The organism is Shewanella sp. Pdp11 (assembly GCF_002838165.1).
In the GTDB taxonomy this organism is placed as follows: Bacteria; Pseudomonadota; Gammaproteobacteria; order Enterobacterales; family Shewanellaceae; genus Shewanella; species Shewanella hafniensis.
The window spans coordinates 2702529-2760199 of the sequence record NZ_CP015194.1 but is presented as its reverse complement, the minus strand read 5'-3'; the positions used below and the strand labels follow the sequence as shown (position 1 = coordinate 2760199).

Genomic DNA, 57671 nt, shown 5'->3' with positions numbered 1-57671 from the left:
TAGCCATGCTTGGTATAGCGCCGATGCACCGCAACATCCCTATGACGGTACAACGATCCCTAATTACACGGGGTTTGTTGAACGCGATACCGTCTACGGCAAATTGCCAACACTGGATGGTGATGGCAAATACTCTTGGGTTAAATCACCCCGCTACCAAGGTGAACCCGTCGAAGTGGGCCCATTAGCCTGCCTATTGGTGAGTTATGCCCGCGGTAATAAAGTGGTTGTGGACTCGGTTAACGCCCTGCTCGCCCGCACGGGTTTACCCGTTGAAGCGCTGTTTACCACCTTAGGCCGCACCGCAGCGCGGATGCTACAGACAGTTATCGTCGCCCAGGAAGGGTTAAGAACCTTCGATGCGCTGCTGACGAATATTCAGTCCGATGAAGCAACCTATGTGAAGCCGGATATAGACCCAAGCAAAGAGTATGTCGGCCACGCCATGATCGAAGCGCCACGCGGCATGTTAAGCCACTGGATCCGCATTAAAAATGGGGTGATTGAGAACTATCAAGCCGTGGTACCAACTACCTGGAACGCAGGACCTGTGGATGCCAACGGTAAAATGGGTCCCTATGAAGCCTCTTTAATTGGCATGAAACTGGAAGATCCTACTAAGCCCCTTGAGGTGATACGTATTATTCACTCATTTGACCCTTGCATGGCGTGTTCTGTACACGTGATGGATTTCAAAGGCCAAGCATTGAGCGAGTTCCGTGTCAGCCCCAATGATCAATAATCGAGGGAGGGAACGCAAAATGAACCATTCTGCAACCCGCATTCGGACACTGGTTTTTAGTCCGGCAATACGGATTTTTCACTGGCTCAGGGCACTGTCAATTCTGGTGCTAGTGATCACCGGATTCTATATTGCTTGGCCGTTTCTTGTGGCGCCTGAAAGTACGGACGTACTCGTACAAGGCTGGATCCGCTTCGCGCATCTGATCTGCGGTTTTGTACTGACCGCGGTCACTTTAGTGCGCTTCTACCTGTATTTTTTCAGCCGAAGCGACATCGAGCGGCGCTCATTTCGCGATGTGATGAGTGTAAAAAGTTGGATCACTCAGCTGAAATCCTACTTATGGATGGGGCACTTACATAAAGCGGGTGTCTACGGACCGCTGCAATTTGTGACTTATGTAGCAATCTCACTGGTCGCTCTCGTGATATGTATAACGGGTCTGGTGTTGTATGCCAATGTGTATCACCAAGGTTTAGGTGGCATGCTTTGGGGCAGCGCCGCTTGGATCACGGCACAAATGGGTGGGCTAGCACAAGTTAGGATTTGGCATCACTACCTCACTTGGGCATTTGTTATCTTTGTGGTTATCCACGTCTATATGGCGGTTTGGTCAGGGATACGCTTCAAACATAACTCAGTTGACTCGATTGTCTCTGGCTATGACTACCCAAAGCCAGACTCACACCACTAGGAGTCCAATGAAGATATTGCTACTCGGTATTGGCAATGTCCTGTACGCCGATGAAGGCATCGGCGTACATTTTGTCAATTACATCGCTGATAATTATCAGTTTACCCATGAGTCTCACCAGCTGAAGCTGCTCGATGGCGGCACCTTGGCCCAGGGACTCATTCCCATTATTTGCCAATATGATTATTTAATCGTGGTCGATACTGTCAATGCCAATGGCGTAGAAGCGGGCGAAGTCTACTTCTTCGATTTTGATAAGGCTCCGAAGGAAATCGACTGGCAAGGCAGCGCCCATGAAGTCGAAATGCTGCAAACCCTCAATATGATGGAAATGGTTGGCGACAGACCTAAGACCTTTGTGCTGGGCGTCACCCCAACCGTGCTCGAACCTATGGTGCTGGGCTTGACTCCTAAAGTCGCCGCAGCAGTGCCGTTAATGGAATCAACTTTGTTATCCCACTTAGCCTCCCTTGGGTTCACTGCAACGCGTGTTGCCGAGCACAGTATCGACTCGCTGATCCCTGACTCTTATAAACGCGGCGTTACTACTAGTGAAAGCATATAGAAGATGAAAAACATCAGATTCGATTTTACCTGCTCACGTCAGGTGCCTTTGTACGCGCATTTATGTAATCAATATCTAAATTACAGTGAGCTAAATATCAGCATAGGCTGTGATGGCCAACATGACTTTGGTCAGCACAGTTACTTTATTGAAGCCCAGGGCGAGCAGACTCAACTCGAGCAACTGGCCGATGCCATTGCCGCGGACTTTTTGATTTCCGCTTGGTTAATTGACTCCAGCATTAAAGCCATCGACGAGCCCCAAGGCGGCAAAACCTTACTGCCCTTTCCACAGTCTGGATCGAGCCCTGCCATAGTGCCTTTTTGCCAGCATTGTTATCCGCTGATTGGCGATAATCAGTCGGCGAAGTTTGGCACACTCGATTTAATTTGTCCTTGCTGCAAGGGCGAAACACAATTAACGCCAGCACAAAAAGCCTTAACCTTATCAGATATAAAAGCCTTGGCACAGTGGCTGCTGACACAAGGCCCACTGACATTAGCGGCCGCCGATGATCTGCAAATCAGCCTGACACCGTTTGCTCAGCCCTTAAGCGAGCGGCCACAACTGTTAATTTGTAATCCCAATACGTTGAACGCCCATTTTTGCCTGAATGATGCGCAGGTGCTCGCGCTTTCGAGTATTGAAAAGCCGCTTATCTGCGCCAGACCCACGCAAGAACACGATAAACTCAGTGCGCCACTGTACGACATTTGTTTTGCCTACAGCCGGGTGATTTTAGTGCTCGGGGAAGTATTGCGGCAAAAAGGGGTCGATTGGGTTTACATTAAAGGGCCGCATAATAGACCCAAACTGGCATGGGTCGATGGCGCTTGGGCACAAATTGCCAGTAACGATTTAGGCTCAACGCAGGTTCAAACCAAGCACTTTATCGCTCCAGAACCCTTAAGGGAAAAAGTCAGTCTTCACGGATATCAAGCCCAATGGCAAGCGGCGAAACGGTCACGCTCCCATCAAGGCGAACTGAGTGTAGCGGTATTAGCTCAATCGAGTGAAGCGGCTCATGCTGCTAACACCTTTGCCGCTAACGCAGGTGCCGATAATACAGGTGTCACTAATGGTGAAATTGAGCATGCTGGCACGCCACACGCTAGCGATACCGAAAATCATACCATCGCGGACGCAGCGTTATTCAGTGCCTTACTCAAGGGAAAATTTACCAGCCACAGACAGGCAAAAAATGCCGCGGTCATTTACTTAAGCCATACCCACGCCAGTCAAATTGTCACCTGCGATAATAAGGGCGACACCGAACTCTTCTTTGCCCTGCCCGAGCTGCCCGATAACGGTTACGAAATCTTCCATCAACTGGACAGCAGTCCACAAAAAGCCGTAGCACAGAAGTTTAAAAGCCTGTTCCCCGACGATTATTTAAAACTCCTGAGCCTAAAGCTTCACGGTAGACGGGACAACTTGCAAAGCCTGTGGGCCATTGCCGCCATTTTAATTGGCCTCAATCCCCAAGATGAAACGCAAAATCAAGCAAGGCTCAGCGATGCACTGATGGCCGCCGCCATGCGTTACCACGGCGCCAATGCTCCGCGTATCGATTATCCCCTGACCAAAGGTGAAGCCCACCGCAGCCTGAATTGGTGTAAAACCTTAGGCACAGTCTTGAGCTTTCGTATCGCAGGCAATAACGATCCGAGTCAACTCGCCTTTGCGATGCAAGACTCGCTGGCAGATTATCTTTCTAACTGGTTAGAACATATCGATTTAAATATCGGCGTACACAATGTTGCCTTAGCGGGTAATGAGTTAACGAATGAAACCCTGTGTAAACGCATCAGTTTACGCTTAGGCAAGAACTTCCCCTTAGTGGTCAATCGCAGCCTAGATTTAGACGGCGATAACTTAGCCGTTGGCGCACTTTACGTTAAGCAGCGCCAACTGAATGCCCATGATTAGGAGGCCAAAAGTTAAGTCACAACGTATGCAGCCACATAGACATAATAGTCGCCACAAAAAGCACAGTGATCTGCAGATAAAGCGCAGGCTGGCATTGGAATACCTTGTCCACAAGGGCGCCGCGCTAAAGCGTTGTCAGCTACACGTCACTGGCATAGTGCAAGGGGTGGGATTTCGCCCCTTTGTCTATCGTTATGCCCTTGAATTTCAACTGACGGGCACTGTGCTCAACAATGCCAAAGGCGTGACCATTGAGCTGCAAGGCACGGAAGAAAACCTCACGCAATTTATCACAACGCTCAATACCACCCCGCCGCCACTGGCCCGTATCGATAATATAACCCAAACACTGCTGCCGATTTTATTAAGCGAAACCACATTTGAAATCATAAAAAGCGACAGCCATGAGGACGATGACCCAAGTTCATCAATGGGTGCGCTGGTGGCAGTATCAGCGGATAAAAGTACCTGCCAAGATTGCTTGAATGACATGCATAATCCTGATGATCGCCACTTTGGCTATGCCTTTACCAACTGCACAAATTGTGGCCCAAGATATACAATTATCAATGCCTTACCCTATGATAGACACAACACTGCTATGGCCGATTTTGACATGTGCCCCGAGTGCGCCAAAGCATATCAAAACCCACTCGACCGCCGCTATCATGCCCAGCCAGTCAGTTGCCCCGTTTGCGGCCCCAGACTCAGTTTAAAAACGCCCCAAGGGGAATGCATCCTTCCCAATGCCTCAAATGTCAGCGCACCTGAATTGGGTATGGACCTTGCGGTACTTCAAGCTGCGGCAGACAGATTACGCCAAGGGCAGATTCTGGCAATTAAAGGATTGGGCGGATTTCACTTAATCTGTGATGCCCGAAGTGACAATGCCGTCAACGCACTCAGGCTGCGAAAACAGCGCCAAGCCAAGCCGCTAGCGGTGATGATGGCGGATATCACCATGGCGCAGCACTATGTCACAGGGACGGATGCCGAGTGGCGAGTATTGAGTTCGCAGGAGCGGCCCATAGTGCTGATGAGTAGCCGAAACGAGCATGATCTCAGCTTAGCTATCGCCCCCAATCTGAATAAACTCGGGGTATTTTTGCCCTACACACCGCTACATCATTTACTGTTAGGGCTCTTCAAAGAGCCATTAGTCGCGACCAGCGCGAATCTGTCAGGTGAGCCTATCATCACAGATTGTGACGAGCTTATTCGCCACTTAAGCCATGTTGTGGATGCAATAGTCGATCATAATCGGCCGATTATTAACGGCTGTGATGACAGTGTGGTACAAGTCATTCAGCCCAACGTGGATTCGCCTGCAGAGGTGCAAGTGCTGCGCCTCGCCCGTGGTTATGCGCCGTTAAGTTTCCCACTTGATACACCGCTAACCCAATCAATTTTGGCCGTGGGCGCGCAGCAAAAAAATGCCATCGCCTTAGGCTTTGGTAATAATGTGTTTTTAAGTCCCCATATTGGTGACCTGTTCAGTGTCAGCGCCGAGCAATATTTTGAGCGCACCTTAGCCACTTTTGCTCGGTTGTATCACTTTACGCCAAATCTCATTATTCGCGATAAACACCCAGATTATGCCCCGTCACGCTGGGCTGAAATGCACTCACACTCGAGTGTAAAACTTAGCGATACCAGCCAAAGCCAATGTTTAACTGTGCAACATCACCATGCCCATGTGCTCAGCGTAATGGCGGTTAATCAATATCGAGATCCCGTATTGGGCTTTAGTTTTGACGGTACCGGGCTTGGCGACGATGGCAGTTTATGGGGCGGCGAAGTGCTATTAACGACGCTCGATAAAGCCAAACGACTGGCGCACTTTGAGCCTATAGCCCTGCTGGGCGGCGAACAAGCCATTAAGCAACCTGTGCGGTTGTTACTGGCATTATTGTTCGAGCAGATGAGCCTTGATACCGTGCTCGCGCTGAACTTGCCCATTATCTGCAGTATGAGCTCAAATACCTTAACTAATTTATATAAGATCTGGCAGAACGGTAGTGCACTTAAAAGCTCATCGGTCGGACGCTTGTTCGATGCCCTCGCCTGCGCCTTAGGCTTAATCGAAACCACACTGTTTGAAGGTCAAGCTGGCATGGCAATAGAAGCCGCGGCCAATCGCGCCGATGCATTCGCCCTTGAAGCCATGTCGCTTAACTTACCTCTTAACATCGACCAGTGGCGCAGCAGTAAAATATTCAAGCAGATTGTTGAATTAATCACTGAAAAACCGCTAACAGACAACAGAAGAGATGCCATCGCCCGCGCCTTTTTACACACATTAGGTAATGCTATTTGTGATTATGCTGCCCAGTATCAACACCTTCCAACCGTGCTCTGCGGCGGCGTATTTCAAAATAAATACCTCTTGGAATACTGCCTCAGCAAGCTCAGCGCCCAAGGCAATCAAGTGTTATCCAGTAAACAGATCCCCATCAATGATGGAGGCATCGCCCTAGGTCAACTTTGGTATGGCATTCATCAGAATCATTAACCTTACTGATTTGATAACCCTTGATGTTCGCTCGCCATTTTTTATCCCCATAAACCTGACGAACATCAAAGATCTGCAGCGCAATTTGTATCACACTCAACATTAGCGTAACCAAATTAACGATCCGTATATCAGCATTCACAATTCGTCAGGCAAAGTCCTCGCACTCTGCCGATTCAAGGAGAGGTAAAATGTGTAAAGACTGCGGCTGCTCCCTTACCCGCCACGATCATGATCATCTAGGCGCGCATGCCCATAGCCATGAGCATAGCCATGACCATTCACATACTCATGAGCATAGCAATCAAGAGTTACACACAAATCCTCAGTTAAACGATAAAAAAACCTTATCAGTCATCCACAAAATTTTAGATAAAAATGATATCGAAGCTGGACATAACCGCGCCCACTTTGAGGCACATAACATCACGGCCTTCAACATCATGAGTAGCCCGGGCAGTGGCAAAACCACCCTATTAGAAAATCTCAAAGAATACACGCAGCTCAACTATGCGGTGATCGAGGGCGACTTAGAAACCTCCCGCGATGCAGACCGCTTAATCGCGAAAGGCATTACAGCCTATCAAATTCAAACGGGCAGCGCCTGTCACCTCGACGCCTTTATGGTGCACGGTGCCCTACATCATTTACCACTTGAAGGGCTCGATATTTGTTTCGTTGAAAACGTCGGCAATCTTGTCTGCCCAGCAAGTTATGATGTGGGCACCCACAAAAATATCGTGCTGCTATCAGTGCCTGAAGGCGATGATAAAATTGAGAAATATCCTGTGATGTTCCGCCGCGCCGATGTAGTTTTTATCACAAAGTGCGATCTACTGCCCTATTTTGATTTCAAGATGGACGAAGCCAGAGCGCAGCTTAAAAAACTCAATCCAGCAACTCAAATTATTGAAGTCTCAATTAAAGATGGCGACTCCATGCAGGCTGTAGCCGCTTGGCTTAAAGACAATATTCGAGGTGCACAATAATGTGCTTGTCCATACCTTCCCAAGTGGTGGCGGTCGATATTGAGCGCCAGAGTGTCACCGTCGATACCTTAGGCGTGCGCCGCGATGTCAGCAGTCATTTAATGAATGAACCACTGGAGATTGGCGACTATGTACTTATCCATATTGGTTTTGTGATGAACAAAATTGATAAGGAAGATGCGCAGCAAAGCATTGATCTATACAAAGAAATCGTCACTAAGCTTGAAAATGAAGCCATACACTGACCATCAGCAGTGCAGGATTAAGTCGCAAGGCGCACCCCTATCGAGTGCACCGAGGAAAAAGCATGCTTGAACTAAGACACCTCTATCAAGGCTTTCGCGATCCCCAAACGATTGCCAATTTAGCACGGGATATTCGGTTAACCGCTAAATTGGTTAAGCAACAAATCAATATCATGGAAGTCTGTGGCGGCCATACTCATACTATTATGAAATACGGCTTGCTAGACTTACTGCCAGATAATATTGAATTTATCCATGGTCCTGGCTGCCCAGTGTGCATTATGCCGAAAGAGCGCATTGACCAAGCGGCGGCGCTAGCCTCCCAAGAAAATGTCATCTTAGTCACGCTAGGCGATATGATCCGTGTGCCCGGTTCTAAGGGTTCCTTAGCCAGTTTTAGGGCCAAGGGCTGCGATATTCGACCGATTTATGATCCCTTAGATACGCTCAAAATTGCCCGCGATAATCCCGATAAAACCGTAGTGTTCTTTGCCATCGGCTTTGAAACCTCGACCCCAATGACAGCAATTTTATTGCAGCTGGCCGAACACGAAAAACTCGAAAATCTACTGTTTCATATCAATCATGTATTAGTGCCACCCGCAATTGATGCCGTGATGCACGATCCAAAAGCCAGAGTGAATGCCTTTATTGGCCCCGCCCATGTGAGCGTGATCAGCGGCGCCAAAATCTATCGCAGCACAGTCGAAAACTATGGTACGCCTGTGGTTGTCGCAGGATTTGAGCCCGTTGATGTGATGGAGTCTATTTTACGGATTGTACGCCAAAAAGCCGCGGGCAAAGCGGAGCTCGATATCCAATACAGCCGCGCAGTTTCGGAGGACGGCAACCTCACGGCGCAGGCCAAAGTGAATCAATTTTTTAATGTCAGACCTCAATTTCGCTGGCGTGGCCTTGGCCCAATCCCCAATTCAGCGCTGCAGCTTAAACCCGAATATGCTCACAGGGACGCCGAACTGCACTTTAAAGATCGCCTACCCGTGAAGGAAATTGACGATCACAAAGCCTGCCAGTGCGGCGATATTCTTCGCGGACTGGCTAAACCAAAGGACTGTAAAGTTTTTGGCCGCGGCTGCAATCCAGAAACGCCACTAGGCAGCTGCATGGTCAGCTCCGAAGGTGCTTGCAATGCCTATTACCGCTATCAAGGTATCGATATCAAGGAACCACATCATGGTTGATACGCTAAAAGATAAATCCATTCAACTCAGCCACGGCGGTGGCGGCAAAGAAATGAATAAACTGATCCGTGATCTGTTTTTTGCCGAGTTTGATAACCCAATCCTTCGCAGCGAAGAAGACGCTGCCAAACTCGATTTGCACGGCGCCAACGCCTTTACTACTGACTCTTTTACCGTCTCACCTTTGTTTTTTGCCGGCGGCGATATCGGCAAACTCGCCATCGCAGGCACAGTCAACGATCTCGCTATGATGGGCGCAGAGCCTCAATATCTGAGCTGTAGCGTGATCATAGAAGAAGGCTTTTCTATCAATGATTTAACGACTATTGTCCGCAGCATGGCAAAAGAGCTCAAACAAAGTGGCGCGCGGATTGTCTGCGGCGACACTAAAGTCGTCCCCAAGGGCTGCGCCGATGGTTTATTTATTAATACCTCAGGCATTGGTCGCATCTTGCGTCCGAATATCTCAGCGGCAAACATTGCAGTGGGCGATGCCATTATTGTTTCCCGTGATATTGGTTGCCACGGCGCAGCGATTTTAATGGCGCGTGAAGGACTCACGCTCGAATCAGCATTACAAAGTGACTGCGCCACGCTCTGGCCGATAGTCGAGCAATTGATTGCCGCCAATATTCCCATTCATGCGATGCGAGATGCGACTCGCGGCGGCTTATCGGCAGTACTGAACGAATGGGCTATTGCCTCCAATGTTGGTATCACAGTGAATGAGGCCAGTATTCCCGTTAGCGATGAAGTCAAAGGTCTGTGCGAACTCTATGGTTTCGAAGCCATGGATCTTGCCAACGAAGGCACTTTCATCCTCGCCGTCCCCAACGACATCGCCTTAGGTGCGCTCGAAATCATGCAACGCTTTGGCCACTGTGAGCATGCAGCGATAATCGGCACTGTGAGTGATGAACTCGTGGGGAAAGTCGTGCTAAGAACGCCTTGGAATACTAAGCGTTATCTCGATCTTCCCCAAGGTGAACTGCTGCCAAGGATTTGCTGATGCACGAATATTCTATTGTGAGAGCCTTGATTGAGCAATGCGAGCAGCACGCGCAGGCTAATCATGCCGATAAAATCACCCGAGTGGATATCAAACTAGGCGTCATGAGCGGGGTTGAACCTAGCCTACTGCAAACCGCCTTCGATACGTTTAAGCTCGATGGGATTTGCAAAGAAGCCCTACTCAATATGCAAATTCAGCCGCTAGTGATACTTTGCCAAGACTGCCAGAGCGAATCCGTACTGAGTGAGCGCACCATAGTCTGCCCTTCGTGTCAAAGCTATCGCACCCGCGTACTCGATGGTGAAGATATGCTACTGATGCAACTTGAGATGGAACAAGATGAAGATTAAATCCTTCATTTGTAATCTGCATTGTTAACAACAGCAGAGTCGATAAAGATTTCAATCAATAAAGAGTTCTATCAGCAAGAATATTCCTCAAAAAAATGGCTTTGAGCAATCAGCGCTCAAAGCCATTTTAAACCACACTATTTTCAGTCACGCTACATCAGCTGTAGATAGAAGCTTCACCCTCTGGGCGCGTTTTGAGCACCCGCAGAAACCACATATACTGCTCTGGATAAGCTAAGATAACTTGCTCGACCACTTTGTTCAGTGCCAACGCCTCGTTTTCTTTGCCGACCATGTCTTCAGGCGCAACGGCCGTCATCACAGTAAGATCAAACTGACGTGTCGCTTGGTTGTAGCCAATCTTTACTGGCAACACTTGGGCATTCCCCGCCTGCGCTAAACGCCCAACGACAGGCAGCGTTGCTTTCACTGTGCCTAAAAAAGGTGCAAACACGCTTTGTTCAGGACCTAAGTCTTCATCGGGGAGATAAAAGAAACTGTTACCGCGCTTAAGCTCAGCCAATAGCGCCCTAATGCCCGCCTCGCGCATATACACATGGCCACCACAGCTGCTGCGCACACGATTACTAAACCAATTGAATAAGCCATTTTTATGGGCTTTGGCCATAGTCACCATAGGCAACTCAAGGTTAAGGCGTAAGCCGGCATAATCGATTGGCCACACATGGGGCATGATAAAAATGATCGGTTGGCCCGCGGCCTGCGCTTTCGTCACATGCTCAAAGCCGATTAAATTGACTCGACGACGTAAATGCGCTTTTGAGCGCACCAGCAATTCGCCCTGAGCTAACAAGACCAAAACGAAGTTTTGTACGTTCTCGCGGATTAACACTTCAATCTCGGCGGCAGATTGTTCAGGAAAGCACGCCTTTAAATTGGCTCTCGCAACGCTAATGGGCTTTTTGGCAATTGGCATCACTATTTTTGCCAATAATCTTGCAATAGGATCACGCAGCCATGCGGCCATGAGTCCGAAAATTACTAATAGACCAATCACTAACCAAGTGGCCCAGTATCTAGGGTGTAATAAGGCGAGTTTAAAACGACGGTCAAAATGTTTGGGCTGTCTTGACAAAGAATTCACCTCAGACAGTGGATAAAAACAATGGAGATATTGCACGAAAAAATAAACAGGAAAGCCACTCTCTAAGGAGTGGCTTTCCCATCAAACAAACGAAATTACTTACCCGTGTTTGCTGCTTCTACACGAGTTTTCAGCTTTTGGCCGGGACGGAAAGTCACGACACGACGAGCAGAAATTGGGATATCTTCGCCTGTTTTTGGGTTCCTTCCCGGTCTTTGATTCTTGTCCCTAAGGTCAAAGTTGCCAAAGCCAGATAACTTGACCTGCTCACCACTTTCAAGTGCGCCCCGAATCTCTTCAAAGAACGACTCAACCATCTCTTTGGCGACACGTTTGTTCATTCCGAGTGTTTCAAAAAGATGTTCTGCCATTTCGGCTTTGGTAAGTGCCATACTTTAATCCCTCAACGATGCGTTGAACTCGGACTTAAGGGCAGAAACGACTGAACCAACGGTCTCAGCAATCTCTTTTTCCTCAAGCGTACGAGTAGTGTCTTGTAATGTAAGTGCTATCGCCAGGCTCTTCTTGCCGGGTTCAACACCTTTACCTAAGTATACATCGAACAAGTTTATGCCAACCAACTGATTTTCGCCAACTTTTCTTATCAATTTCATTACATCACCTGCAGATACACTCTCATCTACTACGACTGCGATGTCACGACGATTAGCTGGAAACTTAGATACAGCTTGGGCTAGCGGCAAACTGGTATGCAATAAAGCATCCAATTCCAACTCAAAAACGATGGTTTTACCATTGAGTCCAAAAGGCTTCTCCAAACTAGGATGGATTGCACCTATATGACCGATCACTCGATCATTTCTCAATATTTCAGCACATTGCCCCGGATGGAGAGCAGAATGCGTCGCTCCTCTAAAGCTAAATTCTGATGCGGAAACTGTCAAGCCGATAATTGCTTCTAAATCACCTTTAAGGTCGAAAAAATCAACGGTTTTCGATTCCATAGCCCAATGTTCGTCATTTTGGAGCCCAGTAATGACACAAGCGAGCATTGCTTGTTGTCTTACACCGGATTCTGCATTGATATCAGGAACAAAGCGCAGGCCAGTTTCAAAAAGTCTCACACGACTCTGTTGACGACTTTGGTTGTAGCCAACGGCGGCCAATAAACCGGTGAACATTGACAGGCGCATGGCCGACATTTCACTGGAAATGGGGTTTGGTAACACCATAGCGTCTAAACCAGGGTGAACCAGATTTTGCAATTTTGGATCGACAAAACTGTAGGTTACCGCTTCTTGGAAGCCGCGAGCGACCAATAAGGCACGCACGCGTTTTAGGCTTAAGTCAGATTCTTTATGATCTGACATACGCAGCGCAGCAACAGGCGCCGTATTCGGGATATTGTTATAACCGTAAATACGGGCCACTTCTTCGATCAAATCTTCTTCAATCGCCATATCAAAACGATAAGTCGCGGTAGTGACCTGCCAACTATCTTGGCCCACAACCACACTGAAGCCGAGACGTTGTAGAATTTCGACCACATCTGTGTCTGGTACATGGTGGCCTAAAATTCGATCTAACTTGCTACGACGTAAAACGATTTGTGCAGGTTTGGGTAAATCAGCCTCTGATTTAGCCTCAACTACAGGGCCAGCTTCACCACCACAGATATCCAGTACTAAACGGGTAGCACGGTCGATAACCTTGTGTTGCATCTCAGGGTCAACACCACGCTCAAAGCGGTGTGATGAATCTGTGTGCAAACCTAAACGACGTGACTTACCCATAATGGCAAGCGGCGCGAAGAAGGCACATTCAAGCAGTATGTCTTGGGTCGTGTCGCTCACGCCTGAGTATTCGCCGCCAAACACACCAGCAAGGGCTAATGGACGCAAATCATCGGCGATCACTAAGGTATCGCTTGGGATGGTCACTTCGCTGCCATCAAGCAGGGTGATTTTCTCTTCGCCAGTGCCTAAACGCACTTGGATATCGCCCGTTAATTTGGCCAGATCGAAAGCGTGCATAGGTTGACCGAATTCAATCAACACAAAGTTAGTGATGTCTACGATAGGATCGATAGAGCGAATACCGCTTCGACGCAGTTTTTCCTGCATCCATAATGGCGTAGGCGCTTTAACATTGACGTTTTTAACCACACGGCCTAAGTAACGTGGACACGCTGCAGGCGCGTTAACGTTAATCGTGACCTGTGCATCTGTCGTTGGCGTAACGGCTTGCCACTGTGGCTCAACCACTGTTTGGCGGTTTAACACGCCCACTTCACGGGCAAGACCTGCCATACCTAAGCAATCGGCACGGTTAGCCGTTAAATCCACATCGATAACGGCATCATTAAGTTGCAGATAGTCGCGGATGTCAGTGCCTAATGGCGCGTCCAATGGCAATTCGATAATGCCATCGCTTTCGACGTTAATGCCAAGCTCGCTGTACGAGCACAACATGCCTTCTGATGGCATGCCACGCAGCTTGGCTTTCTTGATTTTGAAATCGCCAGGTAATACGGCGCCAACCATAGCCACGGCCACTTTAAGACCTTGACGACAGTTTGGTGCTCCGCAGACGATATCGATAAGTTCGCTACCACCAACGTTGATTTTGGTCACGCGCAGTTTATCGGCATCGGGATGCTGACCACACTCAACCACTTCACCAATCACGACACCGCTAAAATCGGCAGCCACGGCTTCAACGTCATCGACTTCGAGACCGGCCATAGTGATCTGGTGGGATAATGCTTCACGGCTGACTGAAGGGTTGACCCATTCACGAAGCCAAGATTCGCTAAATTTCATGCTATTACAGCTCCGTTATTTAAATTGCTTCAGGAAACGTAGGTCGTTTTCGAAAAACGCACGTAAATCGTTTACGCCGTAACGCAACATAGTTAAGCGCTCGACACCCATACCAAAAGCAAAACCAGAGTATTTTTCGGGATCTATGCCAACGCTGCGCAGCACATTCGGATGTACCATACCGCAGCCAAGCACTTCTAGCCATTTACCATTTTTGCCCATCACGTCCACTTCCGCTGAAGGCTCAGTGAATGGGAAGTAAGATGGACGGAAACGCACTTGCAGATCTTCTTCGAAGAAATTACGCAGGAAGTCATGCAAAATGCCTTTCAATTCAGCAAAGTTAACATGCTCATCAACCAACAACCCTTCCACTTGGTGGAACATAGGCGTGTGAGTTTGGTCGTAATCGTTACGATAAACACGACCCGGTGAAATAATGCGTAATGGTGGCTTTTCAGTTTCCATAGTACGGATTTGCACGCCCGAAGTTTGGGTACGCAGCATCAGTTTAGGATTGAAATAAAAGGTATCATGATCAGCACGCGCAGGATGGTGCTCAGAGATATTCAGTGCGTCGAAATTGTGGAAATCATCTTCAATTTCAGGCCCCTGCTTTACCGAGAACCCTAATTCCCCGAAAAAGGTTTCGATGCGCTCAATGGTTCGAGTCACAGGATGTAAGCCACCGATCTCTTGGGTGCGGCCTGGCAAAGTCACATCAATCTTTTCAGCGATTAATTTGGCTTCCAATTCCGAACTCTTCAGACCATCGATGCGCTCAGTTAATTTTTGTTGAATCGCCTGTTTAGCATCATTGACCGCTTGGCCAAAGGCTGGCTTTTCTTCAGGGCTTAAGCTACCCATCATTTTCATCATGTCGGTGATCTTACCCTTCTTACCAAGGTAATCGACACGGATATCATCCAGTGCTTTTAGATCACTGGCCTGGTCAATAATGACTAAGGCTTGTTCTACGATCTCAGTTAACTGCTGCATTTTCTCTTCCACTGCATAGTCGCGCTTGATAAACAAGTGCTATGGGCGCCAAACTTTCAGGCTATTTGGGTGCTCAGGTTATCGGGCGTTAATGCCAGACGCTTTGCTAGCTATAACGAAATAAAAGGATAGAAATTTTACGCGAGCGAGCGGCATATTACTAGGGCTTATTGGGGGTTTTTATCATGCAAATTCATGTGTTACCCCAGTTCAGAGCCTGAGTTTTGCTCAAGGGGAAACCCAAACCTCGATTCTGACGTAAACAACTTCCGCTTTCAGCCACTAGCAGCATTTGTAACTAAACTGTAAACTAACACCTGTACCTTGCCAAAATTGCAGCAAACAACACAATAACGACTGCAATTAGACTACATTAACGATATAAGCTTTTACAAAACAGAAAACTATAAAGTCTATGGCAAACTAACCGATATACATTCGGTTCACAGCCCATTTTATCGAGGCACTCATGAAAGAAGTAAAGTTTCGCTGGATAGATCAATATCTTATCCATATGACCTTAAAAACTAAATTCGCAATTCTCTCTATCGTTCCTATGCTAATGATTGTTGGACTGGCGATTTTTCTTGATAACCAATCCCAGCAAACCTTAGTCCAAGGACAACTCAACGGTCTGCAAAATGCTTCACAACAAATCAACCAAGTCACGGGCACCTTATATAACAAACTCCCAGAGCAAGAACGCCAAGCTATCCTTAGCCAGCTAAGCCGCGACATCAAAGGCAATGTCAGCATTATTTCGGTGAATGAGGCCGACAGTAAAGCGCAATCCTTAGCTCGCAGCGGTGGAGGTATTGATAATAGCGGTAAGCTACCTAGAGCTGTGAGTGGCGTTAACGATCAAAACCTGATCACGATTATTCCCTTAGACAGCAAAGAAATTGATGCCCTGCTCGCCAAAGATAACCTGCTGGTTTACGGCCTGATGGCGGCGCTTCTATTTGTGTTGTTTTTATTTAGCTACTACATTTCGACCTTCGTGGGCGGCGCACTTTATACCACAGTGATGGCATTAAAACGGGCCGCATCGGGCGATTTAACTGGGCGTTTAAACTTCTTCGAAGTCAAAGATGAGTTCAGTATCTTAGCCATCAGCATAGATACCTTAGTTGAACGTCAACATCTGTTAGTGAAACAAATCGCAGAATCGACAACAAAAATCCGTGAGGTAGTCTCCTCGTTTCGTAGCACAGCGCAGCAAGGTCAATCTTTGGCGGTGAACCAGAGACAACATTTGGATTCCCTAGCAACGGCAATGGAAGAAATGACCGCTGCAGTGAAGGAAGTTGCCCGTAATGCTGAACAATCTTCTGCCGAAACCCAAGAAGCCAATCAACAGGTTAGTGCTGGCGGTAAAGACATTGAAACCACAGTCAAGGCTATTGACGTGTTATCGGATGAAATTTCTGCGGCCTCAAATGCGGTGGGCGTTCTCAATGACAACGCCAGTAAAATTGATGAAGTGGTATCAACTATTAATGCGATTTCCCAGCAAACCAACCTACTCGCCCTCAACGCAGCGATTGAAGCGGCACGCGCAGGTGAACAAGGTCGTGGCTTTGCCGTGGTGGCCGATGAGGTACGTACTTTAGCGGGGAGAACTCAGGCCGCAACGGTTGAAATCAAAACCATGATCGAATCACTTCAATCGGGTACTCGCAATCTGACACAAGTGATGTCACGTACTGTGAATCAAGCTAATGAAGGTAAACAACACGTACTGCAAACGGGTAAAGACTTAGAGTTTATCGCCCACCACAGCAACAAAGTGTTTGAAATGAGTGTGCTAATTGCGACCTCGGCCGAAGAGCAGTCGGCAGTGGCCAACGAGATTGCGACTAACTTAATGGAAATTCGCAACCAATCACACGATGTGGAGCAATCGGCCAACCAGTCGGTTTCAGGTTGTGATGAGCTGCAAGCAACAGCTGGTCAACTTGATCAGTTGATGGTGGGATTAAAAATCTAGTCGAGCATTATTTGATGGAATTTAAATTCACTTAACACCCAAAATGCACAAGGGAGCGATAATCGCTCCCTTGTTGTTTTCATTCTGACGGTCACTTTCCAATCAACAAGTGTCGTTTCAATTAATAAGTTAATTTTCAATCGATAACGCTACGGCAAAATGAATTCACGTCTGTTAATCCACGTCTTTAAGTGGCCATAGCACGATATGATCTTCAATATCCTTCACGCGTCTTTCATCCACCACCTTGCCTTGGATCGACATACCCGCTAAATGCATCGCTTCTTTGGAGCCTGTGAGCAGCGGATGCCAGCTCGGTAGCTCACGCCCTGCCGCTAGACGGCGATAGGCACAACTGTCGGGCAACCAAGTTAGCTCATGGATATTATCAATCGTTATCACAGTACATTGGGGGACATAGGTGAAACGGTCACTGTAATGCAGACAGCCTGCCGTTTGATGATCGAGCAAAAGGCAAGCTGCATTGGTGTAATACAAGTCTTCGGTTTCATCATCTATCAACTTGTTTAAACAACATTTACCACAACCGTCACACAGGGATTCCCACTCGGTTGTGCTCATCTGCGCTAATGTTTTACTCTGCCAAAATGCCATGATTAACTGTATCTTCTTAATAAAAAACCCGCTCAATGCGGGCTATTTTACACTAATTTGTCGTCAGATACGCAATGCCACTGAGATTAACGAGTGTGGTTTCACGCGCCTGAGCTCATTAGCAGCGTCTTGATGCTACCCAGTTAATCTTTGATCCCAAGGCTCAGCTTATGCTCAGCCAATAAATTCACCTGTGGAGGCGGAATTTGTAAATAAAAGCCGTTTTCTTCCATCGCAGCTCTCACCTTTTTAATATCTGCCATACCTAACGCGTCACGTTTAGCGATAGGAAACACCATCACCAGTTTTGGCACGCCGAACATTTCCATCAAAGGCGCAGGAACATCGTCAAAACAATCTCTTTTCTTCACAAATAAATAAGTATCAGCCTTTCGGCTACTTTTATAAACGGCACATAGCATAAGAGTACAAATATCCAATAGTTCAAACTTGCCAGTCAATGGGGCACACTATAACATGGTCGCCTAGTAATTTAATTGTAAAATCAGCGAACCGACTGATGATTTCTGGAGAATAGTGCCGGGATGTCAAAACCTAGCTTAGAGTTAAAAGGCGCTTCTTTTACTCTTTCAGTGCTTCATATTAATAGCAGCGATTTACAAGCTGTCATGACTGAATTAGACAGTAAGTTGGCACAAGCCCCACAGTTTTTTCTGGGTGCTCCTTTAGTTGTCAATCTGAGTGCGATCCAGCACGACAGCTTAAATTTAAGTGCGTTAAAGGATCTGCTGATCTCACGTCAATTAGTGATTGTTGGCATAACGGGCGCGACAACTGTACTCAGTAAACAGGCCAAAGACTTAGGCCTTGCCATAGTTAAAGCCGGAAAACAGAGCAGTACGCCACCGCCAGCACCTCGCCAAACTAAAATAGTGAAGCAAAATATTCGTTCAGGCCAACAAGTCTACGCAAAAAATGGTGATTTAATCATATTTGGTGCGGTAGGCAATGGCGCAGAAGTCATCGCAGATGGTAGCATTCATATCTATGGCGCATTACGAGGGAAAGCCATGGCAGGCGCGGCGGGCGATACCAGCGCCGTCATCATAGCCCACTCTCTGGAAGCCGAACTCGTTTCAATAGCAGGGCAATATTGGCTCGCTGAAAATCTACAACAACATAGCTCAGATAAAAGTGGCTGCATTCGCCTAAACGGTGAGTCACTTATGGTTGAATCATTGCCCCTCTAAATGGCAGAACAAAGGATAGAGAGAAACATGGCACAAATTATTGTTGTCACTTCAGGTAAAGGCGGCGTAGGTAAAACCACATCGAGTGCTGCAATTGCGACTGGTCTTGCCATGCAAGGACACAAGACAGTCGTTATCGATTTCGATATTGGTTTACGGAATTTAGACTTGATCATGGGTTGTGAGCGTCGTGTTGTTTATGACTTCGTTAATGTGATCAATGGTGAAGCCAATTTAAATCAAGCGCTGATCAAAGATAAACGCTGCGACAAGTTATTCGTTTTACCCGCTTCACAGACCCGTGATAAAGATGCGCTGACCAAAGAAGGCGTTGGCCGTGTTCTAGACGATTTAGCCAAAGACTTTGAGTTTATTCTGTGTGATTCACCTGCGGGGATTGAGCAAGGCGCTATGATGGCACTGTATTTTGCCGATATCGCCATTGTGACAACTAACCCAGAAGTCAGTTCAGTACGCGACTCAGACCGTATTTTAGGAATGCTGCAGAGCAAATCACGCCGCGCCGAGCTAAACCTTGAGCCAATCAAAGAATACTTACTGCTGACTCGTTATTCACCGAGCCGTGTAAAATCTGGCGAAATGTTGAGTGTTGATGATGTTCAAGAAATTCTGGCCATTGAGTTACTCGGCGTGATCCCTGAGTCACAATCGGTACTGAAAGCCTCTAACTCAGGCGTGCCTGTGATTATCGATCAAGAAAGTGATGCAGGTTTAGCCTACAGTGACACAGTTGCACGTTTACTGGGCGAAGATGTCCCAGTACGCTTTATTACGGAAGAAAAGAAAGGTTTCTTACAACGGATATTTGGTAGCTAATTATGTCTTTACTCGACTATTTCAAAAGCAAGAAAAAGCCTAGCACTGCGGTAATGGCTAAAGAGCGCCTACAGATCATTGTGGCTCATCAACGTGGACAAAGGGACACTCCCGATTATTTCCCACAGATGAAACAAGAGATCATTGCCGTTATTCGCAAATATGTGCCGATTTCTGATGATCAAGTTTCTGTGCAGTTAGATCAAAACGACGCGAACCTGTCGGTACTCGAACTTAACGTCACATTGCCTGACAGATAAGTCGATTACGCAAAAAGCGTCATCTTCTGAAGAAGATGACGCTTTTTGTTGACTGTTTTTCGGCTATCGGTAAGTTTCAAATACTGCGCATAAAGTACAAGACTTCACGCGCAAGATTTAAATACTAGATTAAAAGCCTTAGACCTCAAGCTTAGCTAGGGACTCAGCGGCAATCTCACCTCGCCATCCGCATAACACCGCGGGTAAATCCCCTTGTTGCTTATCCCAACGCCATTGCAAAAACTCATGGATATGACGTTTAGAACCGAGCATTTCCTGCGGCACATCATGCTTTTCGCATAATTCGACCAAACAGCTTTTAATCGCTTTAAAGGCCGATTTGTAGCCTGATTTTAACGCCAATACATCCACTAACTCGGGTAAATTCACCAAATCCGCAGTTTGTAGCACACGTAATAAATCTTTGCCGTGAATACGTTTTTCTTGCTCAGTCAAATCATTGAGCTTAAACAAGTCAGCCGAGGATTTAGGTTGCTTCTTCGCTAATGCGATAAGACCATGATCTTTGACCACAAAACCTAAGGCGAGATCACGCACTAACGCTTTTTCAAGACGCCACTTGGCAAGCACTTTAAGGTAAGCCAATTGAATTTCTGTCAATTGGAAAGCATTTTTCACTTTCAAATAGGCAGTATCAAGATCAGGATCGGCAAGCCTGCCCTGAGTCATCCTTTCCCCTTCCTCGTATAACCAAGCTAAACGCCCTTGGGTGCTGAGTTTTGCTTCAAGTTGAGGATAGAGCTGATACAAATACAGGACGTCATTAGCGGCGTAGCTTAACTGGGCTTCAGTTAACGGGCGGCGGATCCAATCTGTACGCGACTCACCTTTATCGATCACTTCACCAAGGCAAGTTTCAACTAACTTGGCATAACCCACACCATGGCCCATACCACACAAAGAGGCGGCAATTTGGCTATCAAACAAAGGCGTAGGCTGACATTTGCCATAGTGGGCAAACACTTCTAAGTCTTCACTGCAGGAATGCACTAGCTTAACGATATTCGGGTCCGATAACAGCGCCCAAAACTGGGCTAAATCAGGTAAAGCCACCGGATCAATCAAAGCTAAGGTTTTACCATCATAGGCTTGGATCAAACCTAACTTGGCATAATAAGTACGAGTACGAACAAACTCGGTATCTAACACGAGTATCTTACTCTGTTTATATTGGGCAACGAGGGCATTAAGGCTTGCTTCATCACTCACATATTGAAACGCTGACAAATTCTTCTCCAGATCCTGTGGGTCAATCACAGTCCATAAAAACAAAAGCCGGCAAATGCCGGCTTCAATCTTACGCTCGCTTAGCTTCGTCTCTAAGCTCTCGTCGCAAGATCTTACCCACGTTGGTTTTAGGTAACTCGTCCCTAAATTCTACCAGCTTCGGTACTTTATATCCCGTTAAATGAATACGGCAGTGCTTAATGATGTCTTCAGCGGTTAAAGATTTATCTTTTGCCACCACAAATACCTTCACTAACTCACCACTGGCGTCGTTTGGCACCCCAACTGCTGCCACTTCAATCACTTTAGGGTGCAGTGCAACCACTTCTTCGACTTCGTTAGGGAATACGTTAAAGCCTGAAACTAAGATCATGTCTTTCTTACGATCGACAATATAGAAGAACCCTTTCTCATCCATGTAACCAATATCGCCCGTGGCTAACCAGCCGTCAGTATCGATCACTTTGGCGGTTTCTTCAGGACGTTGCCAATAGCCTTTCATCACTTGCGGGCCTTTACCAAACAGCTCGCCAGTTTCGCCTTGGGCTAATACCTTGCCGTCATCATTACGGATTTGGATCAGTGTCGAAGGTGCAGGGAAACCGATTGAACCGTTATAACCGTCTAAGTTATATGGACAACAGGTTAATAAGGGTGAGGCTTCCGTCAGACCATAACCTTCAAGTAAACGGGTTTTAGTAATCGATTGCCATTTATCCGCCACAGCTTTTTGTACCGCCATGCCGCCACCGATAGAGAGTTTTAAGCGCGAGAAGTCCAACTGGGAAAAATCATCACTGTTCACTAACGCGTTAAATAAGGTATTTACCCCAGTTAATGCGGTGAAAGGATACTTTTTCAACTCAGCCACAAATCCTGGGATATCGCGAGGATTGGTGATGAGTAAGTTCTGGCTGCCTTTGTGCAAAAACAGCAGGCAATTCACGGTCAAGGCGAAGATGTGATACAGCGGCAAAGCCGTTACCACAAACTCGCTGCCATCGTTTAAGGCGGGCGAATAAGCACCATCGGCCTGCAATACGTTGGCGACAATATTGCCATGGGTCAACATAGCACCTTTAGAGACCCCAGTGGTGCCACCTGTGTATTGTAAAAACGCTAAATCGTCGTTAGTGACGTCAGGTTTAATGTATTGCATGCGACGACCGGTTGATAAGGTGTCGCGCATTGATAATGCGTGGGGTAAATCATATTTTGGCACTAACTTCTTAATGTACTTCACCACAAAGTTCACTAAGGTGCGTTTGGGTGCGCTTAATTGATCACCCAAACGGGTAATGATGACGCTTTCAACGGGCGTTTGTTCGACCACTTCTTCTAAGGTGCGGGCGAAGTTTGACACGACAACGATGGCTTTGGCGCCCGAGTCAATCAACTGATGTTTGAGTTCGCGCGGGGTATATAGCGGGTTAACGTTAACGACCACCATACCGGCACGTAATACCCCAAACAGCGCAATCGGGTATTGCAGCAGGTTTGGCATCATCAGGGCGACACGATCGCCCTTTTCAAGCTTTAATTCATTTTGTAGATACGCGGCGAATGCACGGCTGCGTTCTTCCAATTTACGGTAGGTTAGCGTGGCACCCATGTTGATAAATGCAGGTTGGTCTTCATACTTAGCCACCGCTGTTTCGAACATATCAACAAGCGATGAGTACTGCTCCACATTAATTTCAGCAGGCACATCTTTTGGCAAATGATTAATCCAAGGCTGATCCACTACTCTCTCCTAAATCCCCACAACTGCGGAAACAATATCCATACAAGCGTCAAGACTCGATAAATACCGAGTTAAAATACCGGCTTACATTTTATAGTTATTGATTGACTCGTCATAAATCATACGAGCGTTTTAATTTTGATCATCATCACATAAAAAAAACAAAAAACCTAGCGTCTTTTTTAGGGCAGTAAAAGCACCCTATTTAACGAATTCGCGGATCAAGCGCGCGACACCTTCGGCATTGTCCATGTGCACATGGTGATCGCCCTCTATTATGTGTTCAGACAAGTGTTTGAACCAGGTTCGCGCCTTAGGTATGGCGGTCTGCAACTGACTAAATCCCTGTTTGCCACACACTAATAAGGTTTCAATATTGATGTCCTGCATTAATGCATCAACTTGAGCGAAGGTTAGCCTTTGGGGTGAATCTAATCTCAATCGAGGATCACTGCGCCAACCTATGCCCTCACCTTCGGGCTGCATATTACGCTCGAGCAATAGCCGACACCAAGGTTCGGCAAGTCCTGTTAAATGCGCCCTCGCCCGCACTGCAGTCTCTATGCTGTCGTAAATTTTTGCCTGCCCATGCTTCTGAGTTAAATACTTCTCGTGTTGATAGAAGCTTTTCCTTAGTCGTGCTTTCGCCTGCGTTGGCGATTCTGATAAGGGACTTAACGCTTCAATCAATACCAGCTTGTTGACCTTTTCAGGGAAGGTCGCCGTATATGCAGAGGCAATAATGCCACCGAGCGAATGCCCCACCATGGCCAAAGGCTTTTGCGGTAATGCCGTTAATAGCGCATCCAAATCATACAAATAATCAATCCAATGCAGCGGATAATGCCCCGGCCTGTGCGCCGAAAAGCCATGTCCAGGCCAATCAATCGCGAGCACTTGATAATCGAGTAAATGCGCAGCTAAGGGTTCAAAACTGTTGGCATTATCTAACCAGCCATGTAAGGCCAGCAGTAAAGGTTTGTCCTTCGCCCCCCATAATCGGCCTGCGACCTTAATATGAGGTAATGCAAATTCGATTTGATTTTTGGGGGCGAGAGATTGCCACATAATGCCTCTGATGTCAGGTAATTAAGATGATTTTTTGACAAATTTGAGTGTCATACGATCACTTTCACCGATCGCTTGGTATTTTTCTTTATCGGTATCACCCAAGGCAAAAGAGGGCGGTAGCGTCCAAACACCTTTGGCGTAATCCTTAGTATCTTTGGAGTTGGCATTGATTTCTGCGCTTTCTACTAAGGTAAAACCGGCTTTTTTGGCTAGAGCAACCATAGCCGCTTGGTCCATATAGCCAGTGCTGAAGTTCATTCCTTCGTTGGCTCTATGCTCTACCACGCCAAAGATACCGCCGTCTTTCAACACTTTATAAGATGCGGCAAACACGTTTTCCAACTGATCTGTCGATGCCCAGTTATGAAGATTACGGAAGGTTAATACCAGATCAGCACTGCCGTCAGCGCCTAAATCCATTTTTTGTGGAGGATCGAAGGTAACAATCTTTGCATTACCCATGACGTCTTTATTGGCCGTCATCCACGCAGCATACTTAGTGCCAGCGTTGGCGCGATAACGATTTCCGGGCGTGTCTGTCGCAGGAGCGGTTTCAAAACTAGCAGCGACATATTGGCCCTCTTTAGCAAGATAAGGCCCTAATATTTCACTGTACCAGCCATTTCCCGGCCAGAGTTCAATCACAGTCTGTGTTGGGGTAATGCCAAAAAAAGTTAAGGTTTCAGCGGGATGACGATACACGTCGCGACTGGCATTTTTAGCCTGACGAAAATCGCTTTTCAAAACTTTATCTAAGCTTTCATCGGCATAGGTAACACTCGAACATAAACCAGCAAGCAGCAGACTGGCAACTAAGGTGACTTTTTTCATTGTAATTCTCCATGGATACCGAAGGCTTAACCTAGCAGCCAATGGCCAAAAATCCAAGGAATAGAAGTCGGAAAACTAAGCTTTAAGCGACATAAGTGGTTATAGCTCAAAGTGATGAGTCAATTCACCTTTATCTAACCAACACAGCGCAAAGCGGAAAAACGTCTAGAGGAAACACAATACAATTGAGGTACTAAATGACCTTGAGGATTAACGACTCGCAGCGTTATCGACACGGCGCCACGCAAAATACAAGGCGCAGGCACTGGTTAATAACCATAATCCCACCCAAATCCACGCGGGGATCCAAGAACGCTCGGCCAACATCACCGCATCACCTTGGCCATCAAGCCCGAGCAACACAGTTGGACTTGCCAGCGCATTAAGCATGACCATCAAGCCGATAATACGCAAAAAATGGGTCAACATTTTGTTTTGACTGAGTTTAAGCGGTAACAACAAAATAATAGTCAGCACGGCTAGAATCGCCAGCGTGAGGATATCTCGGCCCCAGAGCAAGCCGCTTAGCACCACTAAGGCGCCCAGCAAGGCAAAGCTCACGCGGATCCCCTTTGGCCAAGTCGCGAGCAAGTAGATTAAATATCCCCAACAGGCCGCGCCAAAATACCCAGCAAAGCCAATCAACATAGGCGAGCCGCCTTGGCTAAAACAAAAGCCAGCGCCGTTAGGAAACAATTGAATATGGCTGACCACGCCCGAGCTTAATATCGTCGCAATGCCGTGGGACAATTCGTGGAAATAGCTTTCAAGCCATTTAAACGGCACGCTTAAATAGGGAATGCGGGTGATGAGTAACGCCACCACCAGCTCGATGATAAACAAGCCACGGCTTGGCACACCGCTGGCGGCTAAACCCGTTAACTTAGATGAGGAAAATGGCGAGGTAGAACCGGAAGGTATTTTTTGCTGTTCAAGCATACAAGTCCACGCCAACCATTTGCTGAATTTCATCGCGTTTGGCGGCATGTTGGGTTTGTAAATATTGGGCTATCGCCCCCTGATGGCCACGCGTGTCTTGCTCATACTCGAGGTGCGCACCAAGCTTTGACTGTAAATTGCCCGCTGCGTTTTTACTTTTAGGCTGAGTTTCTAAACTGAGGGCTTCGACGGCATCTTGCTCAATCACTGGGCGTGACGATTCAGGCGCGGTTAGCCCCTGAGCGATAGCGGGTCTATTACTCGCTACGGCATTCGTCAAACTCATTTGATTTACATTAACTTGCATCAAGAAGCCTTAAGTTTGCACTATCCATCGTTAAGCCATTCATCGTAAAAAATGCTTAGCAGTAATTGCCTGAGATTCTATCGCAGATACTCAGGCAAAGAACAGCTTATTCACGACCGGGTAACTTTTTCCATGTAACTGTATCACGTAAATACACAGGTTCAAGCTCATCGACCGAGGTTGTTAGCCCAGCTTTGATGCCTGCTTCAGCCAATATCAGCATAGCCCTTGCATCGGGATATTTCACGGCGTCGAGAGCTAAAATCCCTTTGCCGAGTGCCAGTAAATCAGGATACGCATCAAAACCTGTGCCGCAAGCCACAATGGGCGCTTCAGTATCAAGCTGAAGTTGTACGTTGGCAGGCGCACTGACCACTTCTTTACCGACTAATGTCGCTATACCATCGACGGCCACAAACTGACCCCAATACACTTCGCCCATACGCGCATCAATGGCACACAGCACTTGCTCGGCTTGATGCACGCTAATCGCCATTTGTGCCATTGCTGCAAGAGTTGAAATACCAATCACAGGCAAATCTAACCCCAGCGCTAGACCTTGAGTCATGCTAGTACAAATACGGATCCCCGTAAAACTGCCAGGACCTCGACCATAGGCAATCGCCGCCACTTTATCTAAGCTAATGCCCGCTTGCTTGAGCACTGAATCGACCATAGGTAACAGACGCTGGCTGTGTTCACGCGGCGCATCGGCAAGTTCAGCATAAATCTGACCTTGATATTGCAGCGCAGCTGAGCAGGATTCGGTACAAGTGTCTAAGGCAAGAATACAAGCAGAGTGTTCGTGTGTTATTGTCATTTCAAAACCGGATTAGCGGGCAAGATTTCGCATCAAGTTAACCATTTCGGTATTGTGCGAATATGCCATGAGTAAACTGGCGCAAATAATAACATCAAATGCCCGAAAACAAAGGGCTAAGCAAGTAAGTCAGCTAAAATAGCGCCCGCATGATATCCAGTAGCAAATCAGGACTTGATGGATTTATGTGATCTAAGTCAATGATCGATAAACTCATTAATGAATACCGCTCGCTTGGGGAAACTTTTTTAACTTTGCTTGTCAGAGCAGACAAGTCTGGATTGAATTCATTCCTTGCCATTCCTTTACTATTGTACGATTGCACTAACCCGCCTTCGATAAGGATATTTCATGTTAAACACGCCTCCATTGCGTCGCCTAAGACGCTTACGTAGTTCAGAAGCGATGCGTGATCTGCTGCGCGAAACCCATATTTCGTTAAGCGATCTTATCCATCCCCTGTTCATAGAAGAGCACATCACCCATGCCGTGCCTATCTCTACGCTACCTGGCATCAGCCGTTTACCAGAGAGTGCACTGGCGGATGAAGTGCGCGAACTTTACGCCCTCGGGATCCGTTATGTAATGCCCTTTGGGATTTCCCACACTAAGGATGATAAGGGCAGCGATACCTGGGACGACAATGGCTTGCTCGCCCGCATGGTGCGCACCATTAAAGCTACCGTGCCTGAGATGATGGTGATCCCCGACATTTGTTTTTGTGAATACACAGATCACGGCCATTGCGGCGTGGTGCACAATAATGAAGTCTGCAACGACCTCACCGTCGAAAATTTAGTTAAGCAATCGATAACAGCCGCCAAAGCGGGCGCTGATATGTTAGCACCATCGGCCATGATGGACGGTCAAGTAAAAGCCATTCGCCAAGGGCTCGATGCCGCAGGTTTTGAGCATGTGGCGATTCTGGCTCACTCGGCAAAATTCGCCTCTTCCTTCTACGGTCCTTTTAGAGCCGCGGTCGATTGTGAACTCAGTGGTAACCGCAAGGGATATCAGCTTGATTATGCCAACGGTCGCCAAGCCCTGTTAGAAGCCTCATTAGATGAAGCCGAAGGCGCCGATATCCTGATGGTTAAACCCGGTACGCCCTACTTAGATGTGTTAAGCCGTTTAAGACAAGAAACTCACTTGCCACTCGCCGCCTATCAAGTCGGCGGCGAATATGCGGGCATTAAGTTTGCCGCCCTTGCAGGTGCGTTGGATGAGCGTGCTGTGGTGACTGAAACGTTTGTCGGCTTAAAGCGAGCCGGAGCGGATTTGATTGTCAGCTATTACACCAAACAATACGCCCAATGGTTAGCCGAAAGTAGATAGTTATCTCGGTAACGACCGTTGCGGACATTAAAAAACCGATTAAAAACGCCACCTTTATCGGTGGCGTTTTTGTATTTAGTATCCTGCGCTTAATTGCTTAAGCTTTTTGCAATCGTGCAAACAAGGCTTTCACTTTTTCGACTTTAGGGCGCACAACCATCTGACAATAAGGCTGCTCACCGTGTAAAGCAAAGTAATCATTGTGATAATTTTCAGCGGGATAAAACGTCTCAAACGCTGACATTTGAGTCACAATCGGCGCATCAAAAACCTTGGCCGTCGTTAATTGAGTTAACATAGCAGTGGTTTGCTCAATCTGCTCAGCATTATGGGCAAACACCACGGAGCGATATTGTGGCCCCTTATCATTGCCTTGACGGTTAAGCGTGGTCGGATCATGACTCTCAAAAAAGACCTGCAACAGCGTTGTAAAATCAATTTCCTCTGGATTGAACTCAATATGCACCACCTCTGCATGACCAGTTTGACCCGAGCAAACGGATTTATAATCGGCGTCATGGGCATCACCGCCAGCATAACCAGAAGTCACGTTCACAACGCCTTTTAGGCTTTTAAAAATCGCCTCGACGCACCAAAAACAACCAGCGCCAAAAGTTGCAAAGCTGTTCGATGCTGGTTCAACAGCATCATCCATCCCTTTGAAAACCATAGAAACGGAGTTAACACAGTGACGAATATTATTGGGAGTTAACATCTCACCTTCAAAAACATGGCCCAAATGGCCGCCACACTGGCTACAGACAATCTCGGTTCTGCGGCCATCGGCGTCAACATGGCGCATTACAGCGCCGGCGATTTCATCATCGAAAGCTGGCCAGCCACAATGGGCATTAAATTTATGCTCAGAGCGGTACAAGGGCGCATGGCATTTTTTGCATAAATACAAACCCTTGGCATCATGATCATAATACTCACCACTAAATGGTCGTTCAGTGCCTTTTTCTTCGATAACATAGCGTTCAAAATCGGTCAGTTTGTTCATATTAATGCCCTTTCGACTCACGTCGTTGTCTATTTTGATACTCTTTGATTAAGTTGATTAAGCAGCTGTTCCATAAAAAGCCAACATAAGACCCACTCCAAGCAAGATATCTTGCGCTCGTTTTCAAATGCGGCTGACATCAATCCCAATCACAACAAATCTAATCACAACACATCCAATAACCCATACTAACGGGTTTAACGGCTAAAATCTTGCCACTTAAGTCAGTCCTAATTTAAGCATTTAAATCAGTGCGCATTAAGCGACAACATAAATGACCGAAAATACAGCAGTTGCTCTCACTCACCCTCGCGGAGTATTTGCACCCGCTCAAGCGCACGGCTACACTTGCTGCGGGTCAAATTACAACTAAATATAACAAGTAGAAACCACAATGAAATTAGAAACCATTGATTACCGCGCTGAAAACAGTGCCCAGCAATTCGTTGAATCACTTAGGGAAACTGGCTTTGGTGTTTTATCTAATCATCCGATTGATAAGCGCTTAGTTGAAGACATCTACACCGAGTGGCAAGCCTTTTTTAATTCAGAAGCTAAAAACGACTATATGTTCAAAAAAGAAACCCACGACGGTTTCTTCCCCGCATCGATTTCTGAAACCGCCAAAGGCAACACAGTCAAAGACATTAAAGAGTACTATCACGTTTATCCTTGGGGCCGGATCCCCGATTCACTGCGTGCCAATATTCTCGCCTATTACGACAAAGCCAATGCGCTGGCTTCAGAACTTTTAGAGTGGATTGAAACCTACTCACCCGAAGACGTAAAAGCCAAGTTTTCGATGCCATTGCCAGAAATGATCGCCAACAGCCAAAAAACCTTGTTGCGCATTCTGCATTACCCACCGATGACGGGCAGTGAAGAAATGGGCGCCATTCGCGCCGCCGCCCATGAAGATATTAACCTTATCACAGTGTTACCTGCGGCCAATGAGCCTGGGTTACAAGTGAAAGCCAAAGATGGCACTTGGTTAGATGTCCCCAGCGATTTTGGCAGCATTATTATCAATATCGGTGACATGCTACAGGAAGCGTCTGGCGGTTATTTCCCATCGACGTCACATCGCGTCATCAATCCTGAAGGTACGGATAAAACCAAACCACGGATCTCTTTGCCGTTATTTTTGCATCCAAACCCTGCTGTCGTGCTGTCTGAGCGTTATACCGCCGACAGTTATCTGATGGAAAGACTACGCGAACTAGGGGTTATTTAACCCTTAATACCCCCTATTAATCCAAGTGATAATCACAAAAGACAGTCAAGGATTAAGCGATTAAAGCGCCTTAGGGCGCTTTTTTTATGACATTCGCCGCCTTCAAGGTAGAATAGCCGTTCTTTAAGTTATTTAGGACAAGGCGTTATCATGGCAATTCAGTGGTATCCAGGGCATATGCACAAGGCACGCAAAGAGATTGAAGAGGCAATGCCTCAGGTCGATCTTGTTATCGAAGTGCTGGACGCGCGTATTCCCTACAGTAGCGAAAACCCCATGGTGGCTCAGCTTCGAGGCGACAAACCTTGTATCAAACTACTCAATAAATCTGATCTGGCCGATCCAGAGATCACTGCGCAATGGATTGAATACTTAGAACGCGAACAAGGCGTAAAAGCCACCGCGATCACCACACTGCAAGCGGCAATGGTGAAAAAAATCCCTGATATCTGCCGTAAGTTAGTGCCAAGTCGCGATAAAACCGAAAAAGATATTCGCACTATGATCATGGGGATCCCCAACGTTGGGAAATCTACCATCATCAATACCTTAGCTGGCCGTGTTATCGCCAAAACCGGTAACGAACCTGCGGTCACTAAAACCCAGCAAAGGATCAATTTACGTAACGGTATCGTGCTCTCGGACACCCCAGGGATTTTGTGGCCAAAAGTGGATAACGAAGCGAGCAGCTATCGCCTCGCCGTCACGGGTGCCATTAAAGATACCGCGATGGAATATGAAGATGTAGCCCTGTTCGCTGCTAAGTATTTCTTAACCGCTTATCCAAAAGAGATTTGTGAACGCTACAACTTAAGTGAATTACCCAAGGATGATGTGGCTTTACTTGAAGCAATTGGCCGTAAACGTGGCGCCCTGCGTCCCGGTGGTCGCATCGATATGCACAAGGCATCTGAGTTATTGCTGCATGAATACCGCTCAGGCAAAATCGGTCTACTTTCGTTAGAAACGCCTGCGATGGCCGAGCTTGAGAAGATTGAAGTCGCCCGCATCATGGCGGAGAAGGAAGCAATAAAAGAAGCAAAACTCGCAGCAGAAAGATTGAAGCGTTCTGGTAAGCGCCATAACGACTAACTGATTACGCGTAGTCATCAAGCTTAGTCATCACGGCAAGTTATCTTACTATCTCTGCAAGCATTGAAAATAACGCTCAACGTGTGTTGAAGATAAGACGCTAATGGCGTTGATATTCAAGCTTAGTAAGCTAATTCATCAAGCTTAATATTAAAGCCAGTATATTGAATATGCTGGTTTTTTATTTTCATAAACGAAGATGTCGCGTTAACAAACACAGCCACTCGCAACTACTTTTGCGCACCAGAGGTCAACCTATCAAGCAAGGTATCCAAACTCTGCTCTAATAAATCCAACACCAGTTCAAAGCCCTGCTCGCCACCATAGTAAGGGTCCGGCACTTCCGTGACTTGCGTATTCGCATAAGAGAGCATTAACTGTAACTTGTACTGATACTCAAGCGGACAACGACTACGCAAATCCGCTAAATTGGCATTATCCGCCGCCAAAATTAAATCAAAATGTTCAAAGTCGGCATCCACAACCTGCCGAGCCCGCATTCCATCGAAACTAAAACCCCGCTTTTCCCCCGCCGCCATAGCACGGCGGTCAGGCGTATCCCCTTGGTGATAACCAATAGTCCCCGCAGAGTCCACCTCAATATTGAGCCTACGCTGCGCAACCTTAAAGCGGCACACAGCTTCTGCCGTCGGTGAGCGACAAATATTACCTAGACACACCATCAAGATGCGTTGCACTCTCGCCTCTTTCATTTCATTCAATCCTTCCACAGTCAAAACTTATCTACCGCCATGATTAAGTGATTAAATGTGGTTTGCACCTGAATTGTCAAATTAAGGCGACATAAGAGTGAAATCATTGCCAATTAATCAGTAAATATTGAAGGTTTTTTTAATTTATACATTAACGTTCATCGTGATACGCCAGTATTCGCTAGGTTAAACAAAAATACCTTGGATTAATGGATGCTAATAAAAATGAAACTCGTCATCCCATTAGTTCAGTAGACGATATTTTTAATTATAGTGAACAACTACTTACTACAGTCACTTTTTACGAGTAATGATTTAAATACTAGCGGAGCAGTATTGCGGGCAGAACTGCCCCGCTAGTTTCCTTCTTGCGATGAAATGACTTTATTACCCTCATCCACATCGACTCGTACCCGCAGAAAGCTGGCAAATCTGGGTAAGCCATTTACGGTAAGACCTAAATATTTATAGGTGATGATTGCACCCACAGCGGGGGGATGTTGGCGCTCTGCGAGATTAAAACCTGTGCCTATGTTGAAAACGCGGCCGTCTGGGGTTTGTACTCTTATTGCCCCCATTTGCCCTGCAAATTGACCTTTACCTGGTATATGGCCGATCACTGTCGCTTCAGCATCATAATAGGGTTTTAATTTCATCAAATTAGGATTGCGGCCACTGACATAGGTCGCAGAGCTACGATGTAGCATTAATCCTTCAGCGCCTTTAGCAACTAAGCTATCAAATTTTTGATACAGGGCTTCCAGACTGTCCACTTGGAACTGCGCTATAACTTCAAGATAATGCGATTTATCGCTTAATTCGGTCAACGCAAATTGATAGCGATGTTGAAAGTCGCCACCCGCCTTAGGCACATCGAACACCATAAATCGCACTTTGCGCCAATCATCATCCTTAGCTAAGGTTTGTCGAACTATGCTCGACATCGCTTCAAACTGACCTCGCCCAAGCCATAATTCACCATCGAGGGGATAATTCGGAAAATTCGCGATAAACCAAGTTGGAGCAGCAATAAGATTACCTTGCCGAGTCAATAATGCCTCTCCGTTCCAGTAACCTCGAACTCCATCAAGTTTTTCGCTAATCAAAAAGTCGTGAATATTAATCTCTTGCTGGGCATCAAACTCAGTTGCCAACTGTATTGAAGGTGGTGATGTTTTTGCATAGGTCACTGGATCGAAACAACAGAAAATGAGCAGACTGAGTAAGAACAGACGTTGTTTGAAAAACCGAAAGCGGATAAACCAATGAAATGTTAAATCTTGTAACGGACTGGTATGAGTCATTCCCTTGCTCACTCTGGCAATATATCCTTCAACAAGCTTAGAACCCATAGCTCAAGTTGCACTAAAAAAAATTCCGAAATTCACTAAGCGCTTAAGTTAACAACGAATGTTGATAACATTTTTACTCAGTTAATTGTTTATGCGCTTTTCATCTCGGGCTATACTGCGGCCAAATTTATTGACTCAGTCAAATGTTAAAATCTACAACCGTTGGTTTTATCAAGCCAGTTTGAATGAGCAGCACCTCAGCGCGTTGTCGCTAATGTCTATTGGAAACACTATGAAACCAGCCAACAATCACGGTATTAAACGCATTTTCAGAGCGACGGGATTTTCGATGAAGGGCTTAAAAGCCGCTTGGGTCCACGAAGCCGCTTTTAGACAAGAATTAATGTTGGCTATCGTCATGTTACCCGTGGCTTTGTGGGTTGATATCAGCACGATTGAACGTTTGTTGCTGATTTTTACACTGTTTATCGTGTTGATTGTTGAGCTTTTAAACTCGGCGATTGAAGCTGTGGTCGATCGTGTTGGCAGTGAAATTCACCCATTAAGTGGCCAAGCCAAGGACATCGCCTCGGCCGCCGTATTTATGAGTCTTGCACTGTGTGGATTAACTTGGCTGGTTGTACTCGCGCCACTGGTGTTTTAACACCGACGTTTTAGATAGTCGCATGAGCAAACACTGAGCCATCGTCCCTTAAAAAGTCGATGGCTTGTTTGATCTGGGCTAAACGATCATTTTCTGCCCAATAGGCAACATACACATTTCGTGAAATGGCACTGGCGCCACTAACGTGATGCAATTCGCCGCAGCGCAATGCATGCTGCACCAAATGCTCGGGTAAGAACGCGCAGCCACCATTATTTAGGATGAAATCCAAGGCGATACGCGCAGAGCTCGTATGTAGCGTTGGCACAGGCAGCGAGGCATATTCCTGCGCATGCACAATATTGAACGCCGTTCCCCAATCTACTTTCACATATTGCCCCGGCACCACGGCATTCAGCGTTTGACCTTTTAGGCTCGAAACCAACAACAAATTAATTTGCCCCAGCTGCACTAATTCAAATTGATCAAGCTTTGGCGGATCGAATGAAATCGCGATATCGAGGGTGCGGTCCATTAATTGGCGCGTCATCGCATTGGCAGGCAGCACTTCGGTGCGCAGCGCAACGCCGGGCAGCCCCACGTGCAGCCCCTGTAAATAACCTTGCAAATAGGCATCCCAAATGTTCGGCCCTGCACCAATGGCAAGCTGAGTCGACTGTAACTGACTCAGGGAAACATCTTGTTTCGCCCGCTCCCACGCCGTTAATACTGCCTCTGCATGACCAAGCATGCGCTCGCCTGCGGGGGTGGGCTGAATGTTATTACGCTGACGCTCAAACAGCGCGACGCCTAAAATGCTCTCAAGCTGCTTGACTCGAAAACTCACAGCACTGCGCGTGAGATACAGATTCTCGGCCGCTTTACCGAAATGGCGAGTACGGGAGACTTCAAGAAAGGTTTTCAGTAAATCGGTATCCATAAAAATTCTTGACCAACATAGGCAAATTTTTTTGATTTATAAATCAATAATACTAGCCAATACTCCAGTTGCAAATCTTTGTATATCAAAAACTAGAGGGTATCTGCCATGTCTGAACAGTCTTTTTCAAACGCTAACAAGGGTTCTGAGACGTTTAACGGCTCAGCTGCTGCCAGTTTTGTCTCGCAAAAACGTTTCTACGACGACACTAATTTCCCCAAAGGCTTCAAACGAAGCGGCGATTTTACCAATAAGGAAGCCGAACTGCTTGAATTGCATGGTCATGCTATGAAGAATCTCGCCGAAGGTAAATCCTTGCCCTGTACCTCCGATGAAGCTCAATTTGTGGAAGTCGCCAAAGGAAATATCGCGCCCAGTAGCTTGTTAGAGCAGATCTGGGTAAAGTATCGCAGGCTCGCCATGGGGAAACCCTTTTATGCCGTGGTTGGTACAGTGCATTTGCCTGCAACCAAGCCCGAAATAGAAGTTGAGGCTGAGGCTGTATTTGATATTGAAGATGATGTTCAGGATGAACCTGAACCCGAGGATAAAGAATGAAGATTAAGGTTTGCTACTAAATGCGTGGTTGGATTTTATATAAAGAAACCGCGACTCAGCTAAAACCTGAATGGTATGAAATTGAGCGTCTACTAGCGGCAGCAAAAGCCGACAACATAGAGTTGGAAGTTTACGCACCTGATGAATTTGATCTGACTGTCACCAGAGAAGATAACAAGAGTATTTTATTGAATGGGCAAGCCGTTGAGCTGCCCGATTTTATTATTCCGCGAATGGGATCTGGCACAACTTACTTTGCCTTAGCCATTATTCGCCACTTAGAAAGATTAGGGGTGTATTGCCTCAATCCTTCTAAAGCTATTGAAATCGTTAAAGACAAATTATTCTCCCAGCAATTGTTGGCCGAGAAAAATTTGCCTACGCCCAAAACCATGTTGGTTAAATTCCCCGTCGATATCGCCCTCGTAGAGCGCCATCTCGGCTTTCCTGTGGTGATTAAAACGCTTTCTGGCTCACAGGGCAGCGGTGTGTTTTTATCCCATAAAGCACGGGAATTTGACGATCTAATGCAGTTGATTGAAGCGACCAACAAAAACGCTAACATCATTCTGCAAGAGTTTATCGCTAACAGTCATGGCCGCGATCTTCGGGTATTTACTATCGGTGGTCGTGTTGCGGGTTGCTATGAAAGGCGTGGTCAAGAAGACAGCTTTAAAGCCAATGTCAGTGCTGGCGGTTCAGCACGTCCGTTTCAAATCACCCCTGAAATTGAATGGCTTGCCACGCAAACAGCCAATATTCTCGATCTCGATGTTGCGGGTATCGATTTATTGTTTGATAACGGCCATTACAAAATTTGCGAAGCAAACTCATCCCCAGGATTTGAAGGCTTAGAATCCTGTTTGAATGTGGATATTGCCGCGCAAATTTTACACTTTATTCGCATCCGTTTAGGCATGTTTAATAAAGATGAGCCAAATAGCCCCAAAGTGGTTATTACTGACAATGTAGAAACGTCTGTAGCGACCGTTATCGAGCCTAAATAGCGGACGAGGGACAACTTAATAACTAGCGGTATCACGCCGCTAGCTATTCTTAAATTGATTACGTCTCCATTTACGTGTTTCACATCCACTGACATCTCGCGCCACAAGCAAAGCTGCAATACTGAAGCCATGCCTAAGTAGCTCTTACCCTTCCCTTGTGTCAGCCCTTCAATCCACAATTGATGTGATGTTTCGCTCAAATTTCATTCAACAGCGCTAAAATAAGTCCTACTTTTGTTTTAAATCACAAATTTTCGCATTTTTTAAAACATTTTATTCACATCGCAAAATTTGCTGTTAAACTCCAAATGTCGATTTTTTATTGCACTAAAGTCTGACCTTATCGCTAAACATAATAAGAATAATGCTGGAGTTACTCCTTAACATGTCGATTCGCCTGTTGCCCCTCATCATAGCGTCACTCGCCAGCACTCAAGTGCAAGCCGATGACTTTACTATTCAGTTAGGCGGTTTTTACTCGCAGTCAGACACTAATATGCAAGTCACTAACCCAGTTTCGGGTAATAATTTCACCTTAGATTATGAGTCCGATCTACAACTCGCTGAAAACGAATTTCTGCCTTTTATTGAGTTAAATTATCACTTCAACGAGCGGCATAATATCTACCTCGACTGGAAACAACTCCACCGCAGCGCCGACACCCAAGCCTTAGCCAAACCCTTCCAGCTTGAAATCAACGACACCATTTACGATATCAAAGCCGGCGGTAAGCTCAGTTCAACCTTAAACATCGATGTACTGCGTTTAGGTTATGGTTATGATGTTTTTCAAGGCAGTAACTATGATGTGGGTCTGTCATTTGGTTTACACACTATGTTTATCAAGACAGGTTTTGAAGGTGTGATTGGGGTTTGCGCTTCATCGGAACTACTCAATAATGTCTGTGGTAGCCAAGCGATACCGCGCATTGTTGATGAAAATGTCACTGCACCACTGCCGGACTTTGGCATTTATGGTCAGTATGAATTTGTTCCCGGTTGGCAAGTCACCAGCCATGCACAGTATTTTTACATCACACTCAATGATGTAAAAGGCGAACTCGTTGATATCAAAGTGGGGGTCGATGCACAAATCACTCAAAACTGGCGTATGAGCGTGGCCTATAACTACTACAAAGTGGATGTGGATATCGCCCAAAACTCGCCGAATAAAGACACTCAAATCGCCGATTACAATATCTATTACAGCTTTATCGGCCCTATGCTTTCCATCAGTTATTCTTTTTAATTCAACTATATTCCCTTAAAACTGTTATTGTCTTAAATCGCTACGCCTCGCTAAAACTATCGCTCAATTCTCAGCTAAAATCAGTCCAAAAAATAAGGGCACCTACTGGGCACCCTTATAATTCAACTCATTAACACTATTTACGGCCATCTTGCTCGCGCTTGGCTTTAAAGTCAGATGACTCAAGCCAATGGGGCCAATCGCTACTATTGGCTAAGGTGGTAATCATACTGGCGATGAGGTCTAGGTCTTGGCTTACACCACCTAAATTCCAGCTTGGATCATAATCATCGGCAGGCTTATGATATTTATGGGCGATATAATCAGGATCGGTATCGCCAAGGCTCATAAAGAGCAATCCAGGTACACCTTGTTGTGCCAGCGCAAAGTGGTCTGATCTAAACATCAACCCATTCTGCGGTCTTGGATCACCTTTTACCGAACGGTCTTGGGCCTTCGCGGCGTTATCTAAGTATTGCTCCAACTCAGACACACCTTCGCCATAACGCAAAATGTAATCCACGCCCTTGTTCACATTCATGCCATCGATATTTAAAAAGGCGACGATGTTCTTCGTGGGCACACTCGGATGCTGAGCAAAATGCTGTGCACCAATCAGACCCGTTTCTTCCGCCGTAAAGGCACTGAAGAGCACAGAGCGATCCAGTGGCGCCGTCTTGGCTTGCTGTTTGAAGTAACGCGCCAATGCTAAAACACCCGCCACACCACTGGCATTATCGACCGCTCCGTTTAAAATCTCTGACTTACCGTCTTCAATCACAGTGCCAAGATGATCCCAATGGGCATGCATCATTACCACTTCGTCGGGGCGCGTTTTACCCGGTAGTAAAGCCGCGACGTTATGGGACTCAGCGCGTTCAATTTTATTGTTTAACGTGAGCTGGGCGCTTAGTTTAAGTGGGATCGCCTTAAAGTTTGGCTTGGCTGCTTGCTGTTTTAAGGTATCGAAATCCAGTCCCGCTTTGGCGAATATTTTTTGCGCGGTTTCGTGCTGAACCCAGCCCATCACGCCAACTTGACCTTGGTTATTATTAGCATCGACCAGAGTGAACTTAGTGCCTGTGTTGGAGTTTTGCACCACACCCCAACCATAGGCGGCAGGCGCTGTTTCGTGAACAATAAACACAGCCTCGGCGCCTTGACGCGCCGCTTCCTCATACTTATAAGTCCAGCGACCATAATAGGTCATGGCATTGCCTTTAAATACCGCAGGGTCTTGAGTCGCAAAGCCTGGGTCGTTCACGAGCACGATAACGGTTTTGCCTTTTACATCTAACCCTTGATAATCGTTCCAACCATATTCGGGCGCGTTGATCCCGTAGCCGACAAACACCACATCGCTTTTATTCAGGCTCACGGTTTCGGCGATTCTTTGGGTTCTCGCGGTAAATTCACTGCCATTGGCAAATTTAAGTCCACCGATATCAAGCTGCATATTTTGATCTGCGCTAATTTGCGCCAAAGGCACAGCCTGCAGATAACTGTCGCCAAATCCGGGTTTGAGACCCATATCTTTAAATGCTTTGACTAAATAGTCTAAAGTTAAGGTTTCACCTTCAGACAAGGGCGCACGTCCACCAAAGGCATCGCTTGCTAAGGTTTTTACATCGGTTCGATATTGCGCGAGATCAAGGCTTTGTACAAATGCGGTTTCAGCTAAAGCGGGTAATGAGACAGTGGCCATCAGACTTGTGGCTAAGAGGATATTTTTCACAACTTTCTCCCAAGTTATTATCATTATTTGATTTTAAGGATAGACTTTACCATATCATTTTTAGTTTATGATGTAAGTCTTAACGCAAACGGAATCGCTGTAGCCCAAGTACAAACGGTGTTCGTGTCGGTATCAACCCAACGTTATATGTGGCTAACCCTGAACCAATAACAACAATATAAATAGCGAAAACTTTAAAATATCCGTGCATTTTCATTGAGTAAGGTAACAATATGTCGATAGAGTTATTACAAGCCGCTGCACTCAATCTCAAAAAAGCTGTGCCTCTGATGCTCAAACATAAAATCCCGACCACCCCGGTTAATTATGCACTTTGGTACACTTATGTTGGTGAACAGAATCCTGAATTAAATCAACGACTCGATACCGTTATCGCCCAGTACAATACCTGTCCTCCTGTAAGTAGCGAACTCTTATATCGCCAGTATGTTGCCGATCCCGTTGAACTCGATGTCCGCGAAATGCGCCAGAATCTGGATGCTATGGTGACTGAACTGTCCCAATCGCTCAAAGATACCAATCTGGATGCCAATGAATTCCAGTCGCGCATCGTGAGTAATTTTGAAAAACTCAATCGCATCGAAGATGAGGGATTTAGTGTTGAGCAAGTGCTCGATCTGGTGCGCAGTTTAGTCAAGGAGTCAGACAATATTCGCTCGAGCACTGAGTTCTTCACCGGACAATTGCAAAAAGCGCAAACCGAAATCGATGCGCTAAAGAAAAAGCTCGAACAAACTGAAAAAGATGTGCTCTACGATGCACTAACTGGCTGCTTTAATCGCCGCGCCTTCGACAGCGATTTTGCCGGCATGCTGGCCCAAGCGCCCTTAGGCACCTGCGTGATCTTGGCCGATATAGACCATTTTAAAGTATTTAACGACACCTATGGCCACCAGCTCGGCGACCAAGTGTTACGCGCCGTGGCCAAACGGCTACAGGAATCCTGCCGCGATGGTGCGAAACTGTATCGGTTTGGCGGTGAAGAGTTTGCGATTATTGTGCCTAAAAGTCAGTTACGTATTGCAAGGCAACTGGCTGAAGCCATGCGCCGTGGACTCGAAAAGCTCAGCTTAAAAGACAGACGTAAAGACGAGCGTATCAATAATATCAGTGCCTCATTTGGGGTTGCCCAATGGCAAGAAAAACAAACCGGCATGCAATTGATTGAAGCGGCAGATAAATTGCTTTATGACGCTAAACGCTTAGGTCGAAACCGTGTGTTACCGATCAGCAACTGATTGTAATGACATAAGTTTAATGGCATAAGTTTAATGGCATGAGTGTATTAACCTAGTTGTGATAACCGCAACGCAATGAATGAGCCTGGAGCCGATGATTCAGCTTCAGGCTAAGACGGTGAAGCGAAGGTCATTTGACGGTTACTGATAAGCACTATTTGGTCAACTTAACGTGTAATCTAATGGGTGAAACTGCGCGATAAAGAAGCGACCTTCCCTGGCATCCCATCCCTAGTTGAAGTTGATACATCAGCACTAACTGTCTCCATTGGCTCATCTTCAACGGGTATCGCCTGCACAACAAAGCGCAGTTCGGCGCCGCCTTGAAGCGTATCGAAGGGATAACAAGTGATTAAGGTTAAGCGATTATCAGCGGATGGCGCCATAAACTGCGTTTCAGTTTCATGCACTACCTGAGTCGCAACTACTTCATAAATAATGTGATTTCCCTTAAGCGTTTGCAGCGATAATCGACGCCCTACCGTCATGCCATTAAGGATGGCAAAATGCGTATCCCTGTGTCCGGCAATCACAGTATTGCCCTTTTGCCCCGCTGGCGCACTGGACAACACTAGACTCGGGCCAAAGGCTAAATTTCGCCCTGAAGCCCCCGCCAATACATATAAACTGTCATTAAGCTCGGCTTCAATATCGTTGTTAGCCGCTTGTTCACGATAAATCGACAGCTTTGCGACGGGGTAAGTATCTGCCCATGACCAAGGCTTATGGGATTGTCCATCGGCTAAGGTTTTAGTCCACGCCTGTTCAATCAAATACTGGGCAAAGTGTGCTTTAGCTTGCATATAGAGTCCCTTTCCTAACAATGTTGCACCAATTAAAAATAATCCCACTACTAAAAATCGCTGTGTTCGGCCTTTGCTCATCGCGCTTTACTCGTCGTTCATGATTCATTGGTTCATGGTTCATCGATGACTGGCAAGCGCCATCATGGCCGCCTTCTCTTCGCGTTTTTGTCGTAAAATCGAGCCCATAAGCACCAAAGCCAGTAGCAAGGTCAATGCACCCAATAACATATCCAAACGGCTCGATGTCGCAGTTTGCGGTAAGGCACCAAAGGGTTGCCAACCTAAGGGCAAGTGCTGACGCACCACGGCATCGCGGCTCATTGCGGTTGAATCGATTGGAGTTAAGTCCACCGCCACTAAGCTGGTATAGGCGCTGACTAAGTGATAATTCATCGATAAAGCCGTCACTTGCTGCTTAACCTTGTCATCATTCGCACCATTTTTACTCAGCTCCAGTGCGCCAATCTGTTTACGAGCCCACAACAAGTCTAAACCCGCACCTTGATTGGTAATAAGTCCTGCTGAGTTGTCCTGCAGCGATAACGACTGTTGCCAATTTTTATGCCCTTGGCGACCTGAAATCACTAATTCCTGCGGCTCACGGGCGCTGCGTTTTAGACTCACAAGCACAGGCTCGCCGCGGTACAAATCAGCAATCGGTGACGGCCAGTAATCGGGCACACTGCCATCATCAAAACGCACTTGAATATCGGTTAATACGGGATATTGAATTTTGCTCAGCAAGGCGCTGATCTTCTCGTCGACTTCATCCACTTTGCCAATATAAGTAAAAGTGCCGCGACCCAGTTCTGCCGCCCTTTGCATAAAGTGAGAATTAGGCGCCGAGCCTATACCTACAGTAAACAAGCGGCTCTCACCGATTTGGTAGCGGATCAAATCGAACAAGGCTTGCTCATTGCCCACAGAGCCGTCGGTCATAAAGATCACTTGGCGCAAAGGCTGCACAGCATCTGGCGAGACACTGCCCAAGGATTTTGGCAATGCAGCATCCAATGCCAGCGCCATTTCGGTGCCACCATCGGCCTGTAAACGGCTCACAAATTGACGGGCGCGGGACAAATTAGACGAAGTCGCCGGTAATGGTGTCGCTGAAAGCTGAGACAGACTGGAATTAAATTCGATAATGTTAAAACTGTCTTCGGGCTTGAGTCCTTTTAACGCATATAGCAGTGCATTTTTGGCTTGAACGATAGAATCCCCCGCCATAGAACCCGAAGTATCTATCACCAGAATTAATTCACGGGGCAAGCTCGTCTGGTTGCTCTTTTCGACCTTAGGAGGCAACACCATGACAAGACTGTAATTATCTTCATTTACGCCGTTGGCAGTGCTGGTTTCAAGCGTGTCCTGAGACACATTATCGCCATCGGGTTTATGGGTCTTACCCTGTTGATTAAACACCCAAGCCATAGGACTTGTGCCCTGCTGTACACGCCATTGCAATACAAAGTCACGATTAGCAGGCACACGTTGCGCCAGTGAAACATCGACGCCGCTATTGGTTTGCTTAAGTTGGATATCATGGTAAGGGCTCTCAATGGACGCCTTATCAACCCCCTTGGCGAGTAAGACTTGAATGTCAGCCTTAAGCACAGGATCGCGTTCACTGGTCGCATTACGCACCGGCGCCACAATCCGGTCGGCATCAAACACCTGCGAGCTGGTCACTCGGCTCGATTGGCGCACCTGTGCCATGGGATCATGTGAATCGCTAGCACTTACGTCAGTGGTCAGGCCCGGAATATACCGAGGCGCGACCACCAGCGGAAAACGTAGGCTAAATAAGCCGTCTTCATATTTGATGCTCTCCTGATAGCTGATTTCGACAATCAGCTCTTCCTGCGGTGCTAGGTTGGCCACTTCGGTCGTGAACATATTTGGCCGCTCTTGGCTCACTAAGCTGGCGCGTTTGCCTTCCGCTTTGGCTTGCTCAAAAATCTGCTTAGCCTCGGCCTTAGGATGAATTTGCCCTTCGATAACTCTTTGGCCGATATGTAATCGCAGCGAATCCACCGCGGCCTCATTGGGCAACGGGAACAAATACTGCCCATTCAACACAAACTCAGTGTTATTGCGAAAAACCTGCTTCACACTCACGCGATTACTTAAGCCAGAGACTTGCATCGACACTTGTGTATCGAGCGGCAAAGATGGCACCCAAGCGCCGCTCGGCTGACGATAAAGTAATAATCCCTGGGTAATGTCATCGTAATTAATGACCTGTGATTCTGCCGTACTTTGAGCAGTGTTTTGACCTACCAGCGCCGAGGCAATATTCTGTGGCTCAGACAATGTGCCAGTGCTATTGGGTGAGGCTAATGCCACAAAAGGCAAGCCCCAACATACGGCAGCACTGATCATTAATATCGCTAAGCTTTCGCTGATTTCTTTTACCCTTTTCCCTGTGATCATCACAAAGGCTTCCTTCTATTAACCGATATGGACTGACATTCGCAGTCATTGAAATGAATGTTCTAATTTGACGACTTAGGATGGACAACTAACATCGACCACTATTGCGTCGTGCGCGTTGCCATCAAGGTTGAATGGGGCTGTAAGGTCAAAGTCACGCGGCGATCGAACACATCCGATTCCCTATCCTGCTCCGCTTGCAATGGTGATAAAGCGCCAAACGCTTGGGTTGTCATGCGCTCAGCGGCGACGCCTTGCTTCATCAGGTAGCCACGGACTTCCAGTAAACGTTGCTCAGAAAGGGCTTGGTTGTAGCTCACATCACCCCGGCGATCGGCATAACCTTTTAATTCCAAATTAAGCTCAGGCGACAAATTCATCACCTCGGCCACATCATCTAATTGGGGCAAAAAATGCGATTCGACCTCGTAGGAACCAGTGCGAAACTGCACGTTTAGTCCTAGTGCGAGTTCACTGAGTAATTGACGCTGCGCGGATAGCAACTCATCAAGATCTTGCTGCGCCTTGGCATATTCGCTGGCGCGTTTTTCGGCGGCTTGTTGCTTTACACTTAATTCGGATAATTGCGACTCTTGCAGGCTGATCTGTCTTTGCTGAACGTGCAGCGTGTCTGTGTCGCTGACCGACTTACCAATCAAGGTGCCAGTGAACGCGCCAATAATGGCACCCACTGGGCCACCGACTAACGCCCCCACTAAGGCTCCACCACCGAGGCCAATTAGGGCTTCCGGTTGTTCATCCTCGCTTGCGTATTCATCATCCATCGCCATACCGCTAACATCGGCGTCATTATCTAAGCTGTGATCTTGTCCTTGGTTTTGCAGTGATACTCGCGCCGACACACTGGCGACGGGCGCGCTTAATAAACTCAAAACTAACAAATTAATTAGTGTCTTTTTCATCATCTCATTCCTTTTTGATTATTAGCCGAGCTTGCACTCGAACCCGAACAACAGGTTCAAAACCCCATCAGGTCAAACGGGTGCAAAACTGAATGAGGCTATTAAACACAAGTGGAATGGCATGAGCAGGGATGGAAAATGGCAATGCAACTATCAATTGTGGCAACAAAATGGCAATTGCATTTGTGGCCTTTTATCTCGGGTAAAATCCTGTATAGTCACGAAAACTTACTCCCCCAAGTCAATAGGAATAGGGCTCTATGAAGCGTATCGCCATAGTGGAAGATGAAGCCGCCATTCGCGAGAATTACAAGGACGTGCTGCAACAACACGGTTACAGCGTGCAAACCTATGCCGACAGACCATCGGCCATGTTAGCCTTTAATACTCGTTTACCGGATTTAGCCATTATCGACATCGGCTTAGGTAATGAAATTGACGGCGGCTTTATGCTGTGTCAGTCACTGCGTGCTATGTCGAGCACGCTGCCGATCATCTTTTTGACCGCCCGTGACAGTGACTTTGATACTGTTTGTGGCCTACGTTTAGGCGCCGATGACTACTTGAGTAAAGAAGTGAGTTTCCCCCATTTAACTGCGCGTTTAGCGGCCTTGTTTCGCCGCTCCGAACTTGCAGCCAGCCAAACGGCGCAGGAAAACCTGCTCGAACGTGGTCCACTGACGATTGATGCCAATCGCATGCAAGTCTATTGGAACCAGTTGCCGATTGAGCTGACTGTCACCGAATTTTGGATGGTACATGCATTAGCCAAACACCCTGGCCATGTGCGCAGCCGTCATGAATTAATGCAAGAGGCGAAGATTTTTGTCGATGACAGCACAATCACTTCCCATGTGAAACGCATTCGCAAGAAGTTCATTGTCGCCGCGCCTGAGTTTGACTGTATCGATACGGTTTATGGCATGGGTTATCGCTGGGACAGCTTAGCCTGATCTATGGCTTAACAAACCGTTAAGCGCGGTGTTGAACCAAACAACCTTGAATGATTACACTTTTAACCCCATTGATGCTGACCCTTAACTTATGACACGTTTCCCCTTTGGTCTACGCACTAAAGTCATCGGCCTTAGTCTATTTTTGCTCTGCCTACCTTGGCTGGGGTATCAATATGTGTGGGAGATGGAAAAGTATCTTCGCCACGGTCAAGAACGTACCCTAGAAGGCACCACCCAGGCACTGGCCACCGCATTGCACGAACGGCCGAAGTTGTTCGATGGACAAGCGAGCTTTTTAAAACAAGTGGAGAAGAGTCGCGATTTGTACGCCTACCAGCTCAATGGGGCAATTCTACTCGACGGCAAACTCAATGAATGGGAAGAATATCAACACAGATTTCTTCAGTACGACGAGGCGCACCTGATCATGCGCGCCGATCCCAACGCGCCGCTAACCCTAAGCTTTACCCACATGGTCGGTCAGTACGATGGTTATCTTTACGCCTTCTTTCGAGTGATTGACCCAACTGTGGTGCTGCGCGGTAGAAATGCCTTAAGTGTCGATAGAAACGATCATCTTTCAATTGCAACACTCGCACCCGACAATAAATTTAAGCGCTATATCATTGCCACCACGCAACCAGGCTGGATCAGCGCCTTCGAATTACCCGCCAATCCTAAACAAACCGTGCCAGTCAAACCTGAAGTGCGCATTCAAGGACAATGGGCAACCACAGATGTGGGCTACAATGTCGAGCTGCGTATTCCCTTAGACATGGTCGGCAGCAAACTCGGTTTTGCTATTTCCGATGTTAACGACAGCAAAAATCGCGATGTGGCAGCCGTTGTCGGTACCTCGGCCTTAGATACGGTCGATAATCTCGGCACTGTGTTGGTACCATCGCCTGAAATTGAAAGCATTATCAAAGGCATGAGCCACTATAGCTCACGCATCTGGGTGGTCGATAAACACGGCCGCGTACTGGCAAAATCGGGAGATATTCGTGCCAACGACAGCGTGTGGACCCGCACCTTAGAAGATGAAAAGAGCACCACGCTGTGGGAAACCTTCAAGCGTGATTACTTGCATCCGCTGTATTATAAAATTCTCACTAAGCCGCCCAAAGACTTTATCGACTCCTTGCAAGACTCTACTGAACTTGATGGCAGTCATATCCAAAAAGCCCTCGCGGGTCAGCAAAGCTCGACTTGGCGGTTAACCCCAGACAACAAAGCCGTGGTACTTGCCGCCGCCAGCCCTATTTGGATTGATAACAATGTGATGGGTGCCGTCGTCGCCGAAGAAACCACCCATGGTATTCGCACTCTGCGTAACCGCGCGCTGGAAAAACTCTTTAACGTGATTTTGACCATAATGAGCATGGGCACTTTGGCATTGTTCTTTTTCGCTTCGAGCATTTCTAACCGTATTCGTAAATTGCGCGATGAAGCTGAAAATGCCATCGACAGCCAAGGCCGCGTTCGTAATCACCTCAAACCGTCTAAAGCACGGGATGAAATTGGCGATCTGTCCCGCAGTTTTTCCAGCATTGTGGGCCGGCTTGGACAATACACTCACTATTTGGAAAACATGTCGTCGCGCCTGTCCCATGAGCTGCGCACGCCCGTGGCGGTTGTACGTTCATCCCTTGAACATTTAAACCTGCAAACCTTAGATAAAGACACACAGAAATATGTCGACCGCGCCCAAGAAGGTGTCAGCCGCTTAAGCATGATTTTAAATAACATGAGCGAGGCAACGCGCTTAGAGCAGAGTTTAACCCAGGCCGACATCACTAAGTTCCCACTCTCCCAAGTGGTCAGTGGCTGTATGCAAGGTTATCAAATTACCTATCCAGAACAAGGCTTTAGCGTAAAAGTGCCCGAGCAGCCACTGATGATGCAAGGTGTACCGGAATATATCGCTCAGTTGATGGACAAGCTTATCGCCAACGCCATTGAGTTTTGTGATAAAGACAGTGCTATCGAAGTCACGCTCACCCAAGTGGGTAAGCAAGCGACGTTGCTTATCAGTAACTTAGGACCAGAATTACCTGTTGATATGTCAGAGCAGATTTTCGATTCCATGGTGTCGGTACGGATAAATCAAGTCCAAGACAAACCCCACCTAGGCTTAGGTCTGTATATCGCACGATTGGTCGCCGAGTTTCACCAAGGACAAATCCTCGCCCGCAATCGCAGCGAGCATATTGGCGTCGATATCCTAGTAACCTTGCCTTTAAATTAAGAGCCATGTTGCCGTTAAGCTCAGCATCAAAATCTAACGACCGAACAGACAGGCGCCAATAACATGAGTCAAACTCATCATAGCGCCGTCTGTTATTTCGGCGCGCAGATGCTAAGATGACCGCCATAACAATAGATTAGATATCTCCAATGGTTCTTCTCGAACATTGTTCAACCTCTTCGTTCAACCTAAATGCCAAGGTAATGATCCAATGACAGATAAACATCATCAAGCCACCCAAATCGTCAGCTTAGGTCGAGACAAAAAATGGACCAAAGGCGTGATCAATCCGCCCGTCTTTCGCGCTTCGACTATCGTCTTCGAAACCATGGATGAAATGCGCCACGCCGCGAAGAATAAAACCAATGGCGAGATGTTTTATGGCCGCCGTGGCACCCCAACCCATTTTGCCTTTCAGGCCGCGATTGCCGAATTAGAAGGCGGCGTCGGTACAGCGCTGTATCCCTCTGGCGCGGCAGCGATCAGTGCGGCGCTACTGTCATTTTTAAAAACAGGCGATCACCTGTTGATGGTCGATAGCGTGTATGAGCCAACGCGGGATCTGTGCACCCATATTCTCGGCGGTTTTGGTATCGAAACCACTTATTACGATCCGCTGATTGGCGCAGGCATTCGCGACCTCATTCGCCCCAATACTAAGGTACTGTTTTTAGAGTCACCTGGCTCCATCACTATGGAGGTGCAAGATGTACCGACCTTGTGCCGCATCGCCCACGAACATGGGTTGATCACCATGCTGGACAACACTTGGGCATCCCCAATCAACAGCAAGCCCTTTGAAATGGGTGTAGATATCTCAATTCAAGCGGCAACCAAATACATAGTCGGTCACTCGGATGTGATGATAGGGACGGCTACGGCCAACGAAAAATACTGGCCACAATTGCGTGAGCACAGCTATTTAATGGGACAAACCACCTCCCCTGATGATGTGTACCTTGCCGCACGTGGTCTACGTACCTTAGGCGTGCGTATGGCGCAGCATGAAAAAAATGCCCTACAAGTGGCCAACTGGTTGAAAACCCGAGCAGAAGTCGATCATCTGCGTCACCCCGCGTTTGATAGCTGCCCCGGCCACGAATTCTTTAAACGCGACTTTAGCGCCTCCAACGGCTTGTTCTCCTTTGTATTGAAACAAGGCGATGCCGATGCGGTCACCGCACTGGTTGAGAATATGAGTCACTTTAAGATGGGGTTTTCTTGGGGCGGCTACGAGAGTTTGATCCTCGGCATTTTCGGCATTGATAAAATCCGCTCAGCGACCAAGTGGGATGCGAGTAAACCGTTAATTCGCTTGCATATTGGTTTAGAAGATCCCGCAGATTTAATCGCCGATCTCAGTGCTGGGTTTGACCGATTTAACGCAGTATTGGCGGCCAAAGCTAAATAAAGATACCTATCTTGATAAGATTTAAGCTAACCCGTTAGATGGCGAATAGTAATTGAGTGATGTCATTAGCGGTTAAATGCTGGCGGCATTTAAAAACAAAAGGGACGGAATAAACAATTCCGCCCCTTTTTATTTTTTACACTTACTGCAAAGCTATAAACTCTTCGGCGATTAATTCGCTTTCGTTCCAGCACTCAATGCAGGATCGACCCAAGCCGCAGATCCATAAAGCGGCACTGTTGAGAGTGCATGTTTATGGCTGCCATTGGTCTCTTTAGTCGAATAGGACAAATACAGCAGAGTCTGGTTCTGCGCATCGTAAATCCGACGCACTTTTAATGACTTAAATAAAATACTCAGGGATTCGGTAAAAATCACTTCGCCATGTTTACCCATGTCTATCTTCGCCAGATCGGCTGCAGTAATTGGCCCAGTTTGACGGCAACTTATGCCCATATCTGATGGATCGGCAAAATCTAAATTGGCTTCGATACGGCTAATATGGCAAGTCACCCCAGGAATTTTAGGATCGTGCTTAGCATCAATAATCACATCCTTAGTGGTAAAAAGCCCTAAGCTCACCTTACCTACATCGTCACCACAACCCGCGAGCAAAAAGCCCACAGTGGCCGCAAATGCACACTTAAACAGAGTTTTCATTCCTACATCCTTTTACATTAGTGCTTATATGAGTACTTATATGAGTACTTATATGAGTGCTTATATGTTAGCGCTTATATATTAATTCGTAGCAAATAGCTTTTGTGCCCAGCGGGTTAATCCTGCTGTCACAGAGCCAAAGTGATCGCCGACCACGACTGGAATATCGGGATAAATACCCGCGATTTTCGCGTAGATCGCAGGGCTTCGCGCCGTACCACCTGTCACATAAATCACATCGGGTTTGCATTCTGCGGCATTGTCGGCAGAGGTATTCTCATGAGCCAAAGAGCCGTCAGCCGCTAAGGTTTTTGCCGCTTGCGCAAGCGCTTGGTGCATCAGGGCTTCTACTTTTGTCAGTGAAGGCTCAATGGCATTCTCAAACACATTACGACTCACACCTGCGTGCAGCGCCGCTTCGATAAAATCCAGATTAACATCAGTATTATCGGTATCTGACAGGGCAATTTTGGCGCGTTCGGCTTGGCGAACGAGCTGATAACTTAATTGCTGTTGTTGCACTTTTAACAGTCGGTTGAGTAACTGTGGCTGCTCGGCTTCTTTCACCAATTCATCAATCAGTTTACGGCTGCTTAAGGTACTGAATTCTCGCTGGGCGCTAATATCATTTACCGCCACCGCATTCCAAAAGGCTTTACTGGGCATGGGCTTGCCATTGGTCATTAAAGAGCCTAAACCAAAGTGCGGCATAAAGGCATTCATTGCAAGGGCGATATCAAGATCATTACCACCGATCCGCTGACCACTATGGCCGAGGAAATCTTCACTGCGATCCGCTTTTTGTTTATGGGCTGGACCCATTTTGACTACTGAGCAGTCCGTTGTACCGCCACCCACGTCGACAACCAGCACGGTTTTGTTGTCGGTTAAGGTCGCTTCATAATCCATCCCCGCCGCTAACGGCTCAAACAGAAAATCAACGTCGACGAAACCCGCGCGTTTTGCCGCTAGGGTCAAAATGGCTTCGGCCTGACGGTTACTCTCTTCACCGCCTATGCCTTGAAAGTTCACCGGGCGACCAATAATCGCATGGGTGATCGTTGCCGCAGCGCCTTGTTTGGGAAGCTGCTTTTCCACTAATACAGATTCGGCGCGCACTTTAATGTGCTGCATCATCAGGGTAACTATGTCTTCAAACAAGGCCACTTGCTCGGGTCTAAGTCCCGTTGCACCTAAAAATGATTTTGGCGAACGGACATAGAATCCCTCCTCCGGCATATCTAAATACGCGCTCACCGCCTGCTCACCGACAAACACAGCCTGAACGTCAGCGTCGAGATCTAACTCATGGCGCACCATGCGGGCACGGCTCAATTGCGCTGCACGTTTTTGGGCATAATCGGCTTTTAATTCAATAGGAAGACCACGATAAACCGCCTCAGCGATCAGTTCCCTGTCCATCGCATATAAGGTCGAAGGTAAATAAGCTGATTGCTCTGATAACGCCAATAACTGCACATCATCACCCTGCATGATCCCTACAGCGCAGTTAGCACTACCATAATCAAATCCAACAAACATACCTTTTACTCCCGCGATAAAAAAGCCGAGCAAGATAACATAGTTTGCGATAATGCCCAAGGAGTTAACACTGACGGATTTATCCTCAAGGAAGCCACGCTTGCACAGTTTCTCAAGGCTTAAATCGCAGTGACGCGAACAGAGTTTAAGCTCAATCCAAGATGATCATCATAAGGTCATATTTCTGTCACACTCGTCATCAAGCTGACATATTTCCCTCGTATCTTTATCCAAGATAAATCCCAGACTGATTTTGGCGTGCGCGCAGTATTTATCATTGAAATTCCTTCACTTGTCGGCAGTAAATCTGATTGCACAAAGGCGGATGAATGCTATTGTATATTGCGCCATGACGCTTGCTTAAAGGAGCTGTGCAGTGTCCCCGAATACCGATAAACTTTCGATTGATAAAGAACTCTCTTGGTTGTCATTTAATGAGCGGGTATTGCAAGAAGCCTGCGATCACAATGTTCCCTTAGTGGAGCGAGTGCGATTTTTAGGGATATTTTCCAATAACATGGATGAGTTTTTTAGAGTGCGTGTGGCTGCGGTCAGGCGCTCGATTCTGCTGTCATCCCTGCAGGAAGGTCACAGCAACAGTCGCCATTTAATGGCAAAAATCCAATCGAAAGTGATGGCATTGCAAGAAAGATTCGATGGCATATACACGGATTTAATGCGCGAGCTAGTGCGTCGTAATATTTTGTTAATCAATGAGAAACAATTAAGCGAGTTCCACAGCGACTGGCTGAAAAAACATTTTCGTGACCATTTCAAACGCCATATTGCCCCGCTTATCGTCAATAACAATCGCGATTTGATCAAACAAATCAACGACGACGCCACCTATTTGTGTGTGTGTTTATTCACTAAAGCGCGTCGCCAATACGCCTTAGTCGAAGTACCGACTAAAAACGTACCGCGATTTATCGAACTCCCAGCTGAAAAGAGTAAAGCGAAAAAGTATCTGATTTTATTAGATAACATTATTCGCCACTGCGTGGATGAACTCTTTGGCCCTTTCTTTGAGTACGACGCCATCGAAGTGTATTCGATGAAACTAACCCGCGATGCCGATTTTGATATCACTGACGAGCTTGAACAAACCCAGCTTGAGAAAATGACCAAGGGATTGAAAAAACGTCTGACCGCCGAGCCAGTGCGCTTAGTGTATGACAAAGAAATGCCTGAGCACATGTTGGTGATGCTCAAAGAAAATCTGAACATCAGCTCGACCGAATGCTTGATCCCAGGCGGGCGCTACCACAGCTTTAAAGACTTTATCGCCTTCCCGAACCCGAGCCGCGACTACCTCGAAAACGAAAAACTGCCAGCGCTTAATAGTGCGGGTTTTGGCCGCAGCGCCAACAGTTTCGATGCGATTCGGATGGGCGATATCATACTCAACTATCCGTACCATAAGTTTTCCCACTTTACTGAAATGGTGCGCCAAGCGGCCTACGATCCGGCGGTGCGCTTTATTCGAATTAACTTATACCGAGTGGCGAAAAAATCCCATGTGATGCAATCGCTTATCGATGCTGTGAAAAATGGCAAACAAGTCACCGCCGTCATTGAACTGCGAGCCAGATTCGATGAGCAATCCAACATCGAATGGACCCGCATCTTGGCCGAAGCGGGCGTCAAAGTTCACCACGGTATCACCAGTTTAAAAGTGCATTCCAAGCTGTGTTTAATTGGCCGCGAAGAACAAGGGGAAATCAAACTCTATTGTCATGTCGGCTCAGGCAACTTTAACGAAGGCACGGCGCGGGTTTACACCGACTTGTCGCTGTTCACCGCCAATCAAGAGATTGCCCGTGAAGTGGAGCAAGTGTTTGACCTGATTGAACATCCGTATCGCCGCGATAACTTCCAGCATTTAATCGTGTCGCCCTACGATGCCAGACAAAAACTGAGTCACTTAATTGATAATGAAATCGTTAATGCCCAGAGCCATATGAAGGCGGCGATTACCTTAAAATTAAATAACTTACTCGATGAATCCTTGGTCCAAAAACTCTATGAGGCCTCGGCGGCTGGGGTCAAAATTAAGTTACTCATTCGCGGTATGTGCTCACTTATTCCGCAAATACCCGGGATCAGCGACAACATCGAAGTCTACAGTATCGTCGACCGATTTCTCGAACACTCACGGGTGATGCTGTTCCACGCGGGCGGCGAGAACAAACTCTTTATCTGCTCCGCCGACTGGATGAGCCGCAACATAGATAATCGCGTTGAAGTGAGTGTGCCGATTTATGATCTGCGCCTAAAACAGATGATAATGGATATTTTATCCTTACAATTCAATGACAACACTAAAGCGCGGGTCATCAACAAAGAACAAAGTAACCCCTATCGAAATCGGGGTAACAAACGAAAAGTGCGTTCTCAAATTGCCATTTATCAATATCTGATTAATTATGAAAAGCGCCAGCTGCAAGAATTTAATGCCTTACGTATGTCCACCCAAGGGGGTGATGCTGAGCGAGAAAGCAACGCTGAGCCAGACATAACGCCCGAGTTACAGGCCAAAGCCAGCTAACGCTGGCTTTATATCGCTTTGATTGCCTAAGGATAATCCGATTGGTAGCCACACATTCGCACACACAGCAACACACATTACTAAAGTCTCAGGCGCCACAAACCAATGCGCCAGCAAATGCTAAATCGCGCCATTTTGTCGCCATCGATATGGGATCGAACAGTTTTCATCTGGTCATCGCCCGCGAGCAAGATGGCAGCTTGCAGATTTTACACAAAGAAAAACAACAGGTTCAGCTCGCCACTGGACTCAATGCGCAAAATATTCTCGATAATGACGCCATAGAACGTGGCCTCAATTGTCTGCGGGATTTTAACCAAAGATTCTCCAATCTTGACCAAGCGCAAGTAAGATTAGTCGCCACCCACACCCTCAGAATCGCCAAAAACCGCGATCAATTTATCGAGGCCGCGCTCACCATCATGCCCTATCCGGTGGAAGTGATTTCAGGCCATGAAGAAGCGCGTTTGATTTATAACGGCATTGCTCAAAGCCAAGTGCTTGGAAAATCCAATTTAGTCATCGACATTGGTGGTGGCTCGACCGAAGTCGTGATCGGTAAAAAGAATACCCCAACCCAGTTATCGAGTCTGCGCTGCGGTTGCGTGAGTTTTAACGAGCGTTTCTTTATCGATGGACTCATCACCCCAGCCTCATTTCGTGATGCCCAAAGCGCTGCCGATAAACAGTTCGCCTCACTCTCCAAGGAATATTTCGCGGGCGGCTGGGAGCTGACGTTAGGCAGCTCAGGCACAGTGAAAGCCATCTGCGAAGCGATTCAAGAAGAACACGGTGATGAAACCATCACGCTGCCACGACTCAAACAGCTCAAAATCAAGTTGATCAAATGTGGCCATATTAGCCAAATTCAATTTGCCAACGTCGATGATAAACGCATTCCTTTAGTGCCCGCCGGACTTGCCATTTTAATCAGCTTTTTTAGGCGCTTACCGATTCAAAAACTTGAGTTTAGCCCTGGCGCACTGCGTGAAGGCGTACTCTATGAACTGGCAAAGATTGGTCAATATCAGGATATTCGCCATCGCACCGTCGACAGTATTGCCCAGCTTTATCATATCGATATGGCCCACGCGGCTAAGGTACGCGACACTGCTATGGCCTTGTTTGAACAGGTCGCCGATGAATGGCAATTAAGGCCCCATGCGCGCTTGCTTGCCTATGGCGCGACTTTACATGAAATCGGATTACACATTAATTCAAAATCCCTGCACAAACACGGCGGTTACATTATCAGTAACAGTGACTTACCCGGGTTTAGTGAAGCCTTGCAGCTGGATTTAGCGCGACTTATCACCAACCACAGAAAAAAGCCTAACGAATTAATGCTCGCTGAGCTCGATCCCAACCATAAGCTCACGCTCAATCGCCTACTCTGCCTGCTGAGACTTGCGGTCTTGCTCAACCTTGGCCGTATCGCTAAGACGCTGACTTTAGATCATATTAAAGTGATCCCCGATGGACTCATGCTAGTACTACCAAGCCATAAGCGGAAAATCAGCTTGTTTATGAAAGATTTACAGCGAGAACAAAAACAAATGCTCACCCTTGGAATGAACCTGCGTTTAGTGTCTAGTCTGACTTAGCGGTTACGGCGTTAGCTCAGCCTAACATGGCCGAGCCGAGTGTGGGTTAGCTCTGTGTGAATGCGTTTAACGTAGGATTCTGCGCTAAAATATTGCCCTGAATCGAGAGCCATTATCTCGCCTAAAAACAAGGTTAAGTTAGCTGTCAATCTGGCTTGGTGACGGGATTTCAACAGCATAGCGGTAGACTTAATCCATGCGCCACAACAGATTAAAGTTTAAAGGATTTTTAACCCTTCACTAAAGCACAAATTCCTGCTCGCGCGTTTGCCGCTGAGTGGGGATTTCTGCTATCATCCACGGCTGACTAATCATAATTCCACGAATTTAAAGATAATCAGAGTCAAACCCTTTTTATCTCGCGATATCAGCCCCATCGCCTGCAGGTACAAGTATGATTAACCACTTTAGTGTGCTCGGTATAAAACCCAGTGCCAAAGAAGACGACATTAAAAAAGCCTATCGACGGCTGTCAAACAAATATCATCCCGACAAGTTGTTAGGCGCCTCGGAAGAGGAAAAGCAGCAAGCCGCCGTACAACTTGAACGCGTTAAAAATGCTTATGATGTGTTGTCAGATCCTAAGCGACGAAATGCGTTTATCAAAGATTTCAATAACGTCATAGTGACCGATCCCGCTAACGCCATGCGCGAGCTGTGGGATCAATTTTATCCTTGAGCGTTTTCTAGAGTAAGTGCCAAATGGTCAAAAAACTGAATATCTCACGCATTAATGAGCTAAAAAATAATGCCTACGACAATATCAAGTCCTACGACGATCCCGATACACCTAAAGCGCTAGAGCAATTTACTAGCCAAATCAAAAAGGTGTTAGAAGCCGATCCTAAGATGCTCGATACTGTGCCTGAGTACCTGCCTGTCGCGCTTTACGGTCGAATTAAGTTTCCCGCCGAAGCCAAACTCAAGTGGGCGCATTGGATAAACACGGCAACTCAACCCGAGTGGGATGAGTTTAAAGTCACCATTGGCTTTAACAATGCCGATTTACCTTTAGTGTTAGCCGTGCGTGGTTACTCGGAAACCTTACTGATTGAAAGCTGCGCCGTACTGTATTTACTTGAAAATCAAGGTAAAGCAACGCCAGCAGCAAAACATCACGACGATGAAGATGATGACAACGATTATGTTGGCACCTCAGATAACGACGACGATGATGAAGGCGAAGAGGAAGATGGCTACTACGATCAATACGATGATGAGGACCGCTAATGAACACTAGTCTCATTGAGATTACCGTCGCCGAAATTAAAGAGTTGGCGGACGTAGAGCCAAAACAAGCGAGCAAACGCTTTGAAATCATTGCAAATACCATGAGCGACGAGCAATTAGTCGAAGTCATCGAACACATGGATATCGTCACGCTGACCCAAATCAACAGTCACCATGATATCTCTTGCCCTTCGATCATGTCTGAACTCATGACCCCAGAACAAATTCGCGACATCGTTTGTCAGCAACCTTTGTACTGGGAAGAAAAAATCAAAAACAATGCCGAAGA

General features: G+C 46.9%; 53 protein-coding genes (2 of these 53 cut by a window edge). 30 read left to right on the top strand and 23 right to left on the bottom strand.

The window, feature by feature from the left end; genetic code table 11:
- From hyaB to hypA, 10 genes are all read left to right on the top strand, one after another.
- Nucleotides 1–742: the end of a nickel-dependent hydrogenase large subunit gene (gene hyaB / locus AYJ58_RS12250; protein WP_106650340.1), read on the top strand. 962 nt of this gene lie to the left of the window's left edge; only the last 742 of its 1704 coding nucleotides appear in the window; its start codon lies beyond the left edge, outside the window; it ends in the stop codon at nt 740–742.
- 19 nt (nt 743–761) lie between these two features.
- Entirely contained in the window at nt 762–1436 is a 675-nt protein-coding gene (gene cybH, locus AYJ58_RS12245; protein WP_106650339.1) for a Ni/Fe-hydrogenase, b-type cytochrome subunit, read from the top strand.
- 7 nt (nt 1437–1443) lie between these two features.
- Complete coding sequence (locus AYJ58_RS12240) at nt 1444–2001, top strand: HyaD/HybD family hydrogenase maturation endopeptidase (protein WP_106650338.1); 558 nt, start codon at nt 1444–1446, stop codon at nt 1999–2001.
- 3 nt (nt 2002–2004) lie between these two features.
- The gene (locus tag AYJ58_RS12235; RefSeq protein ID WP_106650337.1) at nt 2005–3930 is read left to right on the top strand and encodes a NiFe hydrogenase; all 1926 of its coding nucleotides are present in this window, start codon (nt 2005–2007) and stop codon (nt 3928–3930) included.
- Nucleotides 3923–6442 carry a carbamoyltransferase HypF gene (gene hypF / locus AYJ58_RS12230; RefSeq protein WP_443019158.1) on the top strand — a complete coding sequence of 840 codons (2520 nt, stop codon included), beginning with the start codon at nt 3923–3925 and terminating at the stop codon, nt 6440–6442. Before AYJ58_RS12235 ends, hypF begins: the two co-directional genes overlap by 8 nt.
- Before the next feature lie 191 nt (nt 6443–6633).
- Nucleotides 6634–7431, top strand: a complete 798-nt coding sequence (gene hypB, locus AYJ58_RS12225; protein WP_106650336.1) for a hydrogenase nickel incorporation protein HypB — start codon at nt 6634–6636, stop codon at nt 7429–7431.
- A complete protein-coding gene (locus tag AYJ58_RS12220) occupies nt 7431–7676 on the top strand; it encodes a HypC/HybG/HupF family hydrogenase formation chaperone (protein WP_028760183.1) in 246 nt (81 codons plus the stop codon). Before hypB ends, AYJ58_RS12220 begins: the two co-directional genes overlap by 1 nt.
- Before the next feature lie 62 nt (nt 7677–7738).
- On the top strand, nt 7739–8878 hold the full coding sequence (gene hypD, locus AYJ58_RS12215) for a hydrogenase formation protein HypD (protein ID WP_106650335.1): 1140 nt from the start codon (nt 7739–7741) through the stop codon (nt 8876–8878).
- Nucleotides 8871–9887, top strand: coding sequence for a hydrogenase expression/formation protein HypE (gene hypE, locus AYJ58_RS12210; protein ID WP_106650334.1), 1017 nt, complete (start codon nt 8871–8873; stop codon nt 9885–9887). The genes hypD and hypE overlap by 8 nt, the downstream gene beginning before the upstream one ends.
- Nucleotides 9887–10240 carry a hydrogenase maturation nickel metallochaperone HypA gene (gene hypA / locus AYJ58_RS12205; protein WP_106650333.1) on the top strand — a complete coding sequence of 118 codons (354 nt, stop codon included), beginning with the start codon at nt 9887–9889 and terminating at the stop codon, nt 10238–10240. The genes hypE and hypA overlap by 1 nt, the downstream gene beginning before the upstream one ends.
- Before the next feature lie 157 nt (nt 10241–10397).
- Here the strand turns inward: hypA and lpxM are convergent, their stop codons facing one another.
- The 4 genes from lpxM to pheS form a co-directional block, all read right to left on the bottom strand.
- Nucleotides 10398–11336 carry a lauroyl-Kdo(2)-lipid IV(A) myristoyltransferase gene (gene lpxM, locus AYJ58_RS12200; RefSeq protein WP_106650332.1) on the bottom strand — a complete coding sequence of 313 codons (939 nt, stop codon included), beginning with the start codon at nt 11334–11336 and terminating at the stop codon, nt 10398–10400.
- A 104-nt stretch (nt 11337–11440) separates the two neighbouring features.
- A complete protein-coding gene (gene ihfA / locus AYJ58_RS12195) occupies nt 11441–11737 on the bottom strand; it encodes an integration host factor subunit alpha (RefSeq protein ID WP_006081370.1) in 297 nt (98 codons plus the stop codon).
- A gap of 3 nt (nt 11738–11740) precedes the next feature.
- Nucleotides 11741–14128 (bottom strand): phenylalanine--tRNA ligase subunit beta, encoded by a 2388-nt coding sequence (pheT, locus tag AYJ58_RS12190; RefSeq protein WP_106650331.1) that lies wholly within the window; start codon nt 14126–14128, stop codon nt 11741–11743.
- Nucleotides 14129–14143: 15 nt separating this feature from the next.
- Nucleotides 14144–15127, bottom strand: coding sequence for a phenylalanine--tRNA ligase subunit alpha (gene pheS, locus AYJ58_RS12185; RefSeq protein WP_006081368.1), 984 nt, complete (start codon nt 15125–15127; stop codon nt 14144–14146).
- 469 nt (nt 15128–15596) lie between these two features.
- On the opposite strand from pheS, the gene AYJ58_RS12180 reads away from it, so the two are divergent.
- Entirely contained in the window at nt 15597–17117 is a 1521-nt protein-coding gene (locus AYJ58_RS12180; RefSeq protein WP_106650330.1) for a methyl-accepting chemotaxis protein, read from the top strand.
- A 174-nt stretch (nt 17118–17291) separates the two neighbouring features.
- On the opposite strand, the gene AYJ58_RS12175 is transcribed toward AYJ58_RS12180, so the two are convergent.
- Both AYJ58_RS12175 and AYJ58_RS12170 read right to left on the bottom strand, forming a co-directional pair.
- Nucleotides 17292–17732 (bottom strand): YcgN family cysteine cluster protein, encoded by a 441-nt coding sequence (locus tag AYJ58_RS12175; RefSeq protein ID WP_106650329.1) that lies wholly within the window; start codon nt 17730–17732, stop codon nt 17292–17294.
- A 143-nt stretch (nt 17733–17875) separates the two neighbouring features.
- The gene (locus tag AYJ58_RS12170; RefSeq protein ID WP_106650328.1) at nt 17876–18154 is read right to left on the bottom strand and encodes a YcgL domain-containing protein; all 279 of its coding nucleotides are present in this window, start codon (nt 18152–18154) and stop codon (nt 17876–17878) included.
- A 123-nt stretch (nt 18155–18277) separates the two neighbouring features.
- Here AYJ58_RS12170 and minC point away from each other — a divergent pair, with 123 nt between their 5' ends.
- The 3 genes from minC to minE are packed head-to-tail and all read left to right on the top strand — an operon-like array spanning nt 18278 to nt 20040.
- Entirely contained in the window at nt 18278–18943 is a 666-nt protein-coding gene (gene minC / locus AYJ58_RS12165; protein ID WP_106650327.1) for a septum site-determining protein MinC, read from the top strand.
- 27 nt (nt 18944–18970) lie between these two features.
- Nucleotides 18971–19780, top strand: coding sequence for a septum site-determining protein MinD (gene minD / locus AYJ58_RS12160; protein ID WP_006086391.1), 810 nt, complete (start codon nt 18971–18973; stop codon nt 19778–19780).
- A 2-nt stretch (nt 19781–19782) separates the two neighbouring features.
- Entirely contained in the window at nt 19783–20040 is a 258-nt protein-coding gene (gene minE, locus AYJ58_RS12155) for a cell division topological specificity factor MinE (protein WP_028760193.1), read from the top strand.
- A gap of 138 nt (nt 20041–20178) precedes the next feature.
- Here the strand turns inward: minE and rnd are convergent, their stop codons facing one another.
- The 7 genes from rnd to tsaB all read right to left on the bottom strand — a co-directional run bounded on the left by rnd (nt 20179) and on the right by tsaB (nt 27000).
- The gene (gene rnd, locus AYJ58_RS12150) at nt 20179–21288 is read right to left on the bottom strand and encodes a ribonuclease D (RefSeq protein ID WP_106650326.1); all 1110 of its coding nucleotides are present in this window, start codon (nt 21286–21288) and stop codon (nt 20179–20181) included.
- 70 nt (nt 21289–21358) lie between these two features.
- On the bottom strand, nt 21359–23032 hold the full coding sequence (gene fadD, locus AYJ58_RS12145; protein ID WP_106650325.1) for a long-chain-fatty-acid--CoA ligase FadD: 1674 nt from the start codon (nt 23030–23032) through the stop codon (nt 21359–21361).
- A 201-nt stretch (nt 23033–23233) separates the two neighbouring features.
- Complete coding sequence (locus AYJ58_RS12140; RefSeq protein ID WP_106650324.1) at nt 23234–24100, bottom strand: alpha/beta fold hydrolase; 867 nt, start codon at nt 24098–24100, stop codon at nt 23234–23236.
- A gap of 21 nt (nt 24101–24121) precedes the next feature.
- The gene (locus AYJ58_RS12135; protein WP_106650323.1) at nt 24122–24934 is read right to left on the bottom strand and encodes a class I SAM-dependent methyltransferase; all 813 of its coding nucleotides are present in this window, start codon (nt 24932–24934) and stop codon (nt 24122–24124) included.
- A 210-nt stretch (nt 24935–25144) separates the two neighbouring features.
- On the bottom strand, nt 25145–25873 hold the full coding sequence (locus AYJ58_RS12130) for a M50 family metallopeptidase (RefSeq protein ID WP_198555436.1): 729 nt from the start codon (nt 25871–25873) through the stop codon (nt 25145–25147).
- Entirely contained in the window at nt 25866–26180 is a 315-nt protein-coding gene (locus AYJ58_RS12125) for a hypothetical protein (RefSeq protein ID WP_106650322.1), read from the bottom strand. The genes AYJ58_RS12130 and AYJ58_RS12125 overlap by 8 nt, the downstream gene beginning before the upstream one ends.
- Nucleotides 26181–26286: 106 nt before the next feature.
- Nucleotides 26287–27000 (bottom strand): tRNA (adenosine(37)-N6)-threonylcarbamoyltransferase complex dimerization subunit type 1 TsaB, encoded by a 714-nt coding sequence (gene tsaB / locus AYJ58_RS12120; protein ID WP_106650321.1) that lies wholly within the window; start codon nt 26998–27000, stop codon nt 26287–26289.
- Nucleotides 27001–27351: 351 nt separating this feature from the next.
- Between tsaB and hemB the strand changes: the two genes are divergently transcribed.
- Nucleotides 27352–28335, top strand: a complete 984-nt coding sequence (gene hemB / locus AYJ58_RS12115; RefSeq protein WP_106650320.1) for a porphobilinogen synthase — start codon at nt 27352–27354, stop codon at nt 28333–28335.
- A 97-nt stretch (nt 28336–28432) separates the two neighbouring features.
- Here hemB and AYJ58_RS12110 read toward each other — a convergent pair whose 3' ends face one another.
- Entirely contained in the window at nt 28433–29338 is a 906-nt protein-coding gene (locus AYJ58_RS12110) for a bifunctional methionine sulfoxide reductase B/A protein (protein WP_106650319.1), read from the bottom strand.
- Between the two features lie 394 nt (nt 29339–29732).
- Between AYJ58_RS12110 and AYJ58_RS12105 the strand changes: the two genes are divergently transcribed.
- On the top strand, nt 29733–30572 hold the full coding sequence (locus tag AYJ58_RS12105) for an isopenicillin N synthase family dioxygenase (protein WP_106650318.1): 840 nt from the start codon (nt 29733–29735) through the stop codon (nt 30570–30572).
- A gap of 150 nt (nt 30573–30722) precedes the next feature.
- Entirely contained in the window at nt 30723–31664 is a 942-nt protein-coding gene (gene ylqF / locus AYJ58_RS12100) for a ribosome biogenesis GTPase YlqF (RefSeq protein WP_106650317.1), read from the top strand.
- 230 nt (nt 31665–31894) lie between these two features.
- On the opposite strand, the gene AYJ58_RS12095 is transcribed toward ylqF, so the two are convergent.
- A complete protein-coding gene (locus AYJ58_RS12095) occupies nt 31895–32377 on the bottom strand; it encodes a low molecular weight protein-tyrosine-phosphatase (protein WP_106650316.1) in 483 nt (160 codons plus the stop codon).
- A 356-nt stretch (nt 32378–32733) separates the two neighbouring features.
- Nucleotides 32734–33681: a DNA ligase gene (locus tag AYJ58_RS12085; RefSeq protein ID WP_106650315.1), complete on the bottom strand. Its 948-nt coding sequence runs from the start codon at nt 33679–33681 to the stop codon at nt 32734–32736.
- Between the two features lie 280 nt (nt 33682–33961).
- Here AYJ58_RS12085 and AYJ58_RS12080 point away from each other — a divergent pair, with 280 nt between their 5' ends.
- Nucleotides 33962–34333, top strand: coding sequence for a diacylglycerol kinase (locus AYJ58_RS12080; protein ID WP_006086380.1), 372 nt, complete (start codon nt 33962–33964; stop codon nt 34331–34333).
- 10 nt (nt 34334–34343) lie between these two features.
- Here AYJ58_RS12080 and hdfR read toward each other — a convergent pair whose 3' ends face one another.
- Nucleotides 34344–35213, bottom strand: a complete 870-nt coding sequence (gene hdfR / locus AYJ58_RS12075; protein WP_106650314.1) for an HTH-type transcriptional regulator HdfR — start codon at nt 35211–35213, stop codon at nt 34344–34346.
- 108 nt (nt 35214–35321) lie between these two features.
- On the opposite strand from hdfR, the gene AYJ58_RS12070 reads away from it, so the two are divergent.
- The 3 genes from AYJ58_RS12070 (at nt 35322) to AYJ58_RS12060 (ending at nt 38027) form a co-directional block, all read left to right on the top strand.
- Nucleotides 35322–35771, top strand: coding sequence for a DUF413 domain-containing protein (locus AYJ58_RS12070; RefSeq protein WP_106650313.1), 450 nt, complete (start codon nt 35322–35324; stop codon nt 35769–35771).
- Nucleotides 35772–35791: 20 nt separating this feature from the next.
- Nucleotides 35792–36778: an ATP-grasp domain-containing protein gene (locus tag AYJ58_RS12065; RefSeq protein ID WP_106650312.1), complete on the top strand. Its 987-nt coding sequence runs from the start codon at nt 35792–35794 to the stop codon at nt 36776–36778.
- A 385-nt stretch (nt 36779–37163) separates the two neighbouring features.
- Complete coding sequence (locus AYJ58_RS12060) at nt 37164–38027, top strand: DUF481 domain-containing protein (RefSeq protein WP_106650311.1); 864 nt, start codon at nt 37164–37166, stop codon at nt 38025–38027.
- Nucleotides 38028–38163: 136 nt separating this feature from the next.
- Here AYJ58_RS12060 and AYJ58_RS12055 read toward each other — a convergent pair whose 3' ends face one another.
- A complete protein-coding gene (locus AYJ58_RS12055) occupies nt 38164–39786 on the bottom strand; it encodes a M28 family metallopeptidase (protein WP_198555434.1) in 1623 nt (540 codons plus the stop codon).
- A 209-nt stretch (nt 39787–39995) separates the two neighbouring features.
- Between AYJ58_RS12055 and AYJ58_RS12050 the strand changes: the two genes are divergently transcribed.
- Nucleotides 39996–41021, top strand: coding sequence for a GGDEF domain-containing protein (locus tag AYJ58_RS12050; RefSeq protein WP_106650309.1), 1026 nt, complete (start codon nt 39996–39998; stop codon nt 41019–41021).
- Nucleotides 41022–41200: 179 nt separating this feature from the next.
- On the opposite strand, the gene AYJ58_RS12045 is transcribed toward AYJ58_RS12050, so the two are convergent.
- The 3 genes from AYJ58_RS12045 to pdsO form a co-directional block, all read right to left on the bottom strand.
- Nucleotides 41201–41905 (bottom strand): class GN sortase, encoded by a 705-nt coding sequence (locus AYJ58_RS12045; RefSeq protein ID WP_106650308.1) that lies wholly within the window; start codon nt 41903–41905, stop codon nt 41201–41203.
- 39 nt (nt 41906–41944) lie between these two features.
- Complete coding sequence (locus AYJ58_RS12040) at nt 41945–44260, bottom strand: marine proteobacterial sortase target protein (RefSeq protein WP_106650307.1); 2316 nt, start codon at nt 44258–44260, stop codon at nt 41945–41947.
- Between the two features lie 101 nt (nt 44261–44361).
- Nucleotides 44362–45186 carry a sortase-associated OmpA-like protein PdsO gene (pdsO, locus tag AYJ58_RS12035; protein WP_106650306.1) on the bottom strand — a complete coding sequence of 275 codons (825 nt, stop codon included), beginning with the start codon at nt 45184–45186 and terminating at the stop codon, nt 44362–44364.
- A 257-nt stretch (nt 45187–45443) separates the two neighbouring features.
- On the opposite strand from pdsO, the gene pdsR reads away from it, so the two are divergent.
- The 3 genes from pdsR to AYJ58_RS12020 all read left to right on the top strand — a co-directional run bounded on the left by pdsR (nt 45444) and on the right by AYJ58_RS12020 (nt 49798).
- Complete coding sequence (gene pdsR / locus AYJ58_RS12030) at nt 45444–46136, top strand: proteobacterial dedicated sortase system response regulator (RefSeq protein ID WP_106650305.1); 693 nt, start codon at nt 45444–45446, stop codon at nt 46134–46136.
- Between the two features lie 91 nt (nt 46137–46227).
- Nucleotides 46228–48387 (top strand): proteobacterial dedicated sortase system histidine kinase, encoded by a 2160-nt coding sequence (pdsS, locus tag AYJ58_RS12025; protein ID WP_106650304.1) that lies wholly within the window; start codon nt 46228–46230, stop codon nt 48385–48387.
- 211 nt (nt 48388–48598) lie between these two features.
- Nucleotides 48599–49798 (top strand): cystathionine beta-lyase, encoded by a 1200-nt coding sequence (locus AYJ58_RS12020; protein WP_106650303.1) that lies wholly within the window; start codon nt 48599–48601, stop codon nt 49796–49798.
- Nucleotides 49799–49969: 171 nt separating this feature from the next.
- Here the strand turns inward: AYJ58_RS12020 and AYJ58_RS12015 are convergent, their stop codons facing one another.
- Both AYJ58_RS12015 and yegD read right to left on the bottom strand, forming a co-directional pair.
- Nucleotides 49970–50458, bottom strand: a complete 489-nt coding sequence (locus tag AYJ58_RS12015) for a CreA family protein (protein ID WP_106650302.1) — start codon at nt 50456–50458, stop codon at nt 49970–49972.
- Nucleotides 50459–50539: 81 nt separating this feature from the next.
- Nucleotides 50540–52000 carry a molecular chaperone gene (gene yegD / locus AYJ58_RS12010; protein ID WP_106651812.1) on the bottom strand — a complete coding sequence of 487 codons (1461 nt, stop codon included), beginning with the start codon at nt 51998–52000 and terminating at the stop codon, nt 50540–50542.
- 376 nt (nt 52001–52376) lie between these two features.
- On the opposite strand from yegD, the gene ppk1 reads away from it, so the two are divergent.
- The 5 genes from ppk1 to atcB form a co-directional block, all read left to right on the top strand.
- Nucleotides 52377–54548: a polyphosphate kinase 1 gene (gene ppk1 / locus AYJ58_RS12005; RefSeq protein WP_232790803.1), complete on the top strand. Its 2172-nt coding sequence runs from the start codon at nt 52377–52379 to the stop codon at nt 54546–54548.
- Nucleotides 54549–54589: 41 nt separating this feature from the next.
- Entirely contained in the window at nt 54590–56152 is a 1563-nt protein-coding gene (gene ppx / locus AYJ58_RS12000) for an exopolyphosphatase (RefSeq protein WP_198555431.1), read from the top strand.
- A 394-nt stretch (nt 56153–56546) separates the two neighbouring features.
- Nucleotides 56547–56831, top strand: a complete 285-nt coding sequence (atcJ, locus tag AYJ58_RS11995) for a cold adaptation protein ActJcold adaptation protein ActJ (protein WP_106650301.1) — start codon at nt 56547–56549, stop codon at nt 56829–56831.
- A gap of 23 nt (nt 56832–56854) precedes the next feature.
- Complete coding sequence (atcA, locus tag AYJ58_RS11990; RefSeq protein ID WP_106650300.1) at nt 56855–57382, top strand: cold adaptation protein AtcA; 528 nt, start codon at nt 56855–56857, stop codon at nt 57380–57382.
- Nucleotides 57382–57671, top strand: the 5' end (the start) of a protein-coding gene (gene atcB / locus AYJ58_RS11985) for a cold adaptation protein AtcB (RefSeq protein WP_006086363.1). Its footprint extends 469 nt past the window's final position; only the first 290 of its 759 coding nucleotides appear in the window; its start codon is at nt 57382–57384; its stop codon lies beyond the right edge, outside the window. The genes atcA and atcB overlap by 1 nt, the downstream gene beginning before the upstream one ends.

Excerpts from the sequence above, each read along its gene's own strand:
- cybH (WP_106650339.1), top strand. The coding sequence starts at position 762 with ATGAACCATTCTGCAACCCGCATTCGGACACTGGTTTTTAGTCCGGCA.
- AYJ58_RS12240 (WP_106650338.1), top strand. The coding sequence starts at position 1,444 with ATGAAGATATTGCTACTCGGTATTGGCAATGTCCTGTACGCCGATGAA.
- AYJ58_RS12235 (WP_106650337.1), top strand. The coding sequence starts at position 2,005 with ATGAAAAACATCAGATTCGATTTTACCTGCTCACGTCAGGTGCCTTTG.
- hypF (WP_443019158.1), top strand. The coding sequence starts at position 3,923 with ATGATTAGGAGGCCAAAAGTTAAGTCACAACGTATGCAGCCACATAGA.
- hypB (WP_106650336.1), top strand. The coding sequence starts at position 6,634 with ATGTGTAAAGACTGCGGCTGCTCCCTTACCCGCCACGATCATGATCAT.
- AYJ58_RS12220 (WP_028760183.1), top strand. The coding sequence starts at position 7,431 with ATGTGCTTGTCCATACCTTCCCAAGTGGTGGCGGTCGATATTGAGCGC.
- hypD (WP_106650335.1), top strand. The coding sequence starts at position 7,739 with ATGCTTGAACTAAGACACCTCTATCAAGGCTTTCGCGATCCCCAAACG.
- hypE (WP_106650334.1), top strand. The coding sequence starts at position 8,871 with ATGGTTGATACGCTAAAAGATAAATCCATTCAACTCAGCCACGGCGGT.
- hypA (WP_106650333.1), top strand. The coding sequence starts at position 9,887 with ATGCACGAATATTCTATTGTGAGAGCCTTGATTGAGCAATGCGAGCAG.
- ihfA (WP_006081370.1), bottom strand. The coding sequence starts at position 11,737 with ATGGCACTTACCAAAGCCGAAATGGCAGAACATCTTTTTGAAACACTC.
- pheT (WP_106650331.1), bottom strand. The coding sequence starts at position 14,128 with ATGAAATTTAGCGAATCTTGGCTTCGTGAATGGGTCAACCCTTCAGTC.
- pheS (WP_006081368.1), bottom strand. The coding sequence starts at position 15,127 with ATGCAGCAGTTAACTGAGATCGTAGAACAAGCCTTAGTCATTATTGAC.
- AYJ58_RS12180 (WP_106650330.1), top strand. The coding sequence starts at position 15,597 with ATGAAAGAAGTAAAGTTTCGCTGGATAGATCAATATCTTATCCATATG.
- AYJ58_RS12175 (WP_106650329.1), bottom strand. The coding sequence starts at position 17,732 with ATGGCATTTTGGCAGAGTAAAACATTAGCGCAGATGAGCACAACCGAG.
- AYJ58_RS12170 (WP_106650328.1), bottom strand. The coding sequence starts at position 18,154 with ATGCTATGTGCCGTTTATAAAAGTAGCCGAAAGGCTGATACTTATTTA.
- minC (WP_106650327.1), top strand. The coding sequence starts at position 18,278 with ATGTCAAAACCTAGCTTAGAGTTAAAAGGCGCTTCTTTTACTCTTTCA.
- minD (WP_006086391.1), top strand. The coding sequence starts at position 18,971 with ATGGCACAAATTATTGTTGTCACTTCAGGTAAAGGCGGCGTAGGTAAA.
- minE (WP_028760193.1), top strand. The coding sequence starts at position 19,783 with ATGTCTTTACTCGACTATTTCAAAAGCAAGAAAAAGCCTAGCACTGCG.
- AYJ58_RS12140 (WP_106650324.1), bottom strand. The coding sequence starts at position 24,100 with ATGTGGCAATCTCTCGCCCCCAAAAATCAAATCGAATTTGCATTACCT.
- AYJ58_RS12135 (WP_106650323.1), bottom strand. The coding sequence starts at position 24,934 with ATGAAAAAAGTCACCTTAGTTGCCAGTCTGCTGCTTGCTGGTTTATGT.
- AYJ58_RS12130 (WP_198555436.1), bottom strand. The coding sequence starts at position 25,873 with ATGCTTGAACAGCAAAAAATACCTTCCGGTTCTACCTCGCCATTTTCC.
- AYJ58_RS12125 (WP_106650322.1), bottom strand. The coding sequence starts at position 26,180 with ATGCAAGTTAATGTAAATCAAATGAGTTTGACGAATGCCGTAGCGAGT.
- tsaB (WP_106650321.1), bottom strand. The coding sequence starts at position 27,000 with ATGACAATAACACACGAACACTCTGCTTGTATTCTTGCCTTAGACACT.
- hemB (WP_106650320.1), top strand. The coding sequence starts at position 27,352 with ATGTTAAACACGCCTCCATTGCGTCGCCTAAGACGCTTACGTAGTTCA.
- AYJ58_RS12110 (WP_106650319.1), bottom strand. The coding sequence starts at position 29,338 with ATGAACAAACTGACCGATTTTGAACGCTATGTTATCGAAGAAAAAGGC.
- AYJ58_RS12105 (WP_106650318.1), top strand. The coding sequence starts at position 29,733 with ATGAAATTAGAAACCATTGATTACCGCGCTGAAAACAGTGCCCAGCAA.
- ylqF (WP_106650317.1), top strand. The coding sequence starts at position 30,723 with ATGGCAATTCAGTGGTATCCAGGGCATATGCACAAGGCACGCAAAGAG.
- AYJ58_RS12095 (WP_106650316.1), bottom strand. The coding sequence starts at position 32,377 with ATGAAAGAGGCGAGAGTGCAACGCATCTTGATGGTGTGTCTAGGTAAT.
- AYJ58_RS12085 (WP_106650315.1), bottom strand. The coding sequence starts at position 33,681 with ATGACTCATACCAGTCCGTTACAAGATTTAACATTTCATTGGTTTATC.
- AYJ58_RS12080 (WP_006086380.1), top strand. The coding sequence starts at position 33,962 with ATGAAACCAGCCAACAATCACGGTATTAAACGCATTTTCAGAGCGACG.
- hdfR (WP_106650314.1), bottom strand. The coding sequence starts at position 35,213 with ATGGATACCGATTTACTGAAAACCTTTCTTGAAGTCTCCCGTACTCGC.
- AYJ58_RS12070 (WP_106650313.1), top strand. The coding sequence starts at position 35,322 with ATGTCTGAACAGTCTTTTTCAAACGCTAACAAGGGTTCTGAGACGTTT.
- AYJ58_RS12065 (WP_106650312.1), top strand. The coding sequence starts at position 35,792 with ATGCGTGGTTGGATTTTATATAAAGAAACCGCGACTCAGCTAAAACCT.
- AYJ58_RS12060 (WP_106650311.1), top strand. The coding sequence starts at position 37,164 with ATGTCGATTCGCCTGTTGCCCCTCATCATAGCGTCACTCGCCAGCACT.
- AYJ58_RS12055 (WP_198555434.1), bottom strand. The coding sequence starts at position 39,786 with ATGATAATAACTTGGGAGAAAGTTGTGAAAAATATCCTCTTAGCCACA.
- AYJ58_RS12050 (WP_106650309.1), top strand. The coding sequence starts at position 39,996 with ATGTCGATAGAGTTATTACAAGCCGCTGCACTCAATCTCAAAAAAGCT.
- AYJ58_RS12045 (WP_106650308.1), bottom strand. The coding sequence starts at position 41,905 with ATGAGCAAAGGCCGAACACAGCGATTTTTAGTAGTGGGATTATTTTTA.
- AYJ58_RS12040 (WP_106650307.1), bottom strand. The coding sequence starts at position 44,260 with ATGATCACAGGGAAAAGGGTAAAAGAAATCAGCGAAAGCTTAGCGATA.
- pdsO (WP_106650306.1), bottom strand. The coding sequence starts at position 45,186 with ATGATGAAAAAGACACTAATTAATTTGTTAGTTTTGAGTTTATTAAGC.
- pdsR (WP_106650305.1), top strand. The coding sequence starts at position 45,444 with ATGAAGCGTATCGCCATAGTGGAAGATGAAGCCGCCATTCGCGAGAAT.
- pdsS (WP_106650304.1), top strand. The coding sequence starts at position 46,228 with ATGACACGTTTCCCCTTTGGTCTACGCACTAAAGTCATCGGCCTTAGT.
- AYJ58_RS12020 (WP_106650303.1), top strand. The coding sequence starts at position 48,599 with ATGACAGATAAACATCATCAAGCCACCCAAATCGTCAGCTTAGGTCGA.
- AYJ58_RS12015 (WP_106650302.1), bottom strand. The coding sequence starts at position 50,458 with ATGAAAACTCTGTTTAAGTGTGCATTTGCGGCCACTGTGGGCTTTTTG.
- yegD (WP_106651812.1), bottom strand. The coding sequence starts at position 52,000 with ATGTTTGTTGGATTTGATTATGGTAGTGCTAACTGCGCTGTAGGGATC.
- atcJ (WP_106650301.1), top strand. The coding sequence starts at position 56,547 with ATGATTAACCACTTTAGTGTGCTCGGTATAAAACCCAGTGCCAAAGAA.
- atcA (WP_106650300.1), top strand. The coding sequence starts at position 56,855 with ATGGTCAAAAAACTGAATATCTCACGCATTAATGAGCTAAAAAATAAT.